59 protein-coding genes (2 of these 59 only partly in view) are annotated in these 53,784 nt (G+C 64.3%); 26 read left to right on the top strand and 33 right to left on the bottom strand.

Annotated elements, in window-relative coordinates; translation table 11 throughout:
- Positions 1–95: the end of an ABC transporter ATP-binding protein gene (locus ACZ48C_RS10715; RefSeq protein ID WP_464781089.1), read on the top strand. The gene continues 1,762 nt to the left of window position 1, outside the view; only the last 95 of its 1,857 coding nucleotides appear in the window; its start codon lies beyond the left edge, outside the window; its stop codon occupies positions 93–95.
- Positions 96–135: 40 nt separating this feature from the next.
- Here ACZ48C_RS10715 and ACZ48C_RS10710 read toward each other — a convergent pair whose 3' ends face one another.
- Positions 136–426 carry an addiction module antidote protein gene (locus tag ACZ48C_RS10710; RefSeq protein WP_119257003.1) on the bottom strand — a complete coding sequence of 97 codons (291 nt, stop codon included), beginning with the start codon at positions 424–426 and terminating at the stop codon, positions 136–138.
- 1 nt (position 427) lies between these two features.
- On the bottom strand, positions 428–727 hold the full coding sequence (locus tag ACZ48C_RS10705; RefSeq protein WP_464781088.1) for a type II toxin-antitoxin system RelE/ParE family toxin: 300 nt from the start codon (positions 725–727) through the stop codon (positions 428–430).
- A gap of 114 nt (positions 728–841) precedes the next feature.
- On the opposite strand from ACZ48C_RS10705, the gene ACZ48C_RS10700 reads away from it, so the two are divergent.
- The 5 genes from ACZ48C_RS10700 (at position 842) to ACZ48C_RS10680 (ending at position 6,395) form a co-directional block, all read left to right on the top strand.
- Positions 842–2,710, top strand: coding sequence for an ABC transporter ATP-binding protein (locus ACZ48C_RS10700; protein ID WP_464781087.1), 1,869 nt, complete (start codon positions 842–844; stop codon positions 2,708–2,710).
- Between the two features lie 263 nt (positions 2,711–2,973).
- Positions 2,974–3,552: a ubiquinol-cytochrome c reductase iron-sulfur subunit gene (petA, locus tag ACZ48C_RS10695; RefSeq protein WP_119257006.1), complete on the top strand. Its 579-nt coding sequence runs from the start codon at positions 2,974–2,976 to the stop codon at positions 3,550–3,552.
- Between the two features lie 14 nt (positions 3,553–3,566).
- On the top strand, positions 3,567–4,835 hold the full coding sequence (locus ACZ48C_RS10690; protein ID WP_119257007.1) for a cytochrome b: 1,269 nt from the start codon (positions 3,567–3,569) through the stop codon (positions 4,833–4,835).
- 26 nt (positions 4,836–4,861) lie between these two features.
- Positions 4,862–5,743: a cytochrome c1 gene (locus tag ACZ48C_RS10685; RefSeq protein ID WP_119257008.1), complete on the top strand. Its 882-nt coding sequence runs from the start codon at positions 4,862–4,864 to the stop codon at positions 5,741–5,743.
- A gap of 109 nt (positions 5,744–5,852) precedes the next feature.
- Positions 5,853–6,395, top strand: a complete 543-nt coding sequence (locus ACZ48C_RS10680; protein WP_313193484.1) for an adenine phosphoribosyltransferase — start codon at positions 5,853–5,855, stop codon at positions 6,393–6,395.
- Positions 6,396–6,612: 217 nt separating this feature from the next.
- On the opposite strand, the gene ACZ48C_RS10675 is transcribed toward ACZ48C_RS10680, so the two are convergent.
- Complete coding sequence (locus ACZ48C_RS10675; RefSeq protein WP_464781086.1) at positions 6,613–7,080, bottom strand: MaoC family dehydratase; 468 nt, start codon at positions 7,078–7,080, stop codon at positions 6,613–6,615.
- Positions 7,067–7,537 carry a MaoC family dehydratase gene (locus ACZ48C_RS10670; RefSeq protein WP_464781085.1) on the bottom strand — a complete coding sequence of 157 codons (471 nt, stop codon included), beginning with the start codon at positions 7,535–7,537 and terminating at the stop codon, positions 7,067–7,069. Before ACZ48C_RS10670 ends, ACZ48C_RS10675 begins: the two co-directional genes overlap by 14 nt.
- Before the next feature lie 153 nt (positions 7,538–7,690).
- On the opposite strand from ACZ48C_RS10670, the gene ACZ48C_RS10665 reads away from it, so the two are divergent.
- On the top strand, positions 7,691–8,809 hold the full coding sequence (locus ACZ48C_RS10665; RefSeq protein ID WP_464781084.1) for a hypothetical protein: 1,119 nt from the start codon (positions 7,691–7,693) through the stop codon (positions 8,807–8,809).
- Between the two features lie 37 nt (positions 8,810–8,846).
- Here the strand turns inward: ACZ48C_RS10665 and ychF are convergent, their stop codons facing one another.
- Positions 8,847–9,950, bottom strand: a complete 1,104-nt coding sequence (gene ychF / locus ACZ48C_RS10660) for a redox-regulated ATPase YchF (protein ID WP_119257013.1) — start codon at positions 9,948–9,950, stop codon at positions 8,847–8,849.
- A 158-nt stretch (positions 9,951–10,108) separates the two neighbouring features.
- Between ychF and clpS the strand changes: the two genes are divergently transcribed.
- Positions 10,109–10,420, top strand: coding sequence for an ATP-dependent Clp protease adapter ClpS (gene clpS, locus ACZ48C_RS10655; protein ID WP_119257014.1), 312 nt, complete (start codon positions 10,109–10,111; stop codon positions 10,418–10,420).
- A gap of 27 nt (positions 10,421–10,447) precedes the next feature.
- On the opposite strand, the gene pth is transcribed toward clpS, so the two are convergent.
- From pth to ACZ48C_RS10635, 4 genes are all read right to left on the bottom strand, one after another.
- A complete protein-coding gene (pth, locus tag ACZ48C_RS10650) occupies positions 10,448–11,164 on the bottom strand; it encodes an aminoacyl-tRNA hydrolase (protein WP_464781083.1) in 717 nt (238 codons plus the stop codon).
- A gap of 71 nt (positions 11,165–11,235) precedes the next feature.
- Complete coding sequence (locus tag ACZ48C_RS10645; RefSeq protein WP_464781082.1) at positions 11,236–11,985, bottom strand: substrate-binding periplasmic protein; 750 nt, start codon at positions 11,983–11,985, stop codon at positions 11,236–11,238.
- A 17-nt stretch (positions 11,986–12,002) separates the two neighbouring features.
- Positions 12,003–14,393, bottom strand: coding sequence for an EAL domain-containing protein (locus ACZ48C_RS10640; protein WP_464781081.1), 2,391 nt, complete (start codon positions 14,391–14,393; stop codon positions 12,003–12,005).
- 223 nt (positions 14,394–14,616) lie between these two features.
- The gene (locus ACZ48C_RS10635; RefSeq protein ID WP_119257016.1) at positions 14,617–15,225 is read right to left on the bottom strand and encodes a 50S ribosomal protein L25/general stress protein Ctc; all 609 of its coding nucleotides are present in this window, start codon (positions 15,223–15,225) and stop codon (positions 14,617–14,619) included.
- A 241-nt stretch (positions 15,226–15,466) separates the two neighbouring features.
- Here ACZ48C_RS10635 and ACZ48C_RS10630 point away from each other — a divergent pair, with 241 nt between their 5' ends.
- Complete coding sequence (locus ACZ48C_RS10630; protein WP_464781080.1) at positions 15,467–16,921, top strand: hypothetical protein; 1,455 nt, start codon at positions 15,467–15,469, stop codon at positions 16,919–16,921.
- A 2-nt stretch (positions 16,922–16,923) separates the two neighbouring features.
- Here ACZ48C_RS10630 and ACZ48C_RS10625 read toward each other — a convergent pair whose 3' ends face one another.
- Positions 16,924–18,108: a benzoate/H(+) symporter BenE family transporter gene (locus ACZ48C_RS10625; protein ID WP_464781079.1), complete on the bottom strand. Its 1,185-nt coding sequence runs from the start codon at positions 18,106–18,108 to the stop codon at positions 16,924–16,926.
- 601 nt (positions 18,109–18,709) lie between these two features.
- Between ACZ48C_RS10625 and ACZ48C_RS10620 the strand changes: the two genes are divergently transcribed.
- The 3 genes from ACZ48C_RS10620 to ACZ48C_RS10610 all read left to right on the top strand — a co-directional run bounded on the left by ACZ48C_RS10620 (position 18,710) and on the right by ACZ48C_RS10610 (position 21,852).
- Positions 18,710–19,669 (top strand): helix-turn-helix domain-containing protein, encoded by a 960-nt coding sequence (locus ACZ48C_RS10620; RefSeq protein ID WP_464781078.1) that lies wholly within the window; start codon positions 18,710–18,712, stop codon positions 19,667–19,669.
- 150 nt (positions 19,670–19,819) lie between these two features.
- The gene (gene adh, locus ACZ48C_RS10615; protein ID WP_464781077.1) at positions 19,820–21,328 is read left to right on the top strand and encodes an aldehyde dehydrogenase; all 1,509 of its coding nucleotides are present in this window, start codon (positions 19,820–19,822) and stop codon (positions 21,326–21,328) included.
- A gap of 125 nt (positions 21,329–21,453) precedes the next feature.
- Positions 21,454–21,852 carry a DUF779 domain-containing protein gene (locus ACZ48C_RS10610; protein WP_464781076.1) on the top strand — a complete coding sequence of 133 codons (399 nt, stop codon included), beginning with the start codon at positions 21,454–21,456 and terminating at the stop codon, positions 21,850–21,852.
- 57 nt (positions 21,853–21,909) lie between these two features.
- Here the strand turns inward: ACZ48C_RS10610 and ACZ48C_RS10605 are convergent, their stop codons facing one another.
- From ACZ48C_RS10605 to lgt, 7 genes are all read right to left on the bottom strand, one after another.
- Positions 21,910–22,506 carry a Kazal-type serine protease inhibitor family protein gene (locus ACZ48C_RS10605; protein WP_318912441.1) on the bottom strand — a complete coding sequence of 199 codons (597 nt, stop codon included), beginning with the start codon at positions 22,504–22,506 and terminating at the stop codon, positions 21,910–21,912.
- A 150-nt stretch (positions 22,507–22,656) separates the two neighbouring features.
- Positions 22,657–23,589 carry a ribose-phosphate pyrophosphokinase gene (locus ACZ48C_RS10600; RefSeq protein WP_119257023.1) on the bottom strand — a complete coding sequence of 311 codons (933 nt, stop codon included), beginning with the start codon at positions 23,587–23,589 and terminating at the stop codon, positions 22,657–22,659.
- Between the two features lie 125 nt (positions 23,590–23,714).
- Positions 23,715–24,488 carry a hypothetical protein gene (locus ACZ48C_RS10595; RefSeq protein ID WP_464782805.1) on the bottom strand — a complete coding sequence of 258 codons (774 nt, stop codon included), beginning with the start codon at positions 24,486–24,488 and terminating at the stop codon, positions 23,715–23,717.
- A 107-nt stretch (positions 24,489–24,595) separates the two neighbouring features.
- A complete protein-coding gene (locus ACZ48C_RS10590) occupies positions 24,596–25,747 on the bottom strand; it encodes a M24 family metallopeptidase (protein WP_464781075.1) in 1,152 nt (383 codons plus the stop codon).
- 27 nt (positions 25,748–25,774) lie between these two features.
- Positions 25,775–26,566, bottom strand: coding sequence for a peptidoglycan editing factor PgeF (gene pgeF, locus ACZ48C_RS10585; protein WP_464781074.1), 792 nt, complete (start codon positions 26,564–26,566; stop codon positions 25,775–25,777).
- Between the two features lie 99 nt (positions 26,567–26,665).
- Positions 26,666–27,766 (bottom strand): class I SAM-dependent methyltransferase, encoded by a 1,101-nt coding sequence (locus tag ACZ48C_RS10580; RefSeq protein ID WP_464781073.1) that lies wholly within the window; start codon positions 27,764–27,766, stop codon positions 26,666–26,668.
- Positions 27,767–27,780: 14 nt separating this feature from the next.
- Positions 27,781–28,593 carry a prolipoprotein diacylglyceryl transferase gene (gene lgt, locus ACZ48C_RS10575; protein WP_424548849.1) on the bottom strand — a complete coding sequence of 271 codons (813 nt, stop codon included), beginning with the start codon at positions 28,591–28,593 and terminating at the stop codon, positions 27,781–27,783.
- Between the two features lie 259 nt (positions 28,594–28,852).
- Between lgt and ACZ48C_RS10570 the strand changes: the two genes are divergently transcribed.
- From ACZ48C_RS10570 to ACZ48C_RS10545, 6 genes are all read left to right on the top strand, one after another.
- Entirely contained in the window at positions 28,853–29,110 is a 258-nt protein-coding gene (locus ACZ48C_RS10570; RefSeq protein WP_117366739.1) for an accessory factor UbiK family protein, read from the top strand.
- Between the two features lie 391 nt (positions 29,111–29,501).
- The gene (locus ACZ48C_RS10565) at positions 29,502–30,002 is read left to right on the top strand and encodes a type III secretion system chaperone family protein (protein ID WP_119257028.1); all 501 of its coding nucleotides are present in this window, start codon (positions 29,502–29,504) and stop codon (positions 30,000–30,002) included.
- 2 nt (positions 30,003–30,004) lie between these two features.
- Positions 30,005–30,823 (top strand): pyrroline-5-carboxylate reductase, encoded by an 819-nt coding sequence (gene proC / locus ACZ48C_RS10560; RefSeq protein WP_454635060.1) that lies wholly within the window; start codon positions 30,005–30,007, stop codon positions 30,821–30,823.
- Positions 30,824–30,903: 80 nt separating this feature from the next.
- Complete coding sequence (locus tag ACZ48C_RS10555) at positions 30,904–31,245, top strand: tRNA-binding protein (RefSeq protein WP_313193465.1); 342 nt, start codon at positions 30,904–30,906, stop codon at positions 31,243–31,245.
- Positions 31,246–31,785: 540 nt separating this feature from the next.
- Positions 31,786–32,001: a cold-shock protein gene (locus ACZ48C_RS10550; protein ID WP_023515606.1), complete on the top strand. Its 216-nt coding sequence runs from the start codon at positions 31,786–31,788 to the stop codon at positions 31,999–32,001.
- A gap of 139 nt (positions 32,002–32,140) precedes the next feature.
- A complete protein-coding gene (locus ACZ48C_RS10545) occupies positions 32,141–32,566 on the top strand; it encodes a BA14K family protein (RefSeq protein ID WP_119257031.1) in 426 nt (141 codons plus the stop codon).
- A 77-nt stretch (positions 32,567–32,643) separates the two neighbouring features.
- On the opposite strand, the gene ACZ48C_RS10540 is transcribed toward ACZ48C_RS10545, so the two are convergent.
- The 3 genes from ACZ48C_RS10540 to ACZ48C_RS10530 all read right to left on the bottom strand — a co-directional run bounded on the left by ACZ48C_RS10540 (position 32,644) and on the right by ACZ48C_RS10530 (position 34,160).
- Complete coding sequence (locus ACZ48C_RS10540; RefSeq protein WP_464781072.1) at positions 32,644–33,291, bottom strand: MBL fold metallo-hydrolase; 648 nt, start codon at positions 33,289–33,291, stop codon at positions 32,644–32,646.
- A gap of 82 nt (positions 33,292–33,373) precedes the next feature.
- Positions 33,374–33,535, bottom strand: a complete 162-nt coding sequence (locus ACZ48C_RS10535) for a hypothetical protein (RefSeq protein ID WP_313193463.1) — start codon at positions 33,533–33,535, stop codon at positions 33,374–33,376.
- A gap of 124 nt (positions 33,536–33,659) precedes the next feature.
- On the bottom strand, positions 33,660–34,160 hold the full coding sequence (locus tag ACZ48C_RS10530) for an Lrp/AsnC family transcriptional regulator (RefSeq protein WP_464781071.1): 501 nt from the start codon (positions 34,158–34,160) through the stop codon (positions 33,660–33,662).
- An 89-nt stretch (positions 34,161–34,249) separates the two neighbouring features.
- Between ACZ48C_RS10530 and hppD the strand changes: the two genes are divergently transcribed.
- The 5 genes from hppD to ACZ48C_RS10505 all read left to right on the top strand — a co-directional run bounded on the left by hppD (position 34,250) and on the right by ACZ48C_RS10505 (position 38,746).
- Entirely contained in the window at positions 34,250–35,353 is a 1,104-nt protein-coding gene (gene hppD / locus ACZ48C_RS10525) for a 4-hydroxyphenylpyruvate dioxygenase (RefSeq protein WP_464781070.1), read from the top strand.
- Positions 35,354–35,598: 245 nt separating this feature from the next.
- On the top strand, positions 35,599–35,868 hold the full coding sequence (locus ACZ48C_RS10520; RefSeq protein WP_119257034.1) for a hypothetical protein: 270 nt from the start codon (positions 35,599–35,601) through the stop codon (positions 35,866–35,868).
- A gap of 296 nt (positions 35,869–36,164) precedes the next feature.
- Positions 36,165–36,599, top strand: a complete 435-nt coding sequence (locus tag ACZ48C_RS10515; RefSeq protein WP_119257179.1) for a MarR family winged helix-turn-helix transcriptional regulator — start codon at positions 36,165–36,167, stop codon at positions 36,597–36,599.
- Positions 36,600–36,624: 25 nt separating this feature from the next.
- Positions 36,625–37,332 carry a response regulator gene (locus ACZ48C_RS10510; protein WP_119257180.1) on the top strand — a complete coding sequence of 236 codons (708 nt, stop codon included), beginning with the start codon at positions 36,625–36,627 and terminating at the stop codon, positions 37,330–37,332.
- Between the two features lie 31 nt (positions 37,333–37,363).
- Positions 37,364–38,746: an ATP-binding protein gene (locus ACZ48C_RS10505; protein WP_464781069.1), complete on the top strand. Its 1,383-nt coding sequence runs from the start codon at positions 37,364–37,366 to the stop codon at positions 38,744–38,746.
- A gap of 9 nt (positions 38,747–38,755) precedes the next feature.
- Here the strand turns inward: ACZ48C_RS10505 and ACZ48C_RS10500 are convergent, their stop codons facing one another.
- The 4 genes from ACZ48C_RS10500 to ACZ48C_RS10485 all read right to left on the bottom strand — a co-directional run bounded on the left by ACZ48C_RS10500 (position 38,756) and on the right by ACZ48C_RS10485 (position 42,326).
- On the bottom strand, positions 38,756–39,658 hold the full coding sequence (locus ACZ48C_RS10500; RefSeq protein WP_464781068.1) for a DMT family transporter: 903 nt from the start codon (positions 39,656–39,658) through the stop codon (positions 38,756–38,758).
- 100 nt (positions 39,659–39,758) lie between these two features.
- On the bottom strand, positions 39,759–40,928 hold the full coding sequence (locus tag ACZ48C_RS10495) for a PQQ-dependent sugar dehydrogenase (RefSeq protein ID WP_464781067.1): 1,170 nt from the start codon (positions 40,926–40,928) through the stop codon (positions 39,759–39,761).
- 96 nt (positions 40,929–41,024) lie between these two features.
- On the bottom strand, positions 41,025–41,243 hold the full coding sequence (locus ACZ48C_RS10490) for a hypothetical protein (protein ID WP_119257038.1): 219 nt from the start codon (positions 41,241–41,243) through the stop codon (positions 41,025–41,027).
- Positions 41,244–41,417: 174 nt separating this feature from the next.
- Entirely contained in the window at positions 41,418–42,326 is a 909-nt protein-coding gene (locus ACZ48C_RS10485) for an EAL domain-containing protein (RefSeq protein ID WP_464781066.1), read from the bottom strand.
- A 323-nt stretch (positions 42,327–42,649) separates the two neighbouring features.
- Here ACZ48C_RS10485 and ACZ48C_RS10480 point away from each other — a divergent pair, with 323 nt between their 5' ends.
- Positions 42,650–43,852 carry a pyridoxal phosphate-dependent aminotransferase gene (locus ACZ48C_RS10480; protein ID WP_119257040.1) on the top strand — a complete coding sequence of 401 codons (1,203 nt, stop codon included), beginning with the start codon at positions 42,650–42,652 and terminating at the stop codon, positions 43,850–43,852.
- Positions 43,853–43,918: 66 nt separating this feature from the next.
- On the opposite strand, the gene ACZ48C_RS10475 is transcribed toward ACZ48C_RS10480, so the two are convergent.
- The 5 genes from ACZ48C_RS10475 to trxB form a co-directional block, all read right to left on the bottom strand.
- On the bottom strand, positions 43,919–45,013 hold the full coding sequence (locus tag ACZ48C_RS10475; RefSeq protein WP_119257041.1) for a calcium:cation antiporter: 1,095 nt from the start codon (positions 45,011–45,013) through the stop codon (positions 43,919–43,921).
- 120 nt (positions 45,014–45,133) lie between these two features.
- Positions 45,134–46,255, bottom strand: coding sequence for an alkene reductase (locus tag ACZ48C_RS10470; protein WP_464781065.1), 1,122 nt, complete (start codon positions 46,253–46,255; stop codon positions 45,134–45,136).
- A gap of 68 nt (positions 46,256–46,323) precedes the next feature.
- Positions 46,324–46,629: an ArsR/SmtB family transcription factor gene (locus tag ACZ48C_RS10465; protein WP_464781064.1), complete on the bottom strand. Its 306-nt coding sequence runs from the start codon at positions 46,627–46,629 to the stop codon at positions 46,324–46,326.
- Positions 46,630–47,132: 503 nt separating this feature from the next.
- Positions 47,133–48,029, bottom strand: a complete 897-nt coding sequence (locus tag ACZ48C_RS10460; protein ID WP_119257044.1) for a LysR family transcriptional regulator VtlR — start codon at positions 48,027–48,029, stop codon at positions 47,133–47,135.
- Between the two features lie 114 nt (positions 48,030–48,143).
- Complete coding sequence (trxB, locus tag ACZ48C_RS10455; protein WP_464781063.1) at positions 48,144–49,133, bottom strand: thioredoxin-disulfide reductase; 990 nt, start codon at positions 49,131–49,133, stop codon at positions 48,144–48,146.
- A gap of 248 nt (positions 49,134–49,381) precedes the next feature.
- On the opposite strand from trxB, the gene ACZ48C_RS10450 reads away from it, so the two are divergent.
- The gene (locus ACZ48C_RS10450; RefSeq protein ID WP_119257046.1) at positions 49,382–49,849 is read left to right on the top strand and encodes an Lrp/AsnC family transcriptional regulator; all 468 of its coding nucleotides are present in this window, start codon (positions 49,382–49,384) and stop codon (positions 49,847–49,849) included.
- Positions 49,850–49,869: 20 nt separating this feature from the next.
- On the opposite strand, the gene pseI is transcribed toward ACZ48C_RS10450, so the two are convergent.
- Both pseI and ACZ48C_RS10440 read right to left on the bottom strand, forming a co-directional pair.
- A complete protein-coding gene (gene pseI, locus ACZ48C_RS10445) occupies positions 49,870–50,928 on the bottom strand; it encodes a pseudaminic acid synthase (RefSeq protein ID WP_464781062.1) in 1,059 nt (352 codons plus the stop codon).
- A gap of 49 nt (positions 50,929–50,977) precedes the next feature.
- On the bottom strand, positions 50,978–51,559 hold the full coding sequence (locus ACZ48C_RS10440; RefSeq protein WP_464781061.1) for a YdcF family protein: 582 nt from the start codon (positions 51,557–51,559) through the stop codon (positions 50,978–50,980).
- An 80-nt stretch (positions 51,560–51,639) separates the two neighbouring features.
- On the opposite strand from ACZ48C_RS10440, the gene ACZ48C_RS10435 reads away from it, so the two are divergent.
- Positions 51,640–52,260, top strand: a complete 621-nt coding sequence (locus ACZ48C_RS10435) for a formyltransferase family protein (RefSeq protein WP_464781060.1) — start codon at positions 51,640–51,642, stop codon at positions 52,258–52,260.
- A gap of 11 nt (positions 52,261–52,271) precedes the next feature.
- On the opposite strand, the gene pseF is transcribed toward ACZ48C_RS10435, so the two are convergent.
- Both pseF and pseC read right to left on the bottom strand, forming a co-directional pair.
- A complete protein-coding gene (gene pseF, locus ACZ48C_RS10430) occupies positions 52,272–52,967 on the bottom strand; it encodes a pseudaminic acid cytidylyltransferase (RefSeq protein WP_464781059.1) in 696 nt (231 codons plus the stop codon).
- On the bottom strand, positions 52,964–53,784 hold the 3' portion of the coding sequence (gene pseC, locus ACZ48C_RS10425; protein WP_464781058.1) for a UDP-4-amino-4,6-dideoxy-N-acetyl-beta-L-altrosamine transaminase. The gene runs 343 nt beyond the window's last position; 821 of the gene's 1,164 nt are visible here — the last part of the coding sequence; its start codon lies off the right edge, out of view; its stop codon occupies positions 52,964–52,966. The genes pseF and pseC overlap by 4 nt, the downstream gene beginning before the upstream one ends.

The following is a 53,784-nucleotide window of genomic DNA, read 5'->3' as shown; positions in this document are numbered from 1 at the left end:
TCGCCAACGGCGGCATCTATGCCGACCTGTGGACCCGCCAGTCCGGCGGCTTCATCGCCGACGACACGGCCGAGGCGGACGCGGCGGCGGAGTGAAGATCAAGGCATCCCCGCCGGATCGGCGGGGATGCCTTCCTCATGTGCCGGTACGCTTCGACGTGAGTTCGAGCCCCAGCGCATGCATGATCGTCAGCATGGATTTGAGGGTCGGGTTGCCGTCGCTGGCAAGCGACCGATAGAGCGCTTCCCGTGCCAGACCCGTTTCCTCGGCTATCTTGCTCATGCCCTTCGCGCGGGCGACGACGCCGAGGGCGTGTGCGATATATCCCGCGTCCCCGCTCTCGAAGGCGTCCTTCATGAAGACGTCGATGGCCTCGTCGGACGTGAGGGCTTCTGCCGGATCGTAGATGTGTAGTGCCTTGCTCATGTCAGTCGTCCAATTGAGATGCGAGCACCTTGGCAGCCGCGATATCCCGTCTTTGTGAACCCTTGTCGCCGCCGCAAAGCAGCACGATGATCTCGTTGCCTCTGCGCGTGAAGTAGATGCGGTATCCCGGTCCGTAGTGAACGCGGATTTCGCTGACGCCGTCGCCAACGGATTTGACGTCGCCGGGGAGACCGTAGGCGATGCGGTTCAGGCGGGCGGCGATCAAGGCTTGCGCTTTCGGATCGCCGAGGGCGCGCTCCCATTTGCGAAATGTGTCCGTCTGCCTGATCAGGATCGCCATGAAGGTTGTAACTTTAATATTACAATCCTTGAAGATCAAGGTCCTGCGCGATCAGGCCCCATACCTTGCCGATCTTTAATTTGCCCGCCGTGCAAAACGGCCTATATCGGGGGCATGATCTTCCGGCCGCTTTTCTCCTTCTTCGAGAACTGGATACAGCCCTTCGCGCGGCGGGATGACCTGCGGCCGCCGCAGGGGCTCTTTGCCTTCGTCTGGTTCTATGTGCGCCAGGCCAAGGCGCCGTTCGCGGCGCTGCTGGTGCTGGGCGGCATCACGGCGGGGATCGAGGCGGCGACGTTCTGGTTCGTCGGGCGGCTCGTCGACATGCTGGCGACGGTGAAGCCGGGCGAGGGGTGGGGCGGGCTTCTTGCCGCGCACGGGACGGAGCTGTTGCTGATGCTCGGCCTCATCGGCGTCGTGCGCTTCGTCGTCGCTTTCCTGACGGCGCTCGTCGACCAGCAGGTCATTACCCCCGGCTTCTACAATCTGGTGCGCTGGCAGTCCTATGTGCATGTCGCGCGCCAGTCGCTCTCCTTCTTCCAGAACGATTTTTCCGGCCGCATCGTCACCAAGGTCTGGTCGGCAGGGCAGGCGACGGGCGATGTCATCACCTCCTTCATGGAGAGCATCTGGTTCGTGACGATCTACACGGCCTCGACGCTCGTGCTGCTCGGCCAGCTCGACCTCAGGCTGGCGGCGGTCCTCTTCGTCTGGCTGGCGATCTTCGCGGTGCTGGCGCGCTATTTCGTGCCGCGCATTCGCGAGCATTCGCGCCTTTCGGCGGAGGCCGCCTCGATGATCAGCGGGCGCATGGTCGATGCCTATTCCAATATCCAGACCCTGAAGCTCTTCGGCCGCGACGAGGCGAACGACCGCTACATGCGCAGCGGCTTCGATACGTTCCAGGGCACGATCCTCGCCTTCACGCGGCTCCTGACGTCGCTGCGCGCCTCGCTCGCCTTCCTTTCCGGGCTGATGATCGCCGGCATGGCGGTGCTGTGCATCCATCTCTGGCTCGGCGGCATCATCAGCTCGGGCGCCGTCGCCTTCACCATGGCGCTGGTGCTGCGGCTCAATTTCCTGCTCAACCGCCTGATGACGCAGCTCAACAGCATCATGCGCAATATCGGCACGATCCAGAATTCGGCCGACCTCATCTCCCAGCCGATCGGCCTCGTCGACCGGCCGGACGCGGCCACGCTGACGGTCGCGCGGCCGGAGATCCGCTTCGAGAACGTCCGTTTCCACTACGGCCGCCCCTCGGGCGTCATCGACGATCTCTCGCTGTCGATCCGGCCGGGCGAGAAGGTCGGCATCGTCGGGCGGTCGGGCGCGGGCAAGTCGACGCTCGTCAATCTGCTGCTACGCTTCTACGACCTTGAAGATGGGCGCATCCTCGTCGGGGGCGAGGACATCGCCGCCGTCACGCAGGAGAGCCTGCGCGCCAATATCGGCATGGTCAGCCAGGATACGGCGCTGCTTCATCGCTCGATCCGCGACAACATCCTCTTCGGCAATCCGGATGCCAGCGAGGCGGAGATGATCGAGGCGGCGCGCAAGGCCGAGGCGCACGATTTCATCCTCGCGCTGGAAGACCAGCGCGGCCGCAGGGGCTATGACGCCCATGTCGGCGAGCGCGGCGTCAAGCTCTCCGGCGGCCAGCGCCAGCGCATCGCCATCGCCCGCGTCATGCTGAAGGATGCGCCGATCCTCGTGCTCGACGAGGCGACCTCGGCGCTCGATTCGGAGGTGGAGGCCGCCATCCAGTCGAACCTGGAGCGGCTGATGCGCGGCAAGACGGTGCTCGCCATCGCCCATCGCCTGTCCACCATCGCCGCGCTCGACCGGCTGATCGTGCTCGATCACGGCCGCATCGTGGAGGAGGGTACGCATGGCGAGCTGGTGGCGCGGGGCGGGCTCTATGCGGATCTCTGGTCGCGCCAGTCGGGCGGTTTCCTCGGCCACGAGGCGGCGGCGCAATAGCGACGCCAAGCGTCGTTTTTCCCTCGCTTTTTCAAGCCGGAAGCGCTGGAGGTTCAAGGCGATGCCTGCGGCTTGTCAAGATGCCCCGTTTTTCCCGCGACAATGTGCCCACCTCCTCTTGCCAAGGCTGGACATAATTTGCGATCAAGCATAGAACGCGCCGGATTGACGGGGAATCTATGGCCGTATTGTGTCCGGATCTTGCCGGTTTCCAAAGGGGCGTTGCGGTTTCCGCAGACATTGCGTGAGAGGATGGTTTAGCCGTGAGCGAACACGAGACAACAAGCGAATCCCTGGGCGAGCCCACTCGCCGCGACTTCCTTTACCTGGCCACCGGCATGGCGGGCGTCGTGGGCGGCGTGGCGGTTGCCTGGCCGTTCATCGACCAGATGCGCCCGGATGCATCGACGCTGGCGCTCGGCGCCATCGAAGTCGACGTCTCCAGCCTGACGCCCGGCATGTCGCTGACCGTCAAGTGGCGCGGCAAGCCCGTCTTCATCCGCAACCGCACGGACAAGGAAGTCGAGGAAGCCAAGGCCGTCGCGCTTGCCGACCTCAAGGACCCGGTTGCCCGCAATGCCAACATCGCGGCCGACGCGCAGGCGACCGACCTCGACCGCTCGGCCGGGGAAAGCCGGGAAAACTGGATCATCATGGTCGGCGTGTGCACGCACCTCGGCTGTATTCCGCTTGGCCAGGCCGGCGACTTCGGCGGATGGTTCTGTCCCTGCCACGGTTCGCACTATGACACTGCCGGTCGTATCCGTAAGGGTCCGGCGCCGCAGAACCTCGCCGTGCCGACCTTCTCGTTCATTTCCGACACAGTCATCAAGATCGGTTGAGGGGACTACTGATAATGAGTGCTGAACATTCAACCTACCAGCCGACGACTGGCATCGAAAAATGGGTCGATTCGCGCCTGCCTCTGCCGCGCATGATCCATGACAGCTTCGTTTCCTATCCGGTTCCGCGCAACCTGAACTATGCCTACACCTTCGGCGCCATGCTGTCGGTGATGCTGATCGTGCAGATCCTGACCGGCATCGTTCTGGCCATGCACTACGCCGCCGAAACGACCGTCGCGTTCAACTCGGTCGAGAAGATCATGCGCGACGTGAACCACGGCTGGCTGCTGCGCTACATGCACGCCAACGGCGCATCCTTCTTCTTCATCGCGGTCTATCTGCATATCGCCCGCGGCCTCTACTACGGCTCCTACAAGGCGCCGCGCGAAATCCTCTGGATCCTTGGCGTGGTGATCTACCTGCTCATGATGGCCACCGGCTTCATGGGCTACGTTCTGCCCTGGGGCCAGATGTCCTTCTGGGGCGCGACGGTCATCACCGGCTTCTTCTCGGCCTTCCCGTGGGTCGGCGAGTGGATCCAGCAGTTCCTGCTCGGCGGCTTCGCGGTCGACAACCCGACGCTGAACCGCTTCTTCTCGCTGCACTACCTGCTGCCGTTCATGATCGCCGGCGTCGTCGTCCTGCACGTCTGGGCGCTGCACGTCACCGGCCAGACGAACCCGACCGGCGTCGAGGTGAAGTCCAAGACCGACACGGTCGCCTTCACGCCCTATGCGACGCTGAAGGACGCCCTCGGCGTCTCGGTCTTCCTGATCGTCTTCGCCTGGTTCATCTTCTACATGCCGAACTATCTCGGCCACCCGGACAACTACATTCCGGCGGATCCGCTGAAGACCCCGGCTCACATCGTTCCGGAATGGTACTACCTGCCGTTCTACGCGATGCTGCGCGCCATCACCTTCAATGTCGGCCCGATCGACTCGAAGCTCGGCGGCGTCCTCGTGATGTTCGGCGCGATCATCGTGCTGTTCTTCCTGCCGTGGCTCGACACCTCCAAGGTTCGCTCCGCCGTCTACCGCCCGTGGTACAAGCTGTTCTTCTGGATCTTCGTGGCGAACGCCATCATGCTCGGCTGGCTCGGCGCACAGCCTGCTGAAGGCATCTACGTCGTCCTTTCCCAGCTCGGCACGCTCTACTACTTCGGCTTCTTCATCGTCCTCATGCCGCTCCTCGGCCTGATCGAAACCCCGAAGCGCATTCCGAATTCGATCACGGAAGCGGTTCTGGAAAAGAAGAACGCAAAGCTGGCCAAGGCCTGAGACGAGCGACGAAAGGAACCATGACAATGAAAAAGCTTGTTGCAGGCATTCTGTCGCTCGCCCTCGTCGCCGGCCTCGGCGTCTCCCTCGCCACGGCGCAGGAAGACCACGCGGCTGCCGGCGGTGCGGAAGCGGAACACGCCACGCCGCATTACCCGATCCACCACCCGAAGCAGCAGAGCTGGACCTTCGCCGGTCCCTTCGGCAAGTATGACAAGGGCCAGCTCCAGCGCGGCCTGAAGGTCTACACCGAAGTCTGCTCGGCCTGTCACTCGATGAGCCTGGTGTCCTTCCGCACGCTGGAAGGCCTTGGCTACTCCGAGGCGCAGGTGAAGGCCTTCGCGGCGAACTACGAAGTGCAGGACGGCCCGAACGCGGACGGTGAGATGTTCACCCGCAAGGCCATCCCGTCCGACCACTTCCCGTCGCCCTACGCCAACCACGAGGCGGCCGCCGCCTCGAACAATGGCGCGGCTCCGCCGGACATGTCGCTGCTCGCCAAGGCACGCGGCATCACCCGCGGCTTCCCGCAGTTCGTCTTCGACATCTTCACCCAGTACCAGGAAGGCGGGCCGGACTATATCTACTCGCTGCTGACCGGTTACGACGAAGAGAAGCCGGCGAATATCGAACTCGCGGAAGGCACGCACTACAACCCGTATTTCGCCGGAGCCGCCGCGCTTGCGATGGCAAAGCCGATCTCCGACGACCAAGTCACCTATGACGACGGCTCGCCGCAGACGGTCGATCAGTATGCCCGCGACGTCGCTTCCTTCCTGATGTGGGCCGCCGAGCCGCACCTGGAAGAGCGCAAGCGCACCGGCTTCATGGTCATGGTCTTCCTGGTGATCTTCACCGGCCTGATCTACCTGACGAAGAAGTCGGTCTACGCGAACAAGGAACACTGAGCGGCCTTTCCGCTCTGTCGAAAAGGCGGCCTTCGGGCCGCCTTTTTTGTTGTGGGGTGCGCATGCACCTGCAATAACCGGGCGAAGCCCTCCGCAGTCGGGAAATCCCATGTCCAGTCTTGAGCAAGAACTCGTCGCCGCGATCCGCAACATTCCGGATTATCCGAAGCCGGGCATCATGTTCCGCGACATCACCACGCTGCTCGGCAATCCGCGTGCCTTCCGCCGCGCGGTGGACGAGCTGGTGCATCCCTATGCGGGCATCGGCATCGCCAAGGTCGCGGGCATCGAGGCGCGCGGCTTCATCCTCGGCGGCGCCATGGCGCACCAGCTGTCGACCGGCTTCGTGCCGATCCGCAAGAAGGGCAAGCTGCCGCACGAGACCGTGCGTGTGGCCTACAGCCTGGAATACGGCGTGGACGAGATGGAGATGCACAAGGACGCCATCACGCCCGGCGAGAAGGTGATCCTCGTCGACGACCTGATCGCTACCGGCGGCACGGCGGAAGCCGCCGTCAAGCTTCTGCGCCAGATGGGAGCCGATATCGTCGCCGCCTGTTTCGTCATCGACCTGCCGGACATCGGCGGCCGCAGGAAGCTGGAGGCGCTCGGCGTCGAGGTGCGCACGCTGGTGGCGTTCGACGGGCATTGAGCGTGTTGGTCTGAATCTCTCGATCGGTTTGGGGTGTTCGGCCCCTCATCCGGCCTGCCGGCCACCTTCTCCCCGCAAGCGGGGAGAAGGAGATATGCCGTGCCGTTTTCCCTGAACTCTTACGTAGCGTGGGGCACGTCCCCTCTCCCCGCTTGCGGGGAGAGGGTTAGGGTGAGGGGCAAAAGGCGGCACGCCGGAAAAGTCCGGCCCGCCGCCGTCAGACGAACTCCAGCACCGTGCTCTCGAAGCGGATGACCGGCTCGTCGTCCTGGTTCCGGCCGGCGCAGAGGATCGTGTTCAAGAGCCGGTCCGTCCGCGAGGTGACCGCGCGGGAGCCGAGGAGCGTCACCGAATAGGTGATCGTGTCGCCAGCGAAGACCGGTTTCAGCCAGGCGAGCCCGGTGAAGCCCGGGGAGGGGCCGAGTTTCGGCGGCGCGATGCCTTCGGCGGCAAGGCGCCTGCATTCGTCCGCCCAGAACGACACGAAGCATTTCATCCAACCGGCGCTGGTGTGCCAGCCGGAGGCGCAGAGGCCGCCGAAGAGGGCGTTCCTCGCCAGTTCCGGATCGAGATGGAAGGGCTGCGGATCGAAATCCCGCGCGAAGCACACGATGTCCTCGGCGGTGAAGGCGAGGCTTCCGACCTCGACGGCCTCGCCCGTCGGATAGAGCTCAGCCATGCGCATGGTCGGCATCCTTTCCGGCAAGACGCAGCATGTTGATATAGTCGCAGACTGCGACGATCTCGCCGCGCTGGTTCGTCACCTCGGCGCGCATGCGCACGATGCCGAGCTCCGGGCGTGAGCGCGAGACGCGGGCCTCCAGCACCTCGCAATGGCCGCCGAGCGTGTCGCCGGCAAGCACCGGGCGTTTCCATTCCATGCTGTCGACGCCGGGCGAGCCTTCCGAGGTGGAGCCGTCGAGATAGGCGTCGAAGAGCATGCGCATCATGATCGCGCTGGTGTGCCAGCCGGAGGCTGCAAGCCCGCCGAGGATGCTGGCGCGGCCGGCTTCCTCGTCCATGTGCATCGGCTGCGGATCGAATTCGCGTGCGAAGGCGATGAGCTCGTCCGCCGTCAGCGTCCGCTTCGCAAAATCGAAGCGGCGGCCCGGGGGAAAGTCTTCGAATGTATAATTGGCCACGTCCGGTCGTCCTGTTGCGGGCGAAGAATGGCGAGCGCGGCGTTGTTTTGCAAGGGCTTGCCAGCCGGCGGGGCGTCGCTAGAGTTTGCCAGGTTCAGAATGAGACCGACAAACTCTAATGCGCGCGCAGGCGGCACGAGGAGACGACGACACATGCAGAGCTTGAAATCCGTGCTCGACGGCGCGGCGGGAGAGGGGATCATCAGCGCCGGGCAGGCCGGCGCGCTGCTGCCCTATATCGAGGCGCGCGGCGTTTTCCTGCGCGAGCCGCCGGAGGCGGACGCGCTCGATATCGCCGGCCGGGCCGAGGCGCGCGCCATCGCGCCGGTCGAGGACACGGAGGCGCCGCGCTTCGTCCGCGGCTTCCATGACGTGCTGATCACCATCGGCGTCGCCATCGTCATGGCGGGCGTCCTGGGCATCGGCTCCGTCCTGGCCGCGCTGCCGGTCATCGTCATCCTGGCGGAGATCCTGGTGAAGCGGCAGCGGCTTGCCCTGCCGGCGGTGCTGCTCACCGTCCTTTATGTCTATTGCATCTTCGTGGCGGTGGTGATTGCCTATGACGCGTATCTCGACGGGCAGGCGGATCCGTATCTGCGCTTCCTGCTTGTCGTGCTGCCCCTTGCCGTCCTGCTGCCGCCATTCTACTGGCGTTACCGCATTCCGCTGTCGCTGAGCCTCTGGTTCCTGTCGCTTGCGGCCGCCGCGCTCGGCGCCGTCTTCCTCGCGCTGACGCGCCTTGCCGGCAGCGCCGACTTCATCGCGGACCGTCCCATGGTCTCCGCGGCCATCTTCCTTGCCGCCGCGCTCGCGCTCTATGCGGTGGCGATGTCCTACGACCTGTCGGACCGCTTCCGCGTTTCGCGCCGCTCCGACATTGCCTTCTGGCTGCATCTCGTCACGGCGCCCGCGCTGCTCTATTCGACGCTCGCCTTCGTGTTCCTCGGCGACCTTGCCAACAATACGCTGTTCAGCGGCAGCAAGGGACTGCCGGAAGCGCTGGCCGTCGTCGCCGTCGTCGCGGTGCTGATGGGGATCGGGCTCGTCATCGACCGGCGCGCCTTCGTCACCTCGGGCCTCCTGTCGCTGGGGCTCGCGACGGCGAGCCTTTTCAAGCATATGGAGGCGCCGCCGCAGAGCTATGTCTTCCTGACGCTGCTGATCGTCGGTCTCGTCGTGCTGACCATCGGCATCGGCTGGCCGCATTTCCGGCGCTGGGCGATGGCGCCGCTGCCGATCCCGCTCAGGGAAAGGCTGCCGCCCCTGCGGTGAGGGACGGCAGCCTTGGTCTCAAAGGAGCCGAAGCGCCTTACGTGTTGAAGCGGAAGTGGATGACGTCGCCGTCCTGCACCACGTATTCCTTGCCTTCGTCGCGGCCCTTGCCGGCTTCCTTGGCGCCCACTTCGCCCTTGAAGGCGATGTAGTCGTCATAGGCGATGGTGAAGGCGCGGATGAAGCCGCGTTCGAAATCGGTGTGGATGACGCCGGCGGCCTGCGGGGCCTTGGTGCCGCGCACGATGGTCCAGGCGCGGGTTTCCTTGGGACCGACCGTGAAATAGGTGATGAGGTCGAGCAGGTGATAGCCGGCGCGGATGAGGCGGTCGAGGCCGGCTTCCTCAAGGCCGAGGGCCGAAAGGAACTCGCTGGCTTCCTCTTCCGGAAGCTGGGCGACCTCGGATTCGATGGCGGCCGAGATGATGACGCATTCGGCACCCTGTTCCTTCGCCATCGCGGCGACCGCCTCGGTATGGGCGTTGCCGGTCGCGGCGTCCGCCTCGGCGACGTTGCAGACATAGAGGACCGGGTGCGACGTCAGGAGGTTGAGGCTCTTCAGGACCTCGATCTCTTCCGGCGCCAGCGTCTTCAGGAGAAGGCGGGCCGGCTTGCCCTCGTTGAGCAGCTTGATCACGGCTTCCATGACCGGAAGCTGCGCGATGGATTCCTTGTCCTTGCCGGTGGCGCGCTTGCGGGTCTGCTCGACGCGGCGCTCCAGGCTTTCGAGGTCGGCGAGCATCAGCTCGGTCTCGATGGTCTCGGCATCGGCGACGGGGTTGATGCGGCCCTCGACATGGGTGATGTCGGTGTCCTCGAAGCAGCGCAGCACATGCACGACCGCATCGACTTCACGGATATTGGCGAGGAACTTGTTGCCGAGGCCTTCGCCCTTCGAGGCGCCGCGCACGAGGCCGGCGATGTCGACGAAGGAGATGCGCGTCGGGATGATTTCCTTGGAGCCCGCGACGGTGGCGAGCGCCTTCATGCGCGGATCGGGAACCGCCACTTCGCCGGTGTTCGGCTCGATGGTGCAGAAGGGATAGTTCGCCGCCTGGGCGGCCGCCGTCTTGGTCAGCGCGTTGAAGAGGGTCGACTTGCCGACATTCGGCAGGCCGACGATACCGCATTTGAAGCCCATGGAGATGGTCCGTTCGTCTCAAGTAATTCGTTGCCACCGCTATGGGGGAAGGACGGGGCAGGGTCAAGGGCCTCGCGCCCGCGGGCCCTTGAAGTCGCCGGCCCTGCGGTGCACAATGGTCGCACACCGCTCGAAGCCAATGTTACGAGGAGCTTCCGATGAGCAATGGTGACACCGTCCTCAAGCCGAAAACCGTCACGAAGCCGAAGCTGGAGCGGCCGAGGCTCTACAAGGTCATCCTGGTCAACGACGACTATACGCCGCGTGACTTCGTCGTGCTCGTGCTGAAGGCCATCTTCCGCATGCCCGAGACGACGAGCTACCGCGTCATGATGACGGCGCACAAGATGGGCACGTCCGTCGTGGTCGTCTGCGCGCGCGACATCGCCGAGACGAAGGCGAAGGAAGCGACGGAGCTTGCCAAGGATGCCGGCTTCCCGCTGCTCTTCCAGACGGAGCCGGAGGAGTAGGTCTCCAAGACCCCTCCTATCCCGTCCCTAGTCGCCCTTGTTGCCGAAGAGCTTCTTCAGCATGTCGGCCATCGGGCCGCTGGTGGGCAGGATTTTCGGCTGGGCGTGGTTGCGGGCCTGGCGGATATGGGACTGGCCGCCGGGTTTCTTTGCCGGCGCCTCCTTCTCCTCCGGTTTGCTGCCGGTCGCGAGCGCCAGCTTGTTCATCAGCTGCGAATCCTCGCCGCGCACCAGCATGTCGGCATTGATGCCCAGTTCGTCGAGCAGCGGATCGAGCCAGGCATGGTCAGCCTTGGCGAAATCGCCGAGAACGTGGTTGGTGACGAGTTCCTTGGCGCCGGGATGGCCGATGCCGAGGCGCAGGCGCCGGTAGTCCTTGCCGCAATGGGCGTCGAGCGACTTGATGCCGTTGTGCCCGCCATGGCCGCCGCCGACCTTGATGCGCGCCTTGCCGGGGGCAAGGTCCAGCTCGTCGTAGATCGCCACGATGTCCTTCGGCGCCAGCTTGTAGAAGCGCATGGCTTCGCCGACGGATTCGCCGGAAAGGTTCATGAAGGTCTGCGGCTTGACGAGCAGCACCTTCTCGCCGGCAAGCTCCCCTTCGGAAATCTCCGCCTTGAACTTCTTCGACCAGGGCGAGAACGGGTTCTTGCGGTGGATGGCGTCGAGCGCCATGAAACCGATATTGTGGCGGTTGCCCGCATATTTTGCGCCCGGATTGCCGAGCCCGGCGATGATCTGCATGGAATGGTCCGCCAAAAGAACGTAATCGGTCTTCACCACCGCGAAAGCGGCTGGAAGTCAACCGCCCGCGGTCATTTCTTGTCGCCGTTGTCGGCGGTGCGGGCGTTCGGCGGCAGGCCGTAGGCGGTGAAGATGCGGTCCTGCCCGCCGCTGAGGATCAGCTTGTCCAGCTCCACCTGCAGGCGGGCGATCAGCGCGGGCGGCGTATCCTTCTGGCAGGCGATGCCATAGGTCTTGCCTGCCAGAAGCATGGCCTTCTCGACGGGCTGGCCCTGGTTGACGAGGTTCTCGTAGGTCTTGATGGAGGTGGGCAGGAGGTCGATGCGGCCCGACACGAGCTTGCGGACGGAAAGGTCGATATCGGCGGCGAGGTCGATGTCCTTGACGCCGAGATCCTCCATCACCTCTACGGCGAAGTCGCCACGCTGCGAGCCGATCTTCATGCCGAGCGCTTCCTGCATGGTGGCCGGCCCCTTGCTGCCGTCCTTGCGCTTCAGCAGCACCATCTGGTCCTTCAGGAGCGGATTGACCCAGACGAACTGGCCGGAGCGCTCGCGGGTGTAGCCCGTCGTGAAGACGCAATGCATCGGCTGGCTCTTCGCCATGGCGAAGGCGCGGGCCCAGGGCATGATCTCGAGCGTATAGTCGATCCCCGCCGCCTTCGTGATCGCGTCGACCTGCTCGACGCCGATGCCGGTGATCCTGCCGTCCTGCGAATAGTTGAAGGGCGGATATTCCTCGGTGACGAAATGGAGCGTTTCGGCAAGCGCGGTCGAGAGCGGGGTGAGCGAAAGGCAAAGCGTCAGGAGCAGCGTCTTCATCGTCCCATCCCCGTTCGTCAGGAGGCCATGGCCCGGCGCTCGACCGCGCCGGCTGCCCTGATTTCGTCCAGCTTCTCCAGGAGGACGTCCAGCGGCAGGGGGCGGCTCATCAGGTAGCCCTGGCCGAACTCGACATCCATGGCCTGGAGAATGTCCCATTGCTCCGCCGTCTCGATGCCTTCCGCCACGACGGCGCAGCCCATCTGGTGCGAGATCGTGCGGATGCCTTCGACCAGCATGCGGCTCTTGCGGCGCACGTCCGGCTGATCGGAAGAGAGCGAACGGGTGAAGGACTGGTCGATCTTGACGATATCGACCGGAAAGCGGTTGAGGTAGCTCAGCGAGGAATAGCCCGTGCCGAAATCGTCGAGGGCGATGCGGCACCCGAGCTGGGAAAGGGCGTCGAGCACTTCTCGCACGATCGGATTGTCGAGCATCAGCACCGCTTCGGTGATTTCCACCACGATGCGCGACGGCGTGATGCCGTTTTCCAGGAGGAGATGGGCGAGGCGGGCGGGCAGGTCGGGCTCGAACTGCAGCGGCGAGAAATTCACCGCGAGATAGCTGTCGGCAAGGCCCTCCAGCTTCGAGATGATCGAGAGGCTGCGGATGGACTTCGCCAGGATGCAGTCGCCGATCTGGCCGATCGAGCCGTTCTCCTCGGCGATGCCGATGATCTCGGCCGGCGGCAGAAGGCCGCGCTCGGGATGCTGGAGGCGCATCAGCGCCTCGAAGCCGGCAACGCGTCCGTCGGAGAGGCAAACGATCGGCTGGAGATGGGCGGTGAACCAGTCGTCCCGCAGACCCTGCTCGATGAATTTCTCGATTTCCAGCCGCTTGCGGGCAATGTCGACCATGTTGTTGTCGAAGAGCTGCACGCCGTTCTTGCCGCTGCGCTTGCGGGCATACATGGCCATGTCCGATTTCTGCAGCAGGCAGGCGGCGGTGGATGCCTGGTCGGGATAGACGGCGACGCCGATGCTGGCGCTGACCGTCAGTTCTGCGCCGTTGACAATGAGCGGCGCGCGAAGGCTTGCGACCAGCCGCTCGCTGACGTCGAGGGCGAACTGGTGGCCGTTGCGGGCCGAGAGCAGGATCGCGAACTCGTCGCCGCCGAGGCGGGCGATCACATCGCCGGCGCGCAACTGGCGGCGCAGCAGCATGGCGACCTGGCAGAGCACGTCGTCGCCGGCGGCATGGCCGAGATTGTCGTTGATCCACTTGAAGCGGTCGAGGTCGACGAAGAGGCAGGCGAGCGGCTGGCCGAGCGTGTCGGCCTCTTCGATCATGTCGTCCAGCACGGATTCGAAGCCCTGCCGGTTGAGAAGGCCGGTCAGGTGGTCGGTGATCGCCTGGCGGTGGTTGCGGTTTTCCGCTTCCTTGAGGTCGGTGACGTCCGTCATGACCGACAGCGACAAAGGCTGGCGGCCGCTCTCGGCCGTTACGCCCGTCTCCAGGATCAGCACGTCCATCACGCTGTCGTCGGCGCGGCGGAAGCGCACCGTGACCTCGCAGATGCCGTCCTCCGATCCCTGTTCGCGGCGGGCGCGGTAGACATCGCGCCAGTCGGCATCGACGAAGGCGGTGAATTCCTGGCCGATCACCTGCTCGCGGCGATAGCCGGTCGCCGTCAGCCAGTAATCGCTGACGGCGGTAATGCGGTTCTGCCCGTCGATGGAGAAGAGCATGGCGGGGGTGAGGTTGTAGATGTCGGTGGCGCGGGCATGGGCGTGCTTCAGCTCCGTCTCCTCGCGCTCCAGCCTGCTCTGCATCTCGTTGAAGTTATGGGCGAGGGCACCCATCTCGTCGTTCGAGGTCCAGTCGACATGGTGGCGGGAGCCGAGGCGGCGCGTCGCCTCGATCGCGGCGGTCAGGCGCATCAGCGGCCGGATGATCGTGATGCGGTTGCCGATGATGGCCGCCGTGAAGAGCGTCGCCACGGCGAAGAAGAAGATGGCGAAGATCGTCATCTCGTCCGTCGAGAAGCGCGAGAAGGGGCCTTCCTTGCGAAGCCAGATCTCCGCGGTGCCGACCTTCTTGGGACCGTCCATGGCCTTGTGCGTGATATCCGTCACGACCACGGCACGTGTCTCATCCGCATCGGGCGCGACGGCGGGCACGCTGACGTCGATCGTGCCGGACGTGTCGCGCACGCGCACATAGCCGATATCGGCCTCGGCCTCGAGGTCGCCGACGATCTGGTCGATGCTTTCCCGGTCGAGGTCCCAGAGCGGCTTGCCGAGCGCCTGGACGCTGCTCTTCAGGAGGACGTCGGTGTTCTGCAGGCGCTCGCGCGCGACGCGGTCGGAGGAGAGGACGAGGAACAGGACGAAGAGCGGTGCGACGAAGACGAGCAGGGCACCGATGACGATGGCAATGAAGCGGCTTTCGACCGAATGCATTTTCATGCCGGTCGTCCCCCCGCGCCTGTCCGAAGCCAACCCATGATGCCCCTCTTGGTCTTCGTTTTTTCGCAGAACAGACTTTCATCAAAGTCTTAAATGTTGCTGAAATATCGATCCGGAAAAGTGCTGAAAATTGAACCTTTCCGGCGGCTGCACACGTCCTGCGGGCAAAGAAAAACCCCGTGTCGGGGACACGGGGTTTCGAGAAAATCCCTTTGAAGGGGGATTATTCTTCCGAAGCTGCGGCTTCTTCTTCCTTCACGCCGGCAGCCGGGACAGCGATCGTGGCGATCGTGAAGTCGCGGTCGGTGATGACCGGGCTGGTGCCCTTCGGCAGCTTGACGTGGGAGATGTGGATGCCGTCGCCGACCTTCAGGCCGGTCAGGTCGGCCGTGATGGAGTCCGGGATGTTGCCGGCAAGGGCGTGCAGTTCGACAGCGTGGCGAACGACGTTCAGGACGCCGCCGGCCTTGATGCCCGGGGACTTCTCTTCGTTGACGAAGTGAACCGGCACTTCGACGACGACGTGGGTGTCGCCCGAAACGCGCAGGAAGTCGACATGCATCGTGAAGTCGCGGACCGGATCCAGCTGGAAGTCCTTCGGCAGAACCTTGATCTTCTCGCCGTTGACGTCGATCGTGGCGACCGTCGTCTTGAAGCCGCCGGCGTGGATACGCTGGGTCACTTCCTTGGTCGAGATGGCGATAGCGAGGGGGGCCTGCTTGTCGCCGTAGATAACTGCAGGAATAAGGCCGTTGCGGCGAAGTTCACGGGAGGACCCCTTACCAACCCGTTCGCGCGTTTCGGCCTTGAGCTCGTAGGTGTCGTGGCTCATGGCTTTACCTTTCGTATGTTACTGGAGAGTTTTCCCCGGCCGGAAGCGTCTCCGGCCGCGCAAAACTTGAGGATTTCGTGAAAGCCTCATCCGCGTTGCCTCCAAGGGTGTCTACGCGGACGCGGGCTCGATAGCCGAGAATGCCCGGAAATGCAAGGCCCGCCCCCGATCCTTGCCGCGGTTGACATCGCGGCGCGGCGATTGGATGTTCGGCCAAATCGGTTCGGCGCAGGAGGCCATGATGAGAAAACAGATCCTGATGGCTTCGGCCGCACTTGCACTCGTATCTGCAAGTCCCGCTCTTGCCCAGGAGATTTCGCCTTCCGAGGCCGAAAGCATCCAGCAGCGCCTCACGCGCTACCTGCCGCAGGACATGATCGACGCGGGGCTGATCGCCGTCAAGGCTGCGACCTCCTTCTACGAGCTGCGCTTCGACCCGAAGGTCCTGCTCGACAAGACCAAAAGCGGCATGGTCAAGCTCGAGGGCCTGAAGCCGATGACGGCCTATCTGCGGCCTTCGGCGGACGGCACCTATCGCATCGAGGCGAATGACAGCTTCGACATCAAGGGCGACGTCGACCTTCCCGAGGGCCGCAACTCGTTCTCCTATGTCATCGATTCGATGAAGCTCGACGGCGTCTACGACCCGGAGATCCTCTATTTCACCTCCGCCGACTGGGTCACCCGGAAGATCGCTTTCTCCAGCACCTCGCCCAAGGACAGCGTGACGGCGAGCTTCGGCGAGACGGCGATGCACGTTTCCGCCGAGAAGAAGGACGCGAGCACGCTCGACATTTCCTCGACCGGCGTGATGAAGGCCTTCGCCGAGACGATCACCAGCGACCAGTCGGGCCGGGTGGAGATCGGCGCGGACAAGCTCGACATCGATGTCAGCATGGACGGCGCGCGCTACAAGGTGATGCAGGACCTCGTCTTCCTCGTGCTCGACAACTTGCACAAGCAGCGGCTGGAGGCGTCGGAGGCGGCGCGTCTCAAGGAGCTGCTGCGCGCGGCGCTGCCGGTCTTCGACAACCTCACGGAGACGATCAGGGCCTCCAATGTCACGGTGGGCACGGACAAGGGCACCTTCGGCGCGGAGGCGGTCGACTACAATGTCGCGATGAACGGCATCGCCCATTCGACCCGCTTCGGCTTCGGTTTCGGCGTCGAGAAGCCGAAGCCGCCGGCCGGCCTGCTGCCAGCCGCCTATGAGGGCCTCCTGCCGGAGCGGGCGACCTTCAGGATGGCGGTCGCGGATCTCGACCTTGCCGGCGCCGTCAAATATCTCGCCGACCATGCGGATTTCACCAAGCCGAAGCTGCTGACCGACGAGGAGGAAAAGGAGATCGGCCGCATCGTGCTTCCCGGCGGGGCCATGACCCTCGAATTCGAGGACGTCTCGGCCGCCTCGCCGATCTATGACGTGCACCTCACCGGCAAGATGACGGTCTATCCCGACGACAAGGAGCGCCACAGCGCCGACGTGACGATCACCATGCGCGACTTCGACAAGACGGTCACCTATCTCCAGAAGAACGCCGGCGCCGTGCCGGAATTCGCCCAGGCGTCCTTCGGGCTCCTGATGATGAAGGGCCTTGCGCGCGATGCCGGCAACGGTGCGCAGGCCTGGGACCTCACGGTCGGCGAAGACGGCAAGGTGCTGATTAACGGCCGTCCGCTGCCGTTCCAGCAGTAGGATTATTTCCGAAGGCTTGCCACGAAGCGGGAGAGCGCCAGCATCAGGCCGCCCGCGATCAGGCCCCAGAAGGCGCCGGAAATGCCGGCGAAGGAAACGCCCGAGGCGGTGACGAGGAAGGTCACCGCCGCCGCTTCCCGCCCCTCCGTCTCGCGGAAGGCGTTGAGCGCGGAACCGGCGAAGGCGCTGATCAGCGCAAGGCCGGCGACGGCCTGGATGAGGATCGGCGGGGCGAGGCCGACGAAGGCGGTGACCGCGCCCGCGGCAAGGCCGAAGATCACGTAGAAGACACCGGCATTGATGGCCGCCCAGTAACGTTTCGCCGGGTCGGGATGGGCGTCCGAGCCGGCGCACATGGCGGCGGTTATGGCGGCGAGGTTGACCGCATGGCCGCCGAAGGGGGCCGAAAGCAGCGAGAAGAAGCCGGTTACGGCGAAGAGCGGGCCGGGATTGGGCTCGTAGTCGTTGACCTTCAGCACGGCGATGCCGGGAATGTTCTGCGAGGCCATGGTGACGATGAAGAGCGGCAGAGCGATGCCGACGAGCCCGGCGACCGTGAAGGCCGGGGTCACGAATTCGGGTTTCGGCAGCAGCGCATCGGCGAGGCCGGCGAAGGCGCCGTCGGGGATGTCGATGCCGAAGGCGAGGACCGCGACGAAGGCGGCGAGCGCAGCAGGCACCGCATAGAGGCGGTTGACGCTGCCGACGACGATCCAGGCGAGCGCGATCGGCAGGCCGAGCAGCGGGTTGAAGGCGATGGCCTTGACCGGCGCAAAGCAGAGGCCGATCAGCACGCCGGCCAGCATGGCGTTGGCGAGCGTCGCGGGAATGGCGGCGACCATGCGGCCGAGCGGCTTCCACAGGCCCGCGACGATGATCAGCACCGCGCAGACGAGGAATCCGCCGACCGCCGTCGAGAAACCGCCCTCGACCGCGCCGGAGCTGGCCAGCAGCGCCGCGCCCGGCGTCGACCAGGCGATCGAGACGGGCAGGCGCGTCGCGACGCTGAGCACGATGGCGCAGATGCCCATCGACACGGACAGCGCCATCAGCCCCGAGGCGGCCTGCGCCTCCGTGGCGCCGACGCCGGTGAGGCCGTGCAGCACGACGGCGAAGGAACTGGCGAAACCGACGAAGGCGGTGAGCAGGCCCATGAACAGGGCTTGGGCGGAAAAATCACGAAGCATGGCAGGATCGATACCGGAAAGGGAAATGCACTGGTAACAGGCGAGGCGGGGCTTGGGAACAGGGTTGTTCGTGGGGACCGTCGTGCGGGTGGGCTGCCCCTCACCCTAACCCTCTCCCCGCAAGCGGGGAGAGGGGACGTGCCCCACGCATGGTCATTGGTTGGGGAAACTATCGCGGCACATCCCCTTCGCCCCGCTTGCGGGGAGAAGGTGCCGGCAGGCGGATGAGGGGCATGCCGCAGGCAAAACGAAAAGTTTTCCGGTGCCGCGCCCTTCATCCGACCCTTCGGGCCACCTTCTCCCCGAGGGGAACAGGGAAGGGTGGCAACGTCGAATCCCATATGCGCTAGCCCCCCGTTTGTGGAGATGGGAGTGCCCCCACGCACGATCCTTGTTTGAGGAAACCATCACGGCATCTCCCTTCGCCCCGCAGCCAAGGAGAAGGCGGCCGGCAGGCCGGATGAGGGGCCGCGTGGCCTCCCTCGCGCGCTCCGCCCTTGAACCTTCGTCCGACTGGACCATCTGTGCAAAGCGGGGCTATAGTCATCAAGCGTTATATTCTGGCGCGATGATCGGTCGGATGCTTTCGGGAGGAGAGCGGATGTCTGTGCGTTTCGATCACGCAGATCATGTGCACACCGTTGCGGCCCATGCCTCGGCCGCGGCGAGTTCGCCGGTGGCGGCCTCGTGGCGGCGGTGCCTGATGCTGCACGGCCTTGCCCCGGAGGAGGCGCGCACGCCCTGGCGGCTGACCGAGGCCGAGTTCCGGCAGGCGCGCATCCGTTCCAGCGCGCTGATCGAGGAGGCGCGGGGCGAGATCGACCGGCTCTTCGCGACGGTCGGCAAGGCCGGCTGCTGCCTCTTGCTCACCGACGAGAACGGCATCGCGCTCGAACGGCGCGGGGCGGCGGGCGACGACCGCGATTTCCGAGGCGTCGGCCTCTGGTCCGGCACGGTCTGGAGCGAGGCGAGCGTCGGCACCAACGGCATAGGCACGGCGCTGGCCGACGAGCGGGCGGTGCTGATCCTGCGCGACCAGCATTTTCTCTCGCAGAACACCGGCCTTTCCTGCACGACCGCGCCGATCCGCGACCATAACGGCCGCATCGCCGCCGCCATCGACATCTCTACCTGCCGCGACGACGCCAACGAGATGACCATGTCGATCCTCTCGCAGGCCGTGCGCGATGCCGCGGCGCGCATCGAGGCGGGCCTCTTCCGCCGCGCCTTCTCCGCCGCCCGCATCCTGCTCGTGCCCGTCGAGGGGCGCATGGCGCCGGCGCTGCTCGCCGTCGACCGCGACGACCTCGTGCTCGGCGCCACCCGCGCCGCCCGGCAGGTGCTCGGCCTCGACGACCGGCGCATCGCGACCGGCATCGCCGCTTCCGATCTCCTGCACGAGGACCGGTCGGAGGAGGGGCGGGACCTCGACGACGCCGAACGCGCCGCACTCCGCCGCGTGCTGACGCGCGCCGGCGGCAATGTCAGCCAGGCCGCCGATCTCCTCGGCATCAGCCGCGCGACGCTGTACCGCAAGATGAAGAAGCTCTCGATCAACTGATGCTGCGGCGCAGCACAGTAGGCCCGCCGGACCTGTCTCAAATCTGAAACAGTCGCGCCCGCCATCGCCGGCCGGCCCCTACCGCGCCGGGGCGAAGCGCAGCACCATCCTTCCGACGGCCCATCCGGGCCTTTCAAGGGAGGAATTGACATGCTGCACCAGAAGATCGTCGAAAACCCGTACAAGGCGAAATACGGCAACTTCATCGGCGGCGAGTGGAGGGAGCCGGTCGCGGGCCGCTACTTCGACAACACCACGCCGATCACCGGCGGCAAGCTCTGCGAGATCGCGCGCTCGGACGCCGCCGATATCGAGCTCGCCCTCGACGCCGCGCATGCGGCCAAGGACAAGTGGGGCCGCACCTCGACCACCGAGCGCTCCAACATCCTGATGAAGATCGCCCAGCGCATGGAGGACAATCTCGAACTCCTCGCCAAGGCGGAGACCTGGGACAACGGCAAGCCGCTGCGCGAGACCATGGCGGCCGACATTCCGCTCGCCATCGACCATTTCCGCTACTTCGCATCCTGCGTGCGCGCGCAGGAAGGCGGCATCAGCGAGATCGACCACGAGACCATCGCCTATCACTTCCACGAGCCGCTCGGCGTCGTCGGCCAGATCATCCCCTGGAACTTCCCGATCCTGATGGCCACCTGGAAGCTGGCGCCCGCGCTTGCCGCCGGCAACTGCGTGGTGCTGAAACCCGCCGAGCAGACGCCGTCCTCGATCCTCATCTGGGCCGAGCTTATCGGCGACCTGCTGCCGCCGGGCGTGCTCAACATCGTCAACGGCTTCGGCCTTGAAGCCGGCAAGCCGCTCGCCTCCAACCCGCGCATCGCCAAGATCGCCTTCACGGGCGAGACGACGACCGGCCGCCTCATCATGCAATATGCCAGCCAGAACCTCATTCCGGTGACGCTGGAGCTTGGCGGCAAGTCGCCGAACATCTTCTTCGAAGACGTCATGCGCGAGGACGACGACTATCTCGACAAGGCGCTGGAAGGCTTCGCCATGTTCGCGCTGAACCAGGGCGAGGTCTGCACATGCCCGAGCCGCGCGCTGGTGCACGAGAAGATCTACGACCGCTTCATGGAAAAGGCGATCAAGCGCGTCGAGAAGATCGTGCAGGGCAACCCGCTCGACACGGCGACGATGATCGGCGCGCAGGCCTCCTCCGAGCAGCTCGAGAAGATCCTCTCCTATATCGACATCGGCCGGCAGGAGGGCGCGGAAGTGCTGACCGGCGGCGGGCGCAACGATCTCGGCGGCGAACTCTCCAGCGGTTACTACGTCAAGCCGACCGTCTTCCGCGGCCACAACAAGATGCGCATCTTCCAGGAGGAGATCTTCGGGCCGGTCGTCTCGGTCACGACCTTCAAGGACGATGCCGAGGCGCTCGCCATCGCCAACGACACGCTCTACGGCCTCGGCGCGGGCGTGTGGAGCCGCGATGCGAATCGCTGCTACCATTTCGGCCGCGACATCCAGGCCGGCCGCGTCTGGACCAATTGCTACCACGCCTATCCGGCCCATGCGGCCTTCGGCGGCTACAAGCAGTCCGGCGTCGGGCGCGAGAACCACAAGATGATGCTCGACCACTACCAGCAGACCAAGAACATGCTGGTCAGCTACTCTCCCAAGGCGCTCGGCTTCTTCTGAGCGGCCGCTGTCCTTCTCCGCCCCTACCGGAGAAGGCCAACCGAAGGGCGGGACCTGTCCGCCATGTCCAGCCCCATCCCTCTCCCCGCTCGCGGGGGGAGGGAAAAGCACAGGAGGAGGCCGCGATGCCCGAAGCCCTGCCCGAAGCCCTGCCCGAAGCCCTGAACGAACCGCGCGTGGTGGCGACCGAGGCCGCGCTCGCGCTCATCCGCGAAATCCGGAAAGACTATCCGGACATCCTGTTCCACCAGTCGGGCGGCTGCTGCGACGGCTCCTCGCCCATGTGCTATCCGGCGGACGACTACATCGTCGGCGACCGGGACGTGAAGCTCGGCGAGATCGGCGGCGTGCCGGTCTATATCAGCGAAAGCCAGTTCGACGTGTGGAAGCACACGCAGCTTATCATCGACGTGGTGCCGGGGCGGGGCGGCATGTTCTCGCTCGACAACGGAAGGGAGAAGCGCTTCCTCACCCGCTCGCGCCTCTTCGGTGGCGGGGAAGCCTGTCCGCTGCCGGAACGCTGAGCAAAGAAAAGCCCCGCTGCCGGAACAGCGGGGCCTGATTTCTACACGATGACGCGATCAGTAGGCCGAGCATTCGCCCGGGCTGACGACGCGGTAGCCGGCGGCATCGGCCGAGCATGAATTGCCGAACGTCTTGCGGTCGCGGCCGCGCTGCGCGCAGACCGGCCGGTATTCCATGGTGCAGACGCGCTGGTTGTCACGGTCACGATCGCGGCCGTTGCCCCAGTCGCTACCGTTGCCGCCCGGATTGCGGCCCTGGCATTCGCCGCGGCCGATCACGTCATAGCCGCTGCGACGCGCTTCGCAGGCATTAGCGAAGGTCTGGCGGTCGCGGCCGTTCGCGCCGCAGACCGGCGCATATTCGCGCGTGCAGGCGCGGCCTTCGTCAGGGCGCGGCTCGGGACGACCGCCACGGCGGCACTCGCCACGGCTGACGACGCGGTAGCCGCTCGAGCGTGCCTCGCAGGTATTGGCGAAGGTCTGGAGGTCGCCGCCGCGCGCGCCGCACACCGGCATGTATTCCATGGTGCAGGCCTGCGGGCGAGGACGGGGACGTCCGCCGCCTTCATCGACGTCGACGGAGCAGGCGACAAGCGTGCCGGCGGCAAGAAGGATGGCAATGCGTCCGGCCAGCCGGGACAGGAAAGGCGTCATCATGGAGTCCTCCAGGTGAATCTCGCCGAACCGTAACGCAAAAGTGAAGCATCCGGTATCGGGGCGAACGTAAAAAACAGGGGATGGTTGCCAAAAGAAAAGGCCCGCGCAACCAGAGGTGCGCAAGCCTTTCGAAAGGGTCGTGGCGGGTCAGTCGAAGAGGCTGGAAACGGACTCTTCGGCGCTGGTGCGGTTGATCGCCTCACCGAGCAGGTTGGCGGTCGAGATCACGCGGATATTGTGCGCGGACTGGACGGCCGTGGTCGGCTGGATCGTGTCGGTGATCACCAGTTCCTTGAGCTTGGAAGAGGTGACGCGCGCCACGGCGCCGCCCGAAAGCACGCCATGGGTGATATAGGCGGTGACGCTGGTGGCGCCGTTCTTCAAGAGCGCCTCGGCCGCGTTGCAGAGCGTGCCGCCCGAATCGACGATGTCGTCGATCAGCAGGCAGTCCTTGCCCGCGACGTCGCCGATGACGTTCATGACCTCGGATTCGCCCGGACGATCGCGGCGCTTGTCGACGATGGCCAGCAGACAGTCGAGGCGCTTGGCCAGCGCGCGGGCGCGCACCACGCCGCCGACGTCCGGCGAGACGACCATGACGTTCTTCAGGTCATAGTTCTGCTTCACGTCGCGCGCGAGGATCGGCACGGCGTAGAGGTTGTCGGTCGGAATGTCGAAGAAGCCCTGGATCTGGCCGGCATGCAGGTCGAGCGTCAGCACGCGGTCGGCGCCGGCCTCGGTGATGAGGTTGGCGACCAGCTTGGCGGAGATCGGCGTGCGCGGGCCGGGCTTGCGGTCCTGGCGGGCGTAGCCGAAATAGGGGATCACGGCCGTGATGCGGCGCGCCGAGGAGCGGCGCATCGCATCGATCATGATGAGCATTTCCATCAGATGGTCGTTCGTCGGGAACGACGTCGACTGCACGACGAAAACGTCCTCGCCGCGCACATTCTCCTGGATTTCAACGAAGATTTCCTGGTCTGCGAAGCGCCGAACCGTGGCACGGCCGAGCGGAACATTCAGATAATTGCAGATCGCTTCGGCCAGAAGCCGGTTCGAATTGCCCGCGAAAACCTTCATCTATGGTCCGCCTGTTATTATGCTGATGGGGGGCGTTTAAGCGGCAAAATCCGTGAATGCAAGGGCCTTGCCCCCTCAGGAAAGCGATTCTTCACATTTGGCTGTGATTTACCCTTTCGGACGGCTTAACCCCGCAGCGAACCACGCCATTCGAGATAGTCCCGGATCGTCTTGCGGGCGATGTCCTCCATCGTGCGCGCAGGCACGACGGTCCAGGGATCGGCGGCGGTGCCCGGCACGCTCTCCTGGCCCTGGATGCGGTGCAGCCGCGAGCCGCCGCCGTCGAGCACGTCCCAGACATAGACGACCGTGGTCTTGCCGCTATCGTTCATCGCCGAGAAATAGCCCTTGAGGATATATTCGGTGGAGTTGTCCGAAGCGCTGCGGATCGTCAGGCCGCTCGAGCGCGCTTCGGCGCCGAGGCGTTTGGAGAGCGGCGTGACGGCCTCGACCGGTGCGCCGATGATCGGCAGGAAGCGGATCGTCGCGCCGGCCGCGGATGCGGCGGGGGGCAGGGCCGCGACCTCTTCCGTGCCGCCCGACGTTTCGGCGGCGAGCGAGTTGCGGGCGAAATCCTCGTCCGCCGGCCCGCGGCGGCCGCCCTGGTTGCGGGCGAGCGCATCGGCCTGGCCCTGCAGGGTGCCGGCGGTGTCCTCGCCTGTCGAGCCGCCGATGCCGGAGGGCGAGGTGAAGGCGGTCTGCTGCGTGGCGGTCGCGACCGGCATGGTGGTGACGGGCCTCGACTCGGCGCTCATCTGGTCGAGATCGTTCTGCGTCACCGGCGGTGAATTGAAGTTGCTGCCGACATCGACGCGCGGAATGAGCGCATCGGTGCTGTTGCAGCCGGCAAGGGTGGCAATGAGACCGATCAGTGCCAGCCGCTTCGTCAGCTCGTGCATTGTCATCGTTCGTGTCCTCAGGAGGCTTTGGCCTCCTCTGTCCCGCAACGATTTATGGGTTTCGCCCCAGGGCCTGTCAATCGCAGGATCTTGCGGGTTGTCTCCTGTCAGACCGCGATGAAATCGAGGCCGTAGCGGGACAGCGCCTTCGGCGTGTCGGTGGTGGTAAGATACGTCTGGCCGAGCGTCATGGCCGTCGCGCTCTCCGAATCGAGCACGATCGTGTGCAGGAAGAGCGACATGTTCGGCTCGATTTCCTGCGGGTTGCCCATCAGGAACATCTGCGGATCCATCCAGGAGGGCGCAAAGCGCGCGCCGACGGAATAGCCGCAGGTGTTCAGCCGGTGGCGGGCAAGGCCGCGCTCGTCGACGATGCGGGCGAAGGTCTCGAAGACGGTGCCGAAAGTATGGCCGGGACGCAGCACCATCTCCATCGCCTGCATGGCCTCGCGGCAGGCGCTGTAGAGTTCGCGGTGGCGGCTGCTCGGCTCGCCGATCAGCGCCGTGCGCATCATCGGCGCATGGTAGCGCGCGCTGACGCCCGACCATTCGATGGTGAGCTGGTCGGTCGCATCGAGCCGGCGGCGGCCGGACTTGGAGCGGCAGAGCAGGGCGTCGGCGCCCGAGCCGATGACGAATTCATTGGCGGCGTAATCGCCGCCGCCGGCGAGCACGGCGTTCTGCAGCGCCGCCAGGATCGCCGCCTCGTCGGCGCCGGCGGCGATCAGCGGCAGGGCGGCGTCCAGCGCATCGTCGGAGAGGGCGGCCGCGCGCTCGACATAGGCGATTTCCGCCGGGCTCTTGATGAGGCGCAGGCGGCTGACGAGCGTGGAGGCGTCGACGATCTCGCCGAAGCTCTGGAGCTGGTTGTCGAGGAGGCGGGCATTGCGGCCGGTCAGGCCGTGCGTGTCGTATTCCACGCCGATGCGGCAGCCGAGCAGGTCGAGATCGGACAGGAGGTTCTTCAGGTCCATGGTCGGGTCCGCGTTCACGCGGTCGATCCAGACCTCGATCTTCTCGATATTGGAGGTGTGGCGCGCCTGGCGCAGGTCCGCCGAGCGGGTGAGCAGCACCATGCCGCCATCGGCCTTGACGACCAGAGTCTGGAAGAAGAAATAGCCGAACGTGTCGTAGCCCGTCAGCCAGTACATGCTCTCCTGCGCGAAGAGCAGCATGGCGTCGAGCTTTTCCTCCCGCATGCGGGAGGTCAGGCGCTGGAGCCGGTTGGCGTATTCCTCGCTATCGAAGTGAAGTGCCATGGCGGTGTCTCCTTCGCTTGCGGGGTTTCAGCCCCTTAGCATGATCGCTGAAATCTGGCGGCCGTAATCGGGTTCCTGCCGGTGGGTCGTGCGCCGGTAGGAGAAGAACCGCTCTTCGTCGGGATAGGTGCAGAGGTCGAGGTTCTCGGCCGTCACGCCGGCATCGCTGAGGCGCTGCGTCGTCAGCCCCGGCAGGTCGAACATGGCATGGCCGGGCTTTCCGGACGGGGTGAAGTAGCGCTCGTAAGCCTTGTCCACGCCGAGGAAGCGTTCGACGAATTCCGGGCCGACCTCGTAGTTGCGGCGGCTGATCGAGGGGCCGAGGCTGGCGAGGATGCTGCCGCGCCTCGCGCCGAGCCTTTCCATGGCCGTTATGGTGTTTTCGAGCACGCCGTAGAGCGCGCCCTTCCAGCCCGCATGGGCGGCGCCGACGACGCGGGCCTCGGGATCGCAGAAGAGGATCGGGCCGCAATCGGCGGCGAGGACGCCGAGGACGACGCCGGGGGTGGCGCTGACCAGCGCGTCCGCCTCGGGGCGCGATCCGTCATAGGTCGCATCGACGATGACGACATCGGGCGAATGGACCTGGTGCACGGTGGCGAGCCGGCCGGGCTCTGCCGAGAACCAGCGCGCGACGCGGGCGCGATTCTCCTCGACCCTGCCGCGCTCGTCCTTCGAGCCGAGGCCGACATTGAGGCCGCGATAGATGCCTTCGGAAACGCCGCCGGCGCGGGTGAAGAACCCGTGCAGGGCCGCTTTTCCGGCGCGTTCCGCAAGCAGCGGGCTTTCGATGGGCGTTGGGGGCGCTTGGTCCTTCATGGTCTCTCGGCTGGCTTCGGGCTGGGCCGCCAGGCAAGGATGTCGCCGGGGCATGCGGGGTCAAATCGGGCCGAATGTTGTCCGGCCTTGGGGGATGTGTCAATCGGGCTGACGGAACGGAAAGAGGGCGAGCGGTGCGCTGCCGATGGCCAAGACCTTGAAAAGATCGCCCATTTTCCCCGCGCCCGAGCCTGCGAGACGATCGACATCGGCGAGGATCGATTGCTGCGTCGCCTCGTCGCGGTTGCGGCCGAGCGCGGAGGCGCGTTCGCCGATGCCGAGGCCGACGAGGAAATCGCCCTGGTGCAGCATGCCGTGCACATGAAGGCCCGCGCCGACGGCCGCGCCCGCCAGCCGCTCGAAGTCCACATGGCTCGTCAGGTCTGCCTCGCCGGGATGGGCGAGCGGCGGGTCGAAATCGTGCTTCAACACGGCCTGCAGCGTATCGCCGAAGCCGGTGACGAAATGGCCGTAGTCGATGACGAGCGCGGTGCCGCCGCAGCGGGCGATGCGCTCGCCGATCGTCGCCATGACGGCTTCGCGGGCCGGGGCGATCTCGAAGATCGTGCCGTTTTCGGCCGTTCTGTGATGCTCGGGCAGCAGCGCCGGGTCGATGCCGGCGACGCCCGCGGCGAAGGTGAGCTCGTCATCGGCGTCGAGACCGACCATACGCTCGCGGAAGCCGGAGGCGGTCTTGATGAACTGGCGGATCGGGATGGCGTCGAAGAGCTCGTTGGCGGCGAGCAGCACGAAGCCTTCCGGCAGTTCCTCGAAGCTGTCGTGCCAGGCGACGCGCGCGGCATGAGTGCCGAGCGTCTCGCGCTGGACGGTGCGCAGTTTCGGGCTCGTCTCGATGAGGTGGATCGTCGCGCTCTCGTAGAGCTCGGGGGCGATGCGGGAGACGACGCGCAGCATGTCGGCCATCATCGTGCCGCGGCCGGGGCCGATCTCGGCGATGCGCACCGTCTCGGGCGCGCCGTGCCTTTGCCAGGCATGGACGAGGAAGACGCCGAGCATCTCGCCGAAGAGCTGGCTGACCTCCGGCGCGGTGATGAAATCGCCGGCCTCGCCGAAGGGGTCGCGCGTGCGGTAGTAGCCATAAGCGGGGTCCGCGAGGCACAGGGCGAAATAGTCGGTCACGCTGATGGGGCCGTTGGTGCGGATCAGCGCCTTGATCTTGCGGGCGAGGGGCGTCGTCATGGGCGTTGGTCCGCTCAGGCCCTTGCGGGCTCGGCCCGGCGGGCGCGGACGATCGCCCACAGGCCGACGACGAGCATCGGCAGCGACAGCAGCATGCCCATGGTGAGCCAGCCGCCGTAGAGATAGCCGAGCTGCGGATCGGGCTCGCGGAAGAATTCCACGGCGATGCGCGACAGCGCATAGCCGCAGACGAAGAGGCCGGTGACGATGCCGGGCCGCTTCAGCGCGCCGAAGCGGTAGATGGCGAGCGCCAGCACGGCGAGCAGGACGATGCCCTCGAGGCCGGCTTCGTAAAGTTGGCTCGGATGGCGCGCGAAGGGGCCGGCTTCCGGGAAGACGACGGCCCAGGGCGCATCGGACAGGCGGCCCCACAGCTCGCCGTTGACGAAATTGGCGATGCGGCCGAAGAACAGGCCGATCGGCACCACGGCGGCGACGATGTCGAACAGGCTCCAGATCGGGATGCGGTTGCGCCGGGCGAAGAGGATCATGGCGAGCGTCGTGCCGGCGAAGCCGCCGTGGAACGACATGCCGCCATTCCAGACCTTTATGGCGCGCAGCGGATCGGCGGCGACATTCGGGAAGTCGTAGAAGAGGATATAGCCGACGCGGCCGCCGAGGATGATGCCGACGGCGGCCCAGACGAGGAAGTCGTCGAGCATGGCGCGCGTCATCGGCGCTTCGCCTGCCCACAGCCGCGGCGTCTCGATCAGCCGGCGGGCATAGAGCCAGCCGAGCATGATGCCGACGACATAGGCGATGCCGTACCAGTGGACGGCGACCGGGCCGATCGAGAAGGCGATCGGGTCGATCTCGGGAAAGGGCATGATGGCGAAGAGTTGCGCTATATTCGTCAAGGCTCGGATATTCCTGATTTGCGCGGAAGATGGCGAGGGCTTGCGGCAGGGTCAAGGCGAGAAATGGCGCGCGGTGGCCGCGCGGCGTCCGGATACGTCGCGATCCACCGAAATCCGCCCCGGAAATCCCCCCGAAATCGCTTGCAAGCGGCGGCGCGAGACCCTACCTCAGTTCCAGGACGCGGGCGGCAGGCCCGCCAGGACCATCGATCCCCCAGGAGGGCAGACCATGACCACCGGTGCCAACCGCATTCTCGACGACTTCGCCAAGCTGATGACCGATGCCGCCGGCGCCGCGCAGGGCGTGCGCAAGGAAGCCGAGACGGTGTTCCGCGCCCAGGCCGAGCGCTTCATCAACGGCATGGACCTCGTCAAGCGCGAGGAATTCGAGGCGGTGCGGGAAATGGCCATCAAGGCACGGGACGAAAACGACGCGCTTCTGAAGCGCATCGAGGCTCTCGAAGCGCGCCTCAATACAGGCAACTGACCCGTTTCGGGGCAGCATTTCAGAGGCAGGACTCGGTTGGCGTGATTCACATCGCGCCAACCGTTTTTTTTAATAAATTTTTTACCCCTGTGGACACTTCCGAAAAGCTCTTTTCGCAGAGTCTCTTAAGCGACCGACCTGAATCTTTTTCACAACCTCTGTCCACAACCGGCCGGGGAAAACGGGAAGGCGGGGGCTGGCGTCGTGACTCCGCCGTTATACACTGATTTTAAATGATGATTCGAAACGGGCAACGCAAGCTTCGGGCAGGGTAAGTCGTCCAGATTGCGTAAAGTGCCGAGCAATCATTCAGTGTTGTATCCGGAGTACGGTTTGCCGCGTCGTGTGTGTGAGCGCGACGGCGCATGCCTTCCGGTCTTGAAGGTGATGCATGAGCTTTATGGAATTGGATATCGGGCGCCAGTCCAACCCGGTCGACATGATCGAGTTCGTCGCAGCCAACAATGACTGGACGTTCGAGCGGTCCGGCGAGGACGAGATCGCCATGACCGTCGAGGGCAAGTGGACGGACTACCACGTCTCCTTCTCCTGGATGGAGGAATTCGAGGCGCTGCATCTGGCCTGCGCCTTCGACATCAAGGTTCCCGAAAGCCGCGTCAACGAGGTGCACTGCCTGCTCTCGCATGTGAACGGTCAGGTGCTCATGGGGCATTTCGACCTGTGGCGCCGCGAGGACGTGGTGATCTTCCGCCAGTCGCTGCTGCTGGCCGGCGGCGCGGAGCCGACCAACCGGCAGGTCGAAGTGCTGCTTTCCAGCGCGCTCGAATCCTGCGAGGCTTATTTCCAGGCCTTCCAGTTCGTCGTCTGGTCCGGCATGGACGCCCAGTCCGCCGTCGACGCCGTGCTGTTCGAAACGGTCGGGGAGGCCTGAGGATGGCAGCGGCTGCGACGGGTCCCATCGTTCTTATCGGCGCCGGCAACATGGGCGGCGCCATGCTTTCGGGCTGGCTGAAGAGCGGCATTTCCGGTTCGTCCGTCATCGTCATCGATCCCGGCCCGCAGCCGGCCATGGCCAGGCTGATCGCCGACAACGGCGCGCGCCATGAAACCTCCGCGCCCGCGGGCGTGAAGGCGGGCGTCCTCTTCGTCGCCGTCAAGCCGCAGGTGATGGACCAGGTCCTGCCGCCGCTGAAGGGGCTCGTCGGGCCCGAGACCGTCGTGGTGTCGGTCGCCGCCGGCAAGACGATCGCCAATCTGGAAAGCCATCTCGGCGCGGCCGCCACCGTTCGCGCCATGCCGAACACGCCGGCGATGATCGGCCGCGGCGTCACCGGGGCCTTCGCCAATGCGCGCGTCACCGCGGCGCAGCGCGATTTCGTGCATTCCCTCCTCAAGGTCAGCGGTCCGGTCGAATGGGTCGCGAGCGAGGCCGATATCGATGCCGTCACCGCCGTCTCGGGCAGTGGGCCGGCCTATGTCTTCTATCTCGTCGAGTGCATGGCAGAGGCGGGCCGCAAAGCCGGCCTGCCGGCGGACCTCGCCATGCGGCTCGCACGGGAAACCGTCGCGGGGGCTGGTGAACTGCTTCACCAGTCCCCCGACGACGCCAGCCGCCTGCGCCAGAACGTGACCTCGCCGGGCGGCACCACCGCCGCTGCGCTCGCGGTGCTGATGGCCGAGGACGGCATGCAGCCGCTCTTCGACAGGGCCATCGCGAGCGCCCGCAAGCGCGCCGAGGAACTGGCGGGCTGAACTCTCATATGACCGGTTTGCCCTTCTCCCTGCTTGCGGGGAGAGGTTGGGGTGAGGGGTTTGCAGACAGGGATTTTTTCATGACCGAAACCATCACCTACGCCGATTTCGAACGCGTCGATATCCGCGTCGGTACCATCGTCGAGGCGCTGCCGTTTCCCGAGGCGCGCAAGCCGGCCTACAAGCTGCAGATCGATTTCGGCCCCGAGATCGGCATCAAGAAGTCCTCGGCGCAGATCACCGTGCATTATACATTGGAAGAGCTCGTCGGCCGCCAGGTGCTCGCCGTCGTCAATTTCCCGCCGCGCCAGATCGGCCCGGTGCGCTCGGAAGTGCTGACCCTCGGCTTCGAGGACGAGACGGGCGCGATCGTTCTTGCCGGCGTCGGCCAGGCCGTGCCGAACGGCAAGAAGATGTGCTGAGCGGGCGAGTATCCGCGGCGCCGGTCGATGTGGCCGTGCGGCGATGAAGTACGGTCCGCGGAGCCGCGGGCGCGTTACAGGGGCGAGCAAGGCAACCCGCCCGCCGTTCCTTCACGGTATCCGGGCGATACTGGAGGGGCCGCGCGTCTTCTTCCGCGGTGCAATATAAATCATACGATAGCACCGGAAACCCCGTAAAAGCTGAGGGATTTTTCGGCAATCGCCCGGAATTTGACCAAAGTTAGGCGTCACAAGAGCGCATCAAAACTTTTGCTTGCCAATTTGTCGCAAACACATCAATCTTGCGCCGTTCGGGCAATTTGCGAACACGGGAAGACCTTGAATAAAAGCGCGCCGGAGACGCGAAACAATTCCGGGCAGCCAACATCTGGACGGTCCTTGGACTATATGGTTGGCTGGCTGCGGTGAAAACAGGACCCTTTCCTCAACCTCGAGAACTGCCTGCCTAACGCCCCACGGGGCAAAACTGATGTGCTGCCCGCCGCCAAATATACGGGCAGAGAGAAAAGGACCTGACGCATGGCCGAAACTGGCATCGTAAAATTCTTCAACACCGAGAAGGGCTTCGGCTTCATCAAGCCCGACAACGGTGGTGCGGATATCTTCGTACACATCTCCGCCGTGCAGGCTTCGGGCCTGAACGGCCTTTCCGAAAACCAGAAGGTAAGCTTCGACACGGAACCCGATCGCCGCGGCAAAGGCCCGAAGGCGGTCAACCTGCAGATCGCCGGCTGAGCCGGAACTTTCTCAGGATTTTCAAGTTGGAGCCCGGCAGAGATGCCGGGTTTTTTCATTCAGCCTCCGTTCAGCCTCGTTTCTCTAGTTTGGTAGCATCATTCGACCGGCCAAGCCGGCGTCCAAAGGAAGTAAGGTCATGAACAAAGTCATCAAAGCCATCGTGCTTTCTGCAGCGGCCGCCGCCACGTTGATCACCGCAACCGCCGGCATTGCCGAAGCGCGTGACCGTGACGGCTACTGGGGCAACGGCCATCGCCCCTACTATCGCCGCCATCACCATAACAACGACGCCCTCGTGGGCGGTGCGCTCGGCCTTGCCACCGGCATGATCATCGGCGGCGCGATCGCTTCGCAGCCGCGCTACGAAGAGCGCCGCGTCTATGTCGAGCCGGATTACTATCCCGAGCCCGAGCGCCGCGTGATCTATCGCGAGGCCCCGAGCTACGAGCCCTGGACGCAGTCCTGGTACCGCTTCTGCTCGCAGCGTTACCGCTCGTTCGACGCGAACACCGGCACCTATGTCGGCTATGACGGCCGCGAGCATTTCTGCACTGCCGGCTGATCGGCCGCGGGCTTGAATCGAAAGGCGGGTGCCGCGCGGCACCCGCCTTTTTCATATCTACAGGGAGGTTTGCGCCCCTAAAGTCCGCGCAGGAAGGGGTTGGTGCGGCGCTCCTCGCCGATCTTGCCGCCCGGCCCGTGGCCGCAGAGGAAGCCGACTTCGTCTCCCAGCGGAAACACCTTGTCGCGGATCGATTCCAGAAGCTGCTGATGGTCGCCGCCGGGAAGGTCGGTTCGCCCGATCGAGCCGTGGAACAGCACGTCGCCGAGATGGGCGAAGCCCTGGTTGCGGTTGAAATAGATCACATGTCCCGGCGCGTGGCCTGGCGTGTGGTAGACCTCGAATTCGTGGTCGCCGAAGGAAACCCTGTCGCCGTCCTCCAGCCAGCGGTCCGGCACGACATTGCTGACTTTCATCGGCACGCCGAACATCGAGGCCTGCGCCTCCAGCCGCTGCAGCAGTTGCAGGTCGTCCTTGTGCGGGCCGATGATGTCGAGGCCGAGCGCTTCCTTCAGTTCCTTGGCGCCGCCGGCATGGTCGATATGGCCGTGCGTCAGCCAGATCGCCTTGAGGGCGATGCCGTTTTCCTCGACGGTCTTCAGGATCACCTCGACGTCGCCGCCGGGATCGACGACCACGCCTTCCTTCGTTTCGGTGTCGAAGAGGATGGTGCAGTTCTGCTGGAAGGGGGTGACGGGAATGATGCCCGCCTGAAGCCTGCCCATGGGGTCCTCGCTCGATTGCCGCTTGTGGCTTCCCTATAGCCGCAAGCGCGGGCGAAGACCAAGCCTGAACTGGGAAACCGTTCTAGCGGGCGCTCGCCATCTCCTGCGCCGGGCCGGTCGCCAGCGTTGGCGAGACGGTGGAGAAGAGCAGCATCGCCACGGCGATGTTGAAGGCGGCGTAGAGATAGACGACGGGACGGAGGCGCTTGGCGACCGGGTTCTGCGGCTTCGGGTTCGTTTGCATCGTTCTTCCTGTTGTTTCCGGCCGCTCCGGGCCCCATGCGATTTCTTTTACAACGACGCAGGAATCCGGCCTGTTCCAACGGGAACAGGCGAGGCGGGAGGCTGTTGCTTTCGCGCAACAGCGCTCACAGCGGCAGGGCGGTGGTTTCCTTCAGCGTGTCGAGCACGATGGCGGTCTTGACGTGCGAGACGGATTCGTGCGGCAGCAGCACGTCGTTGACGAAGGCGGAGAGCGCCTTGAGGTTCGGCACGACGACCTTGATGATGTAGTCCATCTCGCCGGTCAGCGAATAGGCTTCCAGCACCTCCGGCAGGTTGGAGATCAGCCGCGCGAAGCGCACCGCATTGTCGCGGTTGTGCGTGGAAAGCGTCACGGTGACGATGATGACGATGCCGAGGTCGAGCTTTTCCCGGTCGAGCTCGGCCCGATAGGCGCGGATGATGCCTTCCTCCTCCAGCCGGATGCGGCGGCGCGAGCATTGCGAGGGAGAGAGGTTGATGCGTTCCGACAATTCGTTGTTCGTCAGGCGCGCATCCTCCTGCAGATGCCCCAGCAGCTTGCGGTCGAAATCGTCCAGTTGCACGGATTGCCCTCCTGAATGAGTATCTGTGCATGAACATTGCATGGATTTGCCAAAGCGCAAGCACTATGCACGCACATTGCGCGGAAATCGCGCCATACTGTTCCTCACATCATTTTCGAGGAGGATGAACGATGGGCCCTTTCCCGCATGACGCACCGCCGGCCGAGATCACGGTGGAAAACCCGGCGGGTACGGACGGCTTCGAATTCGTCGAGTTCGCCCATCCGGAACCGGAAAAGCTGGAAGAGCTTTTCGCCCGCATGGGCTACAGCAAGGTTGCAACGCATCGCAGCAAGGCGATTTCCGTCTGGCGGCAGGGCGACATCAACTATCTCGTCAATGCCGAGCCCGGCTCGCATGCCATGAAATTCGCGGATGTGCACGGTCCCTGCGCGGCCTCCATGGCCTGGCGCGTGGTCGATGCGCGGCACGCCTTCGAACATGCGGTCTCCAAGGGCGCCACGCCCTATGAGGGGGGCGACAAGGCGCTCGACGTGCCGGCCATCGTCGGCATCGGCGGTTCGCTGCTCTATTTCATCGAGACATATGGCGCCAAGGGCTCGGCCTATGACGCGGAATTCGAATGGACCGGCGCGCGCGATCCGAAGCCCGAGGGCGTCGGCTTCTATTATCTCGACCACCTGACGCACAACGTCTATCGCGGCAACATGGACAAGTGGTGGGATTTCTACCGCGAGCTCTTCGGCTTCAGGCAGATCCATTTCTTCGACATCGACGGCCGTATCACCGGCCTCGTGTCGCGCGCCATCACCTCGCCCTGCGGCAAGATCCGCATTCCGCTGAACGAATCGAAGGACGAGACGAGCCAGATCGTCGAGTACCTGAAGAAGTACAAGGGCGAGGGCATCCAGCACATCGCCGTCGGCACGGATGCGATCTATGATGCAACCGACAGGCTGGCCGGGAACGGCCTGAAATTCATGCCCGGTCCGCCGGACAATTATTACGACCGTTCCTATGTGCGCGTCGTCGGCCATGAGGAGCCGGTCGAGCGCATGAAGAAGCACGGCATTCTCATCGACGGCGAAGGCGTCGTCGATGGCGGCATGACGAAGATCCTGCTTCAGATCTTCTCGAAGACCGTGATCGGGCCGATCTTCTTCGAGTTCATCCAGAGGAAGGGCGACGAAGGCTTCGGCGAGGGCAATTTCCGCGCGCTCTTCGAGAGCATCGAGGAAGACCAGATCCGCCGGGGCGTCATCGCAGCAGAATAACAACCGCGGCACCCAAGCCAACGCGGGGAAGGAAGGGGCGGCCGCATTGCGGCCGCCTCTTTTCGTTGGATAAAACTCCGGTGCAGGAGGCGCACGGATAAATTGACAGCGGCCAAGACTCTCCGCACGTTAGGGAAGCCGAATCTTTCGGCACCGGCGCGGGCTCCAGATCGCGGCCGGCAACGAGGCAGGTGTCCGGTCCCGGAGCACTCTTCATTCCGGGCGCACCTTTCGGAGGGGAAGTCATGGAAGCATTGATGCCCATCATCACGCAGCTCATCGCCGGCGCCGTCGGGGGCAACGCCGCGGGCGCCGCCCTGAAACAGGTGGCCGTGAGCGTGATCGTGCGAACCATCGTCGGGGCCATCGGGGGTGTCGGCGGCGGCCTTCTCCTGCAGATGGTTGGCGGTGAAGCCGGTCTTTCCGGCCTCGTTGCCAATGGCATCGGCGGTCTGGTCGGCGGCGGCGTGCTCACCGCGATCGTCGGCGCCGTGCTCGGCAAAAAGCCGGCCTGAACGAGAAAGGCGGCCCGCAAGGGCCGCCGTTTTTCTTGGGCGGACCCTTTTCCGCCCGCGCGCGCCATCCCGGCCTGCCGCCCCCCTTGCTTTTTCCCTTTCTTCTTTCAAGTTGATTGTTTTGCCGGTTACGGTCTAACCAGAGACGGCAGAAGCGTAATTTGCGCCCGGCGAGGAGAAATCCGGATATTCTTCGGCGCCGGAGCGAAATGGGGACGGCAGGCATGAAAGGAAACGACAACGTGGCTCGACAGGCGCCGGAGAAGAACGGCTTGGGCGCGCTGCACGAGGACGCTATGACCGGCGACGGCCGTATCGACTTCGAGATCATCGAAGGCCTGTTCTTCGCCTATCGCGACTTCATCTCCGATCCGGATGCCATCCTGGAGAAAAGCGGCTTCGGCCGGGCCCATCACCGCGTCGTGCACTTCGTCAACCGCGAGCCGGGCATGACGGTCGCCGACCTGCTCGACACGCTGAAGATCACCAAGCAGAGCCTTGCGCGTGTCTTGAAGCAGCTCATCGATTCCGGCTATATCCAGCAGGTGGCCGGCCCCGAGGATCGCCGCCAGCGCAAGCTCTACCCGACAAGGGCCGGAAGGGAACTCGCGCTCGCGCTCGCCGAGCCGCAATCCCGCCGCATCGCCCATGCATTCGAGGATATGAATGCAGGCGACCGCCGGGTGGTGATCCGATTCCTCACCGGCATGCAGAACGCCCGGAACGATTGAGAATTTGACCCTGGAGGTGAAGACGATGACCGCGGCCGGTACGCCCTCCGACGATGCATCCCATCTTCTCGTCGTCGACGACGACACCCGCATCCGCGAGCTTCTGAACCGTTACCTGGTGGCCGAGGGCTTTCGCGTGACGGTGGCGGGCGACGCCGACGAGGCCCGCCGCAAGCTGCGCGGCCTCGATTTCGACCTCATCATCATGGACGTGATGATGCCCGGCGAGAGCGGGCTTTCGCTGACGAAGAGCCTGCGCGAGATCCGCCCCGTGCCGATCCTGATGCTGACGGCCCTTGCCGAATCGCGGGCGCGCATCGAGGGACTGGAGGCGGGGGCGGACGACTACCTGTCAAAACCCTTCGAGCCGCGCGAACTGGTGCTGCGCATCAACAACATCCTGAAGCGCAACGCCGCACCGGCAACGCCGAAGATCGAGCAGGTCATGTTCGGTCCCTACACCTTCTCCATCGTGCGCAAGGAACTGAAGCGCGGCAGCGATCCGATCCGCCTCACCGATCGCGAGCAGGAGATCATGCTGCTCTTCTCGCTGCGCGCCGGCGAGACGATCCCGCGGCACGAATTGATCGGCGAGGAGACCGAGGTCGGCGAGCGCACCATCGACGTGCAGATCAACCGGCTGCGCCGCAAGATCGAGGAGGACCCCTCCAACCCGGTCTGGCTGCAGACGGTGCGCGGCATCGGCTACCGGCTGAGCGTGGAACAGGGCTGAGCGTGGAACGCCCGGCGGAAAGCGCGGTCCGATGACCACTTTCGAGACATTGCGGCGGGACCTCGAACGCGCGCCGCTCGCCGGCTGGCGGCGCCTCGCCCGCTGGCTGCGCCGCCGCATGCCGACGGGCCTCTACGCCCGCTCCCTCCTCATCATCATCCTGCCGATGGTGCTCTTGCAGGCGGTGGTCGCCTTCGTCTTCATGGAGCGCCACTGGCAGCTCGTCACCCAGCGCCTTTCGCAGGCGGTTACGCGCGACATCGCGGCGATCATCGATCTCATCGACACCTATCCGGAAGACCCGGCCTATGCCCAGATCATCCGCATCGCGCGCGAGCGGCTGGACCTGATCGTGTCGATCGAGCCGGGCACGGAGTTGCCGCCGCCGCGCCGCAAGCCCTTCTTCAACATTCTCGACGAGATTCTCAGCGACGAGATCGTCCGCCAGATCCGCCGGCCGTTCTGGATCGACACGGTCGGCGACAGCGGCGTCGTCGAGGTCCGCATCCTGCTCGACAAGAAGGTGCTGCGCGTCTATGCGCGGCGCAACCAGGCCTATGCGTCGAACACGCATATCTTCCTGCTCTGGATGGTCGGCTCGGCGCTGGTGCTGATCGGTATCTCCATCCTCTTCCTGCGTGGCCAGATCCGGCCGATCCTGACGTTGACGCAGGCGGCCGAGAGCTTCGGCAAGGGGCAGAAGATGCCGGAGGGTTTTGCACCGCGCGGGGCCAACGAGGTGCGCCGCGCCGGCCTTGCCTTCATCCTCATGCGCGAGCGCATCGAGCGCCAGATGGAGCAGCGCACCGCCATGCTGACCGGCGTCAGCCATGACCTGCGCACCATCCTCACCCGCTTCAAGCTGCAGCTCGCGCTTGCCGGCGACAATCCGGACCTTCAGGGCCTCCACAAGGATGTCGAGGACATGCAGAGCATGCTGGAGGGCTATCTCTCCTTCGCCCGGGGCGACGCGGAGGAGGATGTCGGCGAATTGCGGCTCTCCGACCTCTTCGAGCGGCTCGCCATGGAGGCCGAACTGCACGACCGCACCTTCAGCAGCGAGATCGACGGCGACGACGAGGTGCTGGCCCGCCCGAACGCCTTCAGCCGTCTTGTCGGCAATCTGGTGTCGAACGCCTTCCGCTATGCCGGAACGGTGCGCGTGGAGGCACGGCGCAACGCCAAATGGCTGACGATCACCGTGGACGACGACGGCCCGGGCATTCCCGAACGGTCGCGCGAGGATGTCTTCAAGCCGTTCTTCCGTCTCGACGAGGCGCGCAATCTCGACGCGTCCGGCACGGGCCTCGGCCTTGCCATCGCCCGCGACATCGCGCGCAGCCACGGCGGCGACGTCACGCTTTCCGACAGTCCGCTCGGCGGCCTGCGCGCGACGATCCGCGTTCCGGCCTGACGGAAGGCGTCAGGCTTCCACGGTGATATTTGCGCGGCGGGGGCGCAGCAATTCCGGCACGAGCTCCACCGCCAGCATGGCGGCGAAGATGATGGCGCAGCCGGCATAGCCGGCAGGGGTGATCGTCTCGCCGAGCAGCATCACGCCGAAGGCGGCGGCGAACAGGGCCTCGCTGGAAAGGAAGATGGCGGCCTGCGGGGCGGTCGTGTAGCGCTGGGCAATGTTCTGGAAGATGAAGGCCATGCCGCTGGAGAACAGGCCAGCATAGAGAATTTCCGGCAGAGCCCCCTTGATGGCGGAAAGGCTCACGGGCTCGAACAGGAAGCCCGCCGTGCAGCCGAGCACCGCGCAGACGGCGAACTGCACGAGCGAGAGCGCGAGCGGCCGGCCGGAGCGACCTGCATGAACGCCGACGCAGATCATCTGCACCGACCAGAGCACGGCGCACAGGATCGTCAGCATGTCGCCGGCCGTCAGCGCCGCGAGCGCGCCGCCGGACAGGAGAAAGATGCCGAAGGAAGCCATGAGCGCGGCGGGCCAGACGACCCAGTGCGGCCGGCGGCGCAGCGCCAGCACGGTGAGGATGGGCGTGAAGACGACATAGAGGCCGGTGAGGAAGCCGGAATTGGTGACGGTGGTGGTGAGGAGGCCGATCTGCTGCGCGGCAGCGGCGGCAAAGAGCGCGATGCCGGTCAGCACGAAGCCGGCAAGGTCGCGCCGACGAAGCGGGGTTGCCGCGCGCGCCTTTTCCCACAGCGCGAAGGGCGTGGCGACGACGGTCGCAAGGACGAAGCGCAGGCCGATGAACCAGATCGGTCCCAGCGTCTCCATCGCCGTCGACTGGGCGATGAAGCCCGCGCCCCAGATGGCGCCGGCCAGCAACAGGAGAAGGTTCGCCTGAACGCGCGTCATGTCTCTTGACCCTGTGATGGGAGATAGGCGGGCGTCAACGCGCCCGCGGCCCTGCTAGCAGGTGCCCGCCGTTCAGGCAAGGGCGGTCGAGGGGCGCCGGTCAGTCCGTGGTGGTGACGCGGGAAACGCGCAGGAGCGCGCCGTCGGCATCGTCCGTCAGCAGCAGGAGTGCGCCGTCCGGGTCGACGACGACGTCGCGGATGCGACCATATTCGCCGGCGAGCATTCGCTCCTCGGCGACGATGGCGCCGCTGTCGTCTCGCTCGAGGCGGGCGACGAGCTGGTATTTCAGCGCGGCGACGATGAGGTTGCCATCCCATTCCGGGAACATCGCGCCGCGATAGACGGCGATGGCGCCCGGCGCGATGGACGGGTCCCAGTAGTAGAGCGGCTGTTCGTAGCCCGCGGCGGACGAGCCGAGGTCGAATTCCGCGCCCGAATAGTGTCGTCCGTAGGAGACGAGCGGCCAGCCGTAGTTGCGGCCGGGCTGCGGGTTGTTGATCTCGTCCCCGCCGCGCGCGCCGTGCTCGGCGGTGAGCAGGGTGCCGTCCTTCGGATCGATGGTCAGCCCCTGCGGGTTGCGGTGGCCCTTGGACCAGATTTCCGCAAGGCCATCGGAGCTGCCGCGGAAGGGATTGCCGGCAAAGGGACTGCCATCGGGATTGATGTGCAGGATGGAGCCGGCATGGTCGCGCGGATCCTGCGCGCGGGCGCCGTCGCCCCTGTCGCCGATGCCGAAGAACAGGCTGCCGTCCCTGGCGATGGCGATGCGCGAGCCGAAATGCTCGCCGCGCCCGGTGAGGCGGTTCATCAGGAAGATGCGGGTCGTGTCCTCGAGCTTCGTGCCGTCGTCTGAAAGCCGGGCCCTCGCGACGGCGGTGCCGATGCCGCCGTTGCCGCGGGCGCTGTAGGTGAGGAAGAGGGTTCGGCTCGTCGCGAAATCGGGCGCGAGCGCGATGTCGAGCAGGCCGCCCTGGCCGTTGGTCGCCACTTCCGGCACGCCGCTGATCGGCGCGGAAATATGGCCCTTGCGGATCAGGCGGAGCGTGCCGCCCTTTTCGGAGACGATATAGGCGCCATCGGGCAGCACTTCGACGGACCAGGGATGCTTGAGGCCCGTCGCCACGGTCTCGACGGCAAGCTCGGCCTTCTTGCTGGGGAAATTGCGGGTTTCTGCGGCGGAAGGGGCAGGGGAGAATGCAAGGGCGAGGAGGAATGCCGCGGCGGTGACCGCCAAAGCGCTTTTCCGGTAGGTCTTTTCCTGTCGCATGCCCGTCTCCCATCCTTGCGCCGATAACTGGCCCAGACGCGGGCGGCTTTCAAGAGCGTTCGGGCCGGACACGGCAGGAAGACGCGAAAGCGCGCCTCACTTTTGCGTGGGGTCGACCTTTTGCGGGGAAACAGCGTCGGGCGCGGTCTTTTCGATGCTGGAAGTCTTGATCGTATCGACGGCGACGGCCGGGGGAGACATGAGGCCGACGACCATGACCACGCAGGCGGCCAGCGCCGTCATGGCGATGAGGAACATGGCGCGCGATTCCCGCACCTTTGGCGACCTGCCGATCTTGTCTTCGTCGAGAAACATCGTTTTCCCCTGTCTCGGTTTTTTCCCGTTGCAGTACGAAAAAGCCTGCGGAAATCGGCGCGACAAGGACCGAATTGCGGCAAGGCACGGCATTTATTGCGGCGAAAAGATGGCATGGTAAGAAAGGCGGATTTTCAGCATGTTCCGCCGAATAGACGGCCGCTTCGCACCGTTCTAGACACCCCTCCTGCCGAACTGGCGCTGGGAGCGTTGAAGGCGGGTTTCCGCCGGGGCGTGGGTGCCTGCCGAAGGGGCTTGCGCAGGCATCCGCGAAGGCGCTTCCCCCGTCTCGGGAAAGGTCGCGTTAAAGCTCGTCGGGGCGATCTCCGGCCGGGCCAGCAGATAGCCCTGCATCAGCGGCCCGCCCATCTCGCGGCAGAGCGCGATCATGTCGGGCTCCTCTATGCCGGCGACGATGGCGCGGATGCCGTTCTGGCCGAGCTGGCCGACGACGATGCGCAGCAGCGCGAGGCCCGCGGAGTTTTCCGCAAAGCCGTGCAGCCATGCCGTGTCGAAGGTCACGAATTGCGGGCGCAGGTGCTCCAGGCGGTCAAGGTCGCGATCCTCGCCGGCATAATCGTCGATGGCGATGGAAAAACCGCTTTCATGCAGGCGTGCGGCGAATTCCGCCAGCCCGTCGGGATCGTCCAGCGGGTTCTCGTGGATTTCGCAGGCGATGGCCTCCGGCGCCATGCCGGCCTGATGGGCCGAGAGCCGCAGCCGCTCGACCTCCTGGCGCATCGCCTGGGACGTGCCGTAGAATCCGGTCTGGAAATTGACCAGGAGCGCGACACCCTGCCGGCCGAGTGCGCCCGTATTGAGGATGTGCAGGCTGCGGCAGAGGCCATCCACCGCCGCGCACTCCTCTTCCGGCACCGTTCGGAAGAAATCCGTCGGGGCGATGGGCTCGCCCTTGATACTGGCGCGGATCAGGCCCTTGAAGGCGGCGATCTGCAGGTGCCCGTCCTGATGCTCGCAGAAGATCGGCTGGAGGGCGGATTGCAGCAGGTAGGGACCATAGATCGCGCTGAAGGCGCCGTCCGGCTGGCGGACGAGATTGGAGAAGATGCTTCTTTCGCTCATGCAGCGCACCATCCGCTGGAACGATGTGATGATGAAATAATAGGGCCGAGCCGTTAATGCCGGATTAATCTTTCGCGTAAAAATTTCCGGTGTTTCCCGAAGCCTCAACTTTCAGGTGTGACGATTGCATGACGGCGCGGCGATCCATTCGCATCGCTGATGGCGCCCATGAAATTTTGCGGTGCCGCCCGCATTTCCCGCTTTTTTCGCCCTTCGCGCTTGCAAGACCGGCCCACATTCGACATAGACCTAACCGCTATGGAGCCCGCGCTCCGGGTCCATGGCCTCAAGCCGTCTTTGAACCCGATGAGGACATCTCCATCATGGCCTTTCTTGCCGACGCTCTTTCCCGTGTGAAGCCTTCCGCCACCATCGCCGTTTCCCAGAAAGCGCGCGAGCTGAAAGCGAAGGGCCGCGATGTTATCGGGCTCGGCGCGGGCGAGCCGGACTTCGACACGCCGGACAACATCAAGCAGGCCGCCATCGAGGCGATCAACCGCGGCGAGACGAAGTACACGCCGGTTGCCGGCATTCCGGAACTGCGCGAAGCCATCGTCAAGAAGTTCAAGCGCGAGAACAACCTCGACTACACCGCCGCGCAGACCATCGTCGGCACGGGCGGAAAGCAGATTCTTTTCAACGCCTTCATGGCGACGATGAATCCGGGCGATGAAGTCGTTATCCCGACACCTTACTGGGTCTCCTACCCGGAAATGGTCTCGCTGTGCGGCGGCACGCCGGTCTTCGTCGCCACGACGCAGGAAAACAAGTTCAAGCTGAAGGCGGAAGACCTTGAAAAGGCTATCACGCCGAAGACCAAGTGGTTCATCTTCAACTCGCCGTCCAACCCCTCGGGCGCGGCCTACAGCCATGACGAGCTGAAGGCGCTGACGGACGTTCTGATGCGCCATCCGCATGTCTGGGTGCTGACCGACGACATGTACGAGCACCTGACCTATGGCGACTTCAAGTTCGCGACCCCGGTCGAGGTCGAGCCCGGCCTCTACGACCGCACGCTGACCATGAACGGCGTCTCCAAGGCCTATGCGATGACCGGCTGGCGTATCGGCTATGCGGCCGGCCCGCTCGCCCTCATCAAGGCCATGGACATGATCCAGGGCCAGCAGACGTCCGGCGCCTGCTCGATCGCCCAGTGGGCCGCCGTCGAGGCGCTGAACGGCACGCAGGATTTCATTCCCGAGAACAAGAAGATCTTCGAGGGTCGCCGCGATCTCGTCGTGTCCATGCTCAACCAGGCGACCGGCATCGAGTGCCCGTCGCCGGAAGGTGCCTTCTACGTCTATCCGTCCTGCAAGGGCCTGATCGGCAAGACCGCGCCGTCAGGCAAGGTCATCGAGACGGACGAGGACTTCGTTTCGGAACTGCTGGAAGCGGAAGGCGTCGCCGTCGTGCACGGCTCGGCCTTCGGCCTCGGCCCGAACTTCCGCATCTCCTATGCGACCTCGGAAGCCCAGCTGGAAGAAGCCTGCAAGCGCATCCAGCGCTTCTGCGCGGCCTGCAAGTAAGGCATTTCACTTCGCGAACGAGAAACCCGCCGGAGACGGCGGGTTTTTTGTTGCGCGGTGCGCCGCTCAAAGACCGATCAAGGTCAGCATGACGAAGGTGGCGAAGAGGATGAAATGCGTCATCCCCTCGATGGCGTTCGTCTCGCCGTCGTTGAGGTTGATGGCGGCGGCGATCAGCGTGATCGTCGCCATGACGGTCTGCGTCGGCGACATGGCCATGATGAAGGGCTGGCCGGTATAGAGCGCGATGGCCTCCATGACGGGCACCGTGAGGATGACCGTCGAGAGCGAGGCGCCCATGGCGATGTTGACGACCGATTGCATGCGGTTGGCGAGCGCGGCGCGCAGCGCCGTCAGGATTTCCGGCGCGGCTGAAATTGCGGCGACGACCACGGCCATCAGCGCCGGCGGCGCGCCGGAGCCCTTGAGCCCGGCGCCGAGCAGCACCGACATCACTTCCGCGAGCGCGCCGATCAGCACCACGCCGATGACGATGACGGCGATGGAGAGGCCGGCCGGCTCGTCTTCCTCCGGCTCCGTGCTCTTGTGGGCCTCCTTCCGCTCGGCGCGCGGATAGGCATAGCTGAAGAAATAGGAATGTGCGCCGACCTGCATGCGCAGGAAGAGCGCATAGAGCGCGATCATCGCGCCGATGGTGAAGGCGGAATAGAGGTGCCAGCTTTCGCGCGGCACGAATTCCGGCACGACCATGGAGATGCCCATGGCGGTCAGAATCATCACGCCGTAGGTCTTTCCCGAATCGTCGTTATAGGGCTGCTCGCCGTGGCGGATGCCGCCGAGGAGGGCGGCGAGGCCGAGGATGCCGTTGATGTCCAGCATCACCGCGGCATAGATCGTGTCGCGCACCAGCGTCGGCGAGGTCTCGCCCTGCATCATGATGGCGAGGATCACCACCTCCACCAGCACGGCCGACAGGGTGAGGATCATCGTGCCGTAGGGATCGCCGACCTTGGAGGCGAGGATTTCCGCGTGGTGGGCGATGCGGGTGGAAACGAGGACGATCGCGACGACGAGGGCGAAGGCGGCCGCCAGCACCGGCAGGCGGCCCATCTCCAGCAGGCTGTGTTCGCTCGCATAGGCGAGGATGGCGGCGGCAAGGCCGACGAACAGGAAGCGTTCCTTCAGCAGGCTGGACAGCATGGGCAGGCGGCTCCCTGTGGTTGCACCTTGCGTAGATGTAGCCGAGACCCGCAAAAAGGAAACGCCCGCGGGGAGAAAACCGCGGGCGTTTCTGCATGGTTCTTTTGGACGACGCCTTGATCAGGCGACGTTTTCGAGGGCCGGGTAGTCCGTATAGCCCCTGGCGCCGCCGCCGTAGAACGTGTCCTTGTCCGGCGGGTTCAGCACCGTGTCGTTCTTCAGCCGATCCACGAGGTCCGGGTTGGCGATGAAGAGCTTGCCGAAGGCGACGAGGTCGGCCCGGCCTTCCTCCACGGCGTCGATGGCTAGTTCCCGGTTGTAGCCGTTGTTGGCCATCCAGGCTGCCTTTCCGCCGGCCGCCTTGTAGGCCGCGCGCAGGGCTTCGTAGTCGAAGGGCCTGTCGCCCTGCTGGTGATCGCGCGGGCCGCCGGTCGCGCCTTCGATAATGTGGATATAGGCGAGGCCGTGCTTCGCAAGGCCCTCGACGACATGGGTGAAGAGCGGCTGCGGTTCCGGGTCGAAGGCGTCGTTGGCGGGCGTCACCGGCGAGATGCGGATGGCGGTGCGGCCGGCGCCGATCTCGGCGACGATGACGTCGACGACCTCGAAGAGGAAGCGGGCGCGGTTCTCGATCGAGCCGCCGTAGTCGTCCGTGCGCTTGTTGCTGCCGGAGCGCAGGAACTGGTCGATGAGATAGCCGTTGGCGGCATGGATCTCGATACCGTCGAAGCCGGCGTCGATCGCGGCGCGGGCCGTGCGGCGGTAATCCTCCACGATGCCGGCAAGCTCGGCGCGGTCGAGGGCGCGGGGCTCGGAGGTCTCGGCGAAGGCGCCGCTGCCGTCGGCATTGATGAGATAGGTCTTGGACCTGGCGATGACGGCGGAGGGGGCCACCGGCTTGCCGCCGTTCGGCTGGAGGCTCTCATGCGAGATGCGGCCGACATGCCACATCTGCACGACGATCTTGCCGCCGGCCCTGTGCACGGCGTCCGTCACCTGCCGCCAGCCGGCGAGCGCCTCCGGCGTATAGAGGCCCGGCACGTCGGCATAGCCCTGGCCCTGCTGGGTGATGGGCGTGCCCTCGGTGATGATGAGGCCGGCGGAGGCGCGCTGCTCGTAATAGGTCGCGTTCAGCGTGTTCGGCACGGCGCCCGGCGAACGGTTGCGCGTCAGCGGCGCCATGACGATGCGGTTGGCGAGCTGGATATCGCCGATCTTGATGGGGTCGAAGAGCGAGGTCATGGAAGGATCCTTCTTCTGCTGGGAGAGGTGACGTCGTCTGCGGCAAGGGCCGGCGGAAGCCGGACTGCTCAAAGGGCGCCGTTGATGTGGTGGAGAAAGGCCGCGATCTTTTCTTCGTCGCGTTTGAAGAACACCCACTGGCCGACCCTGCGCGTCGTCACGAGGCCGGCGCGCTGGAGGGTGGCGAGATGGGCGGAAACGGTGGACTGTGAAAGATCGCAGCGCTTTTCGATCTGGCCGGCGCAGACGCCGAACTCCAGCGGATGCTCCTGGCCGGCGAAATGCTGCTGCGGCTCCTTCAGCCAGGCGAGGATCTCCATCCGCTTGGGATGGGCGAGGGCCTTGAGGATTTCGTCGGTGTCGGGCGTGGTCATCTCTATCGTGATCCGGCGATGGTTGTATCGTCTTATATCGATATCGGGTTCGCCATTCGGCGATACAAGAGGCATCGGCAAAAAAAGAGGGCCACAAGCGAAGCTTGGGCCCTGCAAGTTTGAAGGTTAAAGAACCTCCAGAGGGGAACAGCCAGCGCGCGGTACTGGGAGGAGAAAGACCGCGGATGCGCCGGCTGTTCTAGATATGGGGGAGGGGCCGGCATTCTTCAAGAGAAGCGCGTGCCAAGTTTTCCGGGAAGGGTGGAAATTCCTTTCCGGCGAACGGAAGGCAAAAAAAGAGGGCCGCAAGATCAACTTGGGCCCTTTATAGTTTTGAAGGTAATAAAACCTCCAGAGGGGAACAGCTGGTGCGGTGGCACTGGGAGGAAAAAGCCACCGAAATGCATCAGCTGCGCGCCATATGCTGGTTTTTTGGGCATGCATCAATCCGTTAATGTGCATGCCAGCCATGCGCGGGGCGCAGGCCTTGCCGAAAGCCGTCCTCAGAAGTTCCAGTTGCGCGCCTTGGCGACGATGAAATCGCGGAAAACCTTGAGCTTCGCCGCGTTCTTCATCTCGCTCGGATAGCAGAAATAGGTATCGAACGAGGGAATGTCGGCGCTCACCGGCAGCTGGATCAGCCCCGGATCGCGCCCGACGATATAGTCCGGCAGCATGGCGATGCCGATGCCGAGCAGGCAGGCGCGCTTGATCGAGGTCTGGCTGTTGATCTGCAGCACGGAGGGGCGGGGATTGTCGGAATCGCGCCCGGCGATCTCCAGCCAGTTGACGTCGAGCAGGTAGCTCGGCGCGGGCTCGCCGAAGGTGATGATCTTGTGATTGTCGAGATCGTCGATCGACTGCGGCTCGCCGTAGCGGTTGATGTAGGAGGGGGCGGCGTAGAGGTGCATGTGCACCGTGAACAGCCGGCGCTGGATGAGATCCGACTGCTGCGGCTCGCGCAGGCGGATGGCGCAGTCGGCATGGCGCATGTTCACGTCCAGCTCCTCGTTGTCGAGGATGAGCTGCACCTGCATGTCCGGGTAAAGCGCGAGGAATTCCTGCACCTTGTCCGTCAGCCAGCCCTGGCCGAGGCCGACGGTGGTGGTGATGCGCAGCTTGCCGCTCGGCTTCTCGGTGTTTTCCGTGAGCTGCACGCGCACGCTTTCGAGCTTCATCAGCACGTCATGGGCGGCGCGATAGAGGATCTCGCCCTGCTCGGTGAGGATCAGGCCGCGGGCATGGCGGTGGAAGAGCTTGATGCCGACATCCTGCTCCAGCGCGCTCACCTGGCGGCTGATGGCCGATTGAGAAAGGTGCAGCTTGTCTGCGGCGTGCGTGAACGAGCCGGCCTCGGCCGCGGCGTGAAAAATCCGCAGCTTGTCCCAATCGAGCGGCATTCTATCCCCCATATGTCTGTGCGGCGGGGAGCGCATGCCTCCCGCCCGGTCGCTGATACTACTGTTCCCACGCGGGCGGTCGGATGCGAATCCGCCGCCCTTTGTTGGCGGCTTCTACTCGGCCGCAATTGCGACAGGCATATGACCTGCAAGGTATTTTTCGGTTTCGAGGGCCGCCATGCAGCCCATGCCGGCGGCCGTGACCGCCTGGCGATAGATGTCGTCCGTGACGTCGCCTGCGGCAAAAACGCCCGGCACGTCCGTCGCGGTGGAATCGGGCGCGGTCCAGAGGTAGCCGTTCGGCTTCTGGCGCAGCTTGCCCTTGAAGAGTTCCACTGCCGGCGCATGGCCGATGGCGACGAAGACGCCGTCCGTTTCCACGTCGCGCGTCTCGCCGGTCTTCACGTTGCGCAGCTTCACGCCGTTGACGGAGGCCGGCATCGGCGGCTTGGGCTCTGCGCCGAGATATTCGACGACCTCGTGGTCCCAGACGACCTTGACGTTCTCCTTGGCGAACAGGCGCTCCTGCAGGATCTTTTCCGAGCGGAACGAATCGCGGCGGTGCACGACCGTCACGGTTTTCGCGAGATTGGCGAGGTAGAGCGCTTCCTCCACGGCCGAATTGCCGCCGCCGACCACGATGACGTCCTTGCCGCGGTAGAAGAAGCCGTCGCAGGTGGCGCAGGCCGAAACGCCGAAGCCCATGAACTTGTGCTCGGTGTCGATGTCGAGCCACTTGGCCTTGGCGCCGGTGGCGATGATGAGCGCGTCGGCGGTCCATTCGGTTCCGCTGTCGGTGGAGATGCGGAAGGGACGCACGTCGAGGTCGACATTGGTGACGAGGTCGTTGACGATCTCGGCGCCGACATGTTCCGCCTGCTTGAGCATCTGCTCCATCATCCAGGGACCCTGCACCGGATCGGCATAGCCCGGATAGTTTTCCACATCCGTGGTGATCATGAGCTGGCCACCCTGTTCCATGCCGGCGATCAGCACCGGCTCCAGCATGGCGCGGGCGGTGTAGATGGCGGCGGTGTAGCCGGCGGGGCCGGAGCCGATGATCAGCACCTTGACGTGACGGGCGGAAGCAGGGCGGGCGGACATGGTCGTTCCTTCCGGGGCCATCGCCCCAATCGGCCCTGCGCGCGGTCTCGCGCATGGCAGGGCCAGCGTGTCTGTGTTCGATCCTCATTTATGAGGGGAGTCGACCGAGTTTCAAGAGCGCGCGGCGGTTTGCCAACAGACAAGCAAAGCCCCGTGACATATTTGTGCCGCTTGGGGTAACAATGTTGCGCCGATGCGACGATTCGGGTTACTTCCGGTCGCCATTCCGAAAGGTTTCAAAAGCTCCCATGTTTCGTGCCGAACTCGACGCCATCGACATCCGCATCCTGAAGGAACTGCAGGCCGATGGCCGGATGACCAATGTGGAGCTGGCCGCCCGGGCCGGCATTTCCGCCCCGCCCTGCCTTCGCCGCGTGCGCAAGCTGGAGGAGGCGGGCATCATCGAGGGCTACACGGCGATGTTGAACGCTCCCGCCCTCGGCTACGACCTCGTCGCCTTCTGCATGGTCGGCCTCAAGCACCAGTCGGAAGCCAACCTCAAGGCGTTTGCCGCCGCGACCGGCGAATGGCCGATGGTTCGCCAGGCCTGGATGGTCTCCGGCGACAGCGACTTCCTCCTCCACTGCGTCGCCGAAAACCTCACCCGCTTCCAGGACTTCGTCATAGAGGAGCTCACCGCCAATCAGCAGGTAGACACGGTGCGGACGATGCTGACGATCCGGCAGGTCAAGAAGGTGGGGCTGGTGGAGCTTTGAGGGGCTGAAAGGCCTTCGGCCTACTCAGCCAGCCCGACGCTTTCCCAGGTGACGGCGGTGTTCCTGCCGATCGCTCGCGCGGCCTTCCGGCCGAGGACGCGGTCAAGGTGCTTCGGCGCCAGGCCGAAGCCCGGACGAACGCTGCGGACGGCGTCTTCCGTGATCGTCTCGCCGGCGGCGATGTCCTTGACGAAGTAGAGCGAGCGCCGGAACTTGACGTTGCCCTGTTCGCTCGACTTGCGGGCATAGTTCACGGCGCCGAGTGCGCTCCATGCCGTCTTGCAGCCATGCACGAGAGCGGCCATTTCCGCCGGCTCCAGCGAGAAGCTGTCGTCCGGGCCGCCGCCCGAGCGATCCAGGGTGAAGTGCTTCTCGACGATGGAGGCACCCATGGCGATGGCGGCAATGGCAGTGACATTGTCGAGCGTATGGTCAGACAGGCCGGTGACGGCGCCGTAGCGGTCGATCATGTCGGTGATCGTGCGCAGGTTGTAGTCTTCGGCCGGAGCGGGATAGCCGCTCACGCAGTGCAGGACGGCAATCTCCTTCGCACCGCCGTCACGGGCGGCCTGCAGCGCCTCGCCGATCTCCTCCGCGTCGGCCATGCCGGTCGAGATGATCAGCGGCTTGCCCGTCGATGCCGCGTAACGAATAAGCGGCAGGTCCACCGCCTCGAAGGACGCGATCTTGTAGGCCGGCGCGCCGAGGTCTTCGAGAAGATCGATGGCCGTGTTGTCGAAGGGAGACGAGAAGATGGTGATCCCGAGGGCGCGCGCGCGCTCGAAGAGCGGCTTGTGCCATTCCCACGGCGTATGTGCTTCTTCATATAGCTTATAGAGAGTTTTCCCGTCCCAAAGCCCACCGCGGATTTGAAAATCTTCATCATCACAGTTGAGAGTAATCGTATCCGGTCTGTAGGTTTGAAGCTTTACGGCATCAGCTCCCGCTTTCTTGGCCTGCGCTATAATGCCAAGGGCGGTTTCCAGTTTGCCGTTATGGTTCGCCGAAAGCTCGGCAATGATGTACGGGGAGAAATCCTGCCCGATTTTCCGACCTTCGATGACTATGTTCTTCGACATATTGAAGCTGGTCCAGTTGTTCAGCGTTATTTTCTTGAATCGCCCTAATTCATAGTTGAACAGGGATTTTCTCGTAAACCTGTCCGTTGTAAAATGGATGGCTCAGTGAGAGACGATCAATAATTTCTCCGGTATCACCGCTGGTTACTCCGTCAAAGGTTTTTTTAAAGGCGATAAGTGAGAGATTTTCAGCTTCAATCGCTGTCGATTTTGCGTTGCTTTCAGAGCCTACGACCTGAATAGAGTAGTCATTTCCATAGATAAATCTGAATATTTGTTGAGTCCTCGCGACGTGGTAATCACTTGTTATGATGAGTAGATTTTTCCACTGGTGAGGGATTGCGAAATTGATCTTCGTGAATACGGCATCTCCTACGGTGTCCCGTGAAGATCTTTCAATAAGTATGTCGTTCTTGGGGACGCCATGATGCGACTCTAGATGGGAGGCGAACGCATCGGCAATGCAAAGAGTGCTATCGTCCCGGTATGCCCATCCACAGGTTACGATAAGAGGGGCCTGTCCTGTGGTGTAGATTTTAGCGGCGCACGCGGCCCGTGCGGCTGATTCTGCGTTCAGATTGCCCTCGGCGTCCATGAGATTCGCCAGAACGATTGCTGCATCTAAGCTCATTTTGCCTTTTCCGCGACTTGCGCTTAAAGCGATGGGGATCTCTATCTTTGTGGCCTTCAGTTAACGAATCAGGAACGGCAGTGTCAAATAGTCAGGTGAGGCTCGTTCAATCAGTGGCGAAGCCGCGTGCGAAGGTTCTTTTTCTCGGTTATTCCGAGGCAGAGACGAAGCTTATCGCGGCGCTATCCAGCGTTGGATGCGAAGTATGGCATTCCAAGGAGAAGCTGACTTCTATAGGTTCCTATGATTTGATTGTGAGCTTTGGATATCAGCATATCATTTCAAAAGGCATCATCGCCAGCGTAGGTGCTCCTATAGTCAATTTGCACATTTCTTATCTTCCCTGGAATCGCGGGGCTCATCCAAATTTCTGGTCCTTTTTCGATGAAACTCCCAATGGGGTGACGATCCATTTGATCGATGAGGGGTTGGATACGGGACCTATACTTTATCAACGGAAGATTGTTTTTTCCTCTGAGGAGGAGACTTTCTTTTCTACTTATGGAAAGCTGATAGGTGAGATTGAAGATTTATTCATATCGCATATAGACAGTATAATTAAGAAAGATTTTATTCCGCTTCCTCAGGAAGGGAAGGGAAGCTATCATCGTTCCTCTGATCTTCCGAGAGAATTTTTAGGCTGGCATAGTAATATAAAATTGGAGATCGATAGGCTGAGAAAAATTCCCCGGATGAAGTAGCTTATTATCCTTTAAGCTTTTCTCTTCTCTATAAGGGAAAGCATCAGTTCCGCTTGCTCCCAATCTTCCGGCGTATCGATATCTTGGACGCGAAACCGTGGCATTAGATGTACGCGCGAATTCGAACTGAAAATCGGCTTTCCTGTCAGCCAAGCCTCTTTTCTTCCCCAATAGAACTGTCCGGCATCGTGATATGCTTGTTCTAAGTCTTGTGATCGCGTTGTCATATGCTCTGGTTGAAACATGCTAACTTCCCCATTCTGGCCAAGGCGAATAGCGCGTTGTATGGGGAACGGAAAATCGGTGGCTGCAAAGACATAGTCAGCGCCGCTTCGAACCGCCAAGCCACATGCCTCGATTAAGTCCTGCGAGCGCATGAATGGAGCGGTTGCATAAATGCAGCAGGCGTCTTCGATCCGGGGGGTATCGTTCAGCAGGAATTTCAAGGCGTGCGCGACGACTGGGACAGTCGGGGTGTAGTCGTCGCTCAATTCGGCCGGTCGCAGGAAGGGAACCTCTGCCCCTTCGGCCCGCGCCACTCCCGCAATTTCCTCGTCGTCCGTCGAAACGACGATCCTGTCGAAACACCCGCTTTCCTGCGCCGTGCGGATTGACCGGGCAATCATCGGAATACCTGCGAAAGGCTTTATGTTCTTGCGCGGGATGCGCTTCGAGCCGCCTCGCGCCGGGATGATCGCGATCTTCATGCCGCAAGCGTGTCCTTCAGGGCGTCGACGACGCGCCGCTGATCGTCTTCCGAAAGCGTCGGGAACATCGGGAGGCTGATTGCCGAGGCATAGTAGGCTTCGGAGGCGGGGAAATCGCCCGGTGCAAAGCCGAACTTGCTGTAGTAGGGCTGGGTGTGAACCGGAATGTAATGCAGGTTGACGCCGACGCCGCGCGCGCGCAGGCCTTCGAAAACGGCGCGGTGCCCCGGACGCTCCAGGGCTTCGGGTGCAAGGCGGATCACATAGAGGTGGAGGGCGGAGCGGCCGTCGGGATGGCGCAGCGGGGTAAGGACCGGCAGGCCCGCCAGCAAAGCGTCGTAGCGGTCGGCAATGGCATGGCGACGGGTGACATAGTCGTCCACCCGGGCCATCTGGCTGACGCCGAGGGCGGCCTGGAGGTCGGTGATCCGGTAATTGTAGCCGAGCTCGACCTGCTGGTAGTACCAGGGACCGTCGGGGGCGTGGGTCATCAGCCGCGGGTCGCGCGTGATGCCGTGCGATCGGAAGAGCCGCAGGCGTTCGGCAAGCTTCCCGTCATTCGTCATCGCGGCGCCGCCTTCCGCGGTGGTGACGATCTTGACGGGATGGAAGCTGAAGACGGTGATGTCGGAATGGGCGCAATTGCCGATCGGCGCGCCGAGATAATGCCCGCCGATCGCGTGGGACGCATCCTCGATGACCCGAACGCCGTATTTGCGGGCGAGGGCCGCGATGCCGGCCATGTCGCAGGACTGGCCGGTCATGTGCACCGGCACGATGACCTTGGGAAGACGGCCGGCCGCCTGCGCGGCTTCAA

The sequence above is a fragment of the Shinella sp. 1A1 genome (assembly GCF_055379515.1).
This window is presented reverse-complemented; position numbering and strand designations above follow the sequence as displayed.

What these genes read in the sequence shown, in the direction of transcription:
- ACZ48C_RS10555 (WP_313193465.1), top strand. Translation starts at nt 30,904, where the DNA reads ATGACCGAAACCATCACCTACGCCGATTTCGAACGCGTCGATATCCGC.
- ACZ48C_RS10630 (WP_464781080.1), top strand. Translation starts at nt 15,467, where the DNA reads ATGAGAAAACAGATCCTGATGGCTTCGGCCGCACTTGCACTCGTATCT.
- ACZ48C_RS10700 (WP_464781087.1), top strand. Translation starts at nt 842, where the DNA reads ATGATCTTCCGGCCGCTTTTCTCCTTCTTCGAGAACTGGATACAGCCC.
- pseI (WP_464781062.1), bottom strand. Translation starts at nt 50,928, where the DNA reads ATGTCGAAGAACATAGTCATCGAAGGTCGGAAAATCGGGCAGGATTTC.
- ACZ48C_RS10710 (WP_119257003.1), bottom strand. Translation starts at nt 426, where the DNA reads ATGAGCAAGGCACTACACATCTACGATCCGGCAGAAGCCCTCACGTCC.
- hppD (WP_464781070.1), top strand. Translation starts at nt 34,250, where the DNA reads ATGGGCCCTTTCCCGCATGACGCACCGCCGGCCGAGATCACGGTGGAA.
- ACZ48C_RS10595 (WP_464782805.1), bottom strand. Translation starts at nt 24,488, where the DNA reads ATGCACGAGCTGACGAAGCGGCTGGCACTGATCGGTCTCATTGCCACC.
- ACZ48C_RS10470 (WP_464781065.1), bottom strand. Translation starts at nt 46,255, where the DNA reads ATGACCTCGCTCTTCGACCCCATCAAGATCGGCGATATCCAGCTCGCC.
- ACZ48C_RS10565 (WP_119257028.1), top strand. Translation starts at nt 29,502, where the DNA reads ATGAGCTTTATGGAATTGGATATCGGGCGCCAGTCCAACCCGGTCGAC.
- ACZ48C_RS10685 (WP_119257008.1), top strand. Translation starts at nt 4,862, where the DNA reads ATGAAAAAGCTTGTTGCAGGCATTCTGTCGCTCGCCCTCGTCGCCGGC.
- ACZ48C_RS10505 (WP_464781069.1), top strand. Translation starts at nt 37,364, where the DNA reads ATGACCACTTTCGAGACATTGCGGCGGGACCTCGAACGCGCGCCGCTC.
- ACZ48C_RS10675 (WP_464781086.1), bottom strand. Translation starts at nt 7,080, where the DNA reads ATGCGCATGGCTGAGCTCTATCCGACGGGCGAGGCCGTCGAGGTCGGA.
- pgeF (WP_464781074.1), bottom strand. Translation starts at nt 26,566, where the DNA reads ATGAAGGACCAAGCGCCCCCAACGCCCATCGAAAGCCCGCTGCTTGCG.
- ACZ48C_RS10645 (WP_464781082.1), bottom strand. Translation starts at nt 11,985, where the DNA reads ATGAAGACGCTGCTCCTGACGCTTTGCCTTTCGCTCACCCCGCTCTCG.
- pth (WP_464781083.1), bottom strand. Translation starts at nt 11,164, where the DNA reads ATGCAGATCATCGCCGGGCTCGGCAATCCGGGCGCAAAATATGCGGGC.
- ACZ48C_RS10705 (WP_464781088.1), bottom strand. Translation starts at nt 727, where the DNA reads ATGGCGATCCTGATCAGGCAGACGGACACATTTCGCAAATGGGAGCGC.
- ACZ48C_RS10500 (WP_464781068.1), bottom strand. Translation starts at nt 39,658, where the DNA reads ATGACGCGCGTTCAGGCGAACCTTCTCCTGTTGCTGGCCGGCGCCATC.
- ACZ48C_RS10540 (WP_464781072.1), bottom strand. Translation starts at nt 33,291, where the DNA reads ATGGGCAGGCTTCAGGCGGGCATCATTCCCGTCACCCCCTTCCAGCAG.
- ACZ48C_RS10610 (WP_464781076.1), top strand. Translation starts at nt 21,454, where the DNA reads ATGCCCGAAGCCCTGCCCGAAGCCCTGCCCGAAGCCCTGAACGAACCG.
- ACZ48C_RS10550 (WP_023515606.1), top strand. Translation starts at nt 31,786, where the DNA reads ATGGCCGAAACTGGCATCGTAAAATTCTTCAACACCGAGAAGGGCTTC.
- ACZ48C_RS10570 (WP_117366739.1), top strand. Translation starts at nt 28,853, where the DNA reads ATGACCACCGGTGCCAACCGCATTCTCGACGACTTCGCCAAGCTGATG.
- pseF (WP_464781059.1), bottom strand. Translation starts at nt 52,967, where the DNA reads ATGAAGATCGCGATCATCCCGGCGCGAGGCGGCTCGAAGCGCATCCCG.
- ACZ48C_RS10485 (WP_464781066.1), bottom strand. Translation starts at nt 42,326, where the DNA reads ATGAGCGAAAGAAGCATCTTCTCCAATCTCGTCCGCCAGCCGGACGGC.
- ACZ48C_RS10680 (WP_313193484.1), top strand. Translation starts at nt 5,853, where the DNA reads ATGTCCAGTCTTGAGCAAGAACTCGTCGCCGCGATCCGCAACATTCCG.
- ACZ48C_RS10580 (WP_464781073.1), bottom strand. Translation starts at nt 27,766, where the DNA reads ATGACGACGCCCCTCGCCCGCAAGATCAAGGCGCTGATCCGCACCAAC.
- ACZ48C_RS10465 (WP_464781064.1), bottom strand. Translation starts at nt 46,629, where the DNA reads ATGACCACGCCCGACACCGACGAAATCCTCAAGGCCCTCGCCCATCCC.
- ACZ48C_RS10510 (WP_119257180.1), top strand. Translation starts at nt 36,625, where the DNA reads ATGACCGCGGCCGGTACGCCCTCCGACGATGCATCCCATCTTCTCGTC.
- ACZ48C_RS10620 (WP_464781078.1), top strand. Translation starts at nt 18,710, where the DNA reads ATGTCTGTGCGTTTCGATCACGCAGATCATGTGCACACCGTTGCGGCC.
- ACZ48C_RS10665 (WP_464781084.1), top strand. Translation starts at nt 7,691, where the DNA reads ATGCAGAGCTTGAAATCCGTGCTCGACGGCGCGGCGGGAGAGGGGATC.
- ACZ48C_RS10515 (WP_119257179.1), top strand. Translation starts at nt 36,165, where the DNA reads ATGACCGGCGACGGCCGTATCGACTTCGAGATCATCGAAGGCCTGTTC.
- ACZ48C_RS10490 (WP_119257038.1), bottom strand. Translation starts at nt 41,243, where the DNA reads ATGTTTCTCGACGAAGACAAGATCGGCAGGTCGCCAAAGGTGCGGGAA.
- ACZ48C_RS10520 (WP_119257034.1), top strand. Translation starts at nt 35,599, where the DNA reads ATGGAAGCATTGATGCCCATCATCACGCAGCTCATCGCCGGCGCCGTC.
- ACZ48C_RS10495 (WP_464781067.1), bottom strand. Translation starts at nt 40,928, where the DNA reads ATGCGACAGGAAAAGACCTACCGGAAAAGCGCTTTGGCGGTCACCGCC.
- ACZ48C_RS10545 (WP_119257031.1), top strand. Translation starts at nt 32,141, where the DNA reads ATGAACAAAGTCATCAAAGCCATCGTGCTTTCTGCAGCGGCCGCCGCC.
- ACZ48C_RS10600 (WP_119257023.1), bottom strand. Translation starts at nt 23,589, where the DNA reads ATGAAGGTTTTCGCGGGCAATTCGAACCGGCTTCTGGCCGAAGCGATC.
- ACZ48C_RS10480 (WP_119257040.1), top strand. Translation starts at nt 42,650, where the DNA reads ATGGCCTTTCTTGCCGACGCTCTTTCCCGTGTGAAGCCTTCCGCCACC.
- lgt (WP_424548849.1), bottom strand. Translation starts at nt 28,593, where the DNA reads ATGCCCTTTCCCGAGATCGACCCGATCGCCTTCTCGATCGGCCCGGTC.
- ACZ48C_RS10590 (WP_464781075.1), bottom strand. Translation starts at nt 25,747, where the DNA reads ATGGCACTTCACTTCGATAGCGAGGAATACGCCAACCGGCTCCAGCGC.
- ACZ48C_RS10460 (WP_119257044.1), bottom strand. Translation starts at nt 48,029, where the DNA reads ATGCCGCTCGATTGGGACAAGCTGCGGATTTTTCACGCCGCGGCCGAG.
- ACZ48C_RS10535 (WP_313193463.1), bottom strand. Translation starts at nt 33,535, where the DNA reads ATGCAAACGAACCCGAAGCCGCAGAACCCGGTCGCCAAGCGCCTCCGT.
- ACZ48C_RS10690 (WP_119257007.1), top strand. Translation starts at nt 3,567, where the DNA reads ATGAGTGCTGAACATTCAACCTACCAGCCGACGACTGGCATCGAAAAA.
- ACZ48C_RS10440 (WP_464781061.1), bottom strand. Translation starts at nt 51,559, where the DNA reads ATGAGCTTAGATGCAGCAATCGTTCTGGCGAATCTCATGGACGCCGAG.
- ACZ48C_RS10625 (WP_464781079.1), bottom strand. Translation starts at nt 18,108, where the DNA reads ATGCTTCGTGATTTTTCCGCCCAAGCCCTGTTCATGGGCCTGCTCACC.
- ACZ48C_RS10640 (WP_464781081.1), bottom strand. Translation starts at nt 14,393, where the DNA reads ATGAAAATGCATTCGGTCGAAAGCCGCTTCATTGCCATCGTCATCGGT.
- ACZ48C_RS10450 (WP_119257046.1), top strand. Translation starts at nt 49,382, where the DNA reads ATGTTTCGTGCCGAACTCGACGCCATCGACATCCGCATCCTGAAGGAA.
- trxB (WP_464781063.1), bottom strand. Translation starts at nt 49,133, where the DNA reads ATGTCCGCCCGCCCTGCTTCCGCCCGTCACGTCAAGGTGCTGATCATC.
- ychF (WP_119257013.1), bottom strand. Translation starts at nt 9,950, where the DNA reads ATGGGCTTCAAATGCGGTATCGTCGGCCTGCCGAATGTCGGCAAGTCG.
- ACZ48C_RS10635 (WP_119257016.1), bottom strand. Translation starts at nt 15,225, where the DNA reads ATGAGCCACGACACCTACGAGCTCAAGGCCGAAACGCGCGAACGGGTT.
- adh (WP_464781077.1), top strand. Translation starts at nt 19,820, where the DNA reads ATGCTGCACCAGAAGATCGTCGAAAACCCGTACAAGGCGAAATACGGC.
- ACZ48C_RS10475 (WP_119257041.1), bottom strand. Translation starts at nt 45,013, where the DNA reads ATGCTGTCCAGCCTGCTGAAGGAACGCTTCCTGTTCGTCGGCCTTGCC.
- ACZ48C_RS10605 (WP_318912441.1), bottom strand. Translation starts at nt 22,506, where the DNA reads ATGACGCCTTTCCTGTCCCGGCTGGCCGGACGCATTGCCATCCTTCTT.
- proC (WP_454635060.1), top strand. Translation starts at nt 30,005, where the DNA reads ATGGCAGCGGCTGCGACGGGTCCCATCGTTCTTATCGGCGCCGGCAAC.
- ACZ48C_RS10530 (WP_464781071.1), bottom strand. Translation starts at nt 34,160, where the DNA reads ATGCAATGTTCATGCACAGATACTCATTCAGGAGGGCAATCCGTGCAA.
- clpS (WP_119257014.1), top strand. Translation starts at nt 10,109, where the DNA reads ATGAGCAATGGTGACACCGTCCTCAAGCCGAAAACCGTCACGAAGCCG.